The sequence below is a fragment of the Pseudonocardia sp. Ae505_Ps2 genome (assembly GCF_001932425.1).
Taxonomy (GTDB): Bacteria; Actinomycetota; Actinomycetes; order Mycobacteriales; family Pseudonocardiaceae; genus Pseudonocardia.
In genome coordinates, this window is the sequence record NZ_MCIP01000001.1 from 2254567 (window position 1) to 2308665 (window position 54099).

The 54099-nt window shown below is 72.6% G+C and carries 64 protein-coding genes, 3 tRNA genes and 1 pseudogene (1 of these 68 only partly in view); 49 read left to right on the forward strand and 19 right to left on the reverse strand.

Annotated features, from left to right (window positions below; genetic code table 11):
- From Ae505Ps2_RS33310 to Ae505Ps2_RS10740, 3 genes and pseudogenes are all read right to left on the reverse strand, one after another.
- A pseudogene (locus Ae505Ps2_RS33310) lies at window positions 1-118 on the reverse strand (IS5/IS1182 family transposase); the annotation flags it as partial.
- Between the two features lie 223 nt (window positions 119-341).
- Window positions 342-1106, reverse strand: coding sequence for a hypothetical protein (locus Ae505Ps2_RS31100; RefSeq protein WP_139320156.1), 765 nt, complete (start codon window positions 1104-1106; stop codon window positions 342-344).
- A gap of 56 nt (window positions 1107-1162) precedes the next feature.
- Window positions 1163-2008: a transcriptional regulator gene (locus tag Ae505Ps2_RS10740; RefSeq protein WP_075332940.1), complete on the reverse strand. Its 846-nt coding sequence runs from the start codon at window positions 2006-2008 to the stop codon at window positions 1163-1165.
- 149 nt (window positions 2009-2157) lie between these two features.
- Between Ae505Ps2_RS10740 and Ae505Ps2_RS10745 the strand changes: the two genes are divergently transcribed.
- The 16 genes from Ae505Ps2_RS10745 (at window position 2158) to Ae505Ps2_RS10825 (ending at window position 12996) form a co-directional block, all read left to right on the forward strand.
- The gene (locus Ae505Ps2_RS10745; RefSeq protein WP_075332941.1) at window positions 2158-2370 is read left to right on the forward strand and encodes a hypothetical protein; all 213 of its coding nucleotides are present in this window, start codon (window positions 2158-2160) and stop codon (window positions 2368-2370) included.
- The gene (locus Ae505Ps2_RS10750; RefSeq protein ID WP_139320157.1) at window positions 2367-2792 is read left to right on the forward strand and encodes a hypothetical protein; all 426 of its coding nucleotides are present in this window, start codon (window positions 2367-2369) and stop codon (window positions 2790-2792) included. Before Ae505Ps2_RS10745 ends, Ae505Ps2_RS10750 begins: the two co-directional genes overlap by 4 nt.
- A complete protein-coding gene (locus Ae505Ps2_RS10755; protein ID WP_075332943.1) occupies window positions 2789-3091 on the forward strand; it encodes a hypothetical protein in 303 nt (100 codons plus the stop codon). Before Ae505Ps2_RS10750 ends, Ae505Ps2_RS10755 begins: the two co-directional genes overlap by 4 nt.
- A gap of 81 nt (window positions 3092-3172) precedes the next feature.
- Entirely contained in the window at window positions 3173-3394 is a 222-nt protein-coding gene (locus Ae505Ps2_RS10760; protein ID WP_075332944.1) for a hypothetical protein, read from the forward strand.
- 409 nt (window positions 3395-3803) lie between these two features.
- Window positions 3804-4070, forward strand: coding sequence for a hypothetical protein (locus Ae505Ps2_RS10770; RefSeq protein ID WP_212567625.1), 267 nt, complete (start codon window positions 3804-3806; stop codon window positions 4068-4070).
- The gene (locus Ae505Ps2_RS10775) at window positions 4067-4558 is read left to right on the forward strand and encodes a hypothetical protein (protein WP_139320158.1); all 492 of its coding nucleotides are present in this window, start codon (window positions 4067-4069) and stop codon (window positions 4556-4558) included. The genes Ae505Ps2_RS10770 and Ae505Ps2_RS10775 overlap by 4 nt, the downstream gene beginning before the upstream one ends.
- 26 nt (window positions 4559-4584) lie before the next feature.
- Entirely contained in the window at window positions 4585-5790 is a 1206-nt protein-coding gene (locus Ae505Ps2_RS10780; RefSeq protein ID WP_075553590.1) for a hypothetical protein, read from the forward strand.
- A 17-nt stretch (window positions 5791-5807) separates the two neighbouring features.
- The gene (locus Ae505Ps2_RS32580) at window positions 5808-6662 is read left to right on the forward strand and encodes a hypothetical protein (protein ID WP_075553591.1); all 855 of its coding nucleotides are present in this window, start codon (window positions 5808-5810) and stop codon (window positions 6660-6662) included.
- Window positions 6663-6734: 72 nt separating this feature from the next.
- A complete protein-coding gene (locus Ae505Ps2_RS32585) occupies window positions 6735-8135 on the forward strand; it encodes a hypothetical protein (RefSeq protein ID WP_212567626.1) in 1401 nt (466 codons plus the stop codon).
- Window positions 8136-8383: 248 nt separating this feature from the next.
- Window positions 8384-8572, forward strand: coding sequence for a hypothetical protein (locus tag Ae505Ps2_RS10795; protein ID WP_075332950.1), 189 nt, complete (start codon window positions 8384-8386; stop codon window positions 8570-8572).
- Window positions 8569-8778 carry a hypothetical protein gene (locus tag Ae505Ps2_RS10800; RefSeq protein WP_075332951.1) on the forward strand — a complete coding sequence of 70 codons (210 nt, stop codon included), beginning with the start codon at window positions 8569-8571 and terminating at the stop codon, window positions 8776-8778. The genes Ae505Ps2_RS10795 and Ae505Ps2_RS10800 overlap by 4 nt, the downstream gene beginning before the upstream one ends.
- The gene (locus Ae505Ps2_RS10805; RefSeq protein WP_198932125.1) at window positions 8775-9143 is read left to right on the forward strand and encodes an RRQRL motif-containing zinc-binding protein; all 369 of its coding nucleotides are present in this window, start codon (window positions 8775-8777) and stop codon (window positions 9141-9143) included. Before Ae505Ps2_RS10800 ends, Ae505Ps2_RS10805 begins: the two co-directional genes overlap by 4 nt.
- Window positions 9140-10093: a bifunctional DNA primase/polymerase gene (locus Ae505Ps2_RS10810; RefSeq protein WP_170917029.1), complete on the forward strand. Its 954-nt coding sequence runs from the start codon at window positions 9140-9142 to the stop codon at window positions 10091-10093. The genes Ae505Ps2_RS10805 and Ae505Ps2_RS10810 overlap by 4 nt, the downstream gene beginning before the upstream one ends.
- Window positions 10090-11259 (forward strand): AAA family ATPase, encoded by a 1170-nt coding sequence (locus tag Ae505Ps2_RS10815; RefSeq protein WP_075553593.1) that lies wholly within the window; start codon window positions 10090-10092, stop codon window positions 11257-11259. The genes Ae505Ps2_RS10810 and Ae505Ps2_RS10815 overlap by 4 nt, the downstream gene beginning before the upstream one ends.
- A 154-nt stretch (window positions 11260-11413) precedes the next feature.
- Window positions 11414-11611 (forward strand): helix-turn-helix domain-containing protein, encoded by a 198-nt coding sequence (locus tag Ae505Ps2_RS10820; RefSeq protein WP_075332953.1) that lies wholly within the window; start codon window positions 11414-11416, stop codon window positions 11609-11611.
- On the forward strand, window positions 11611-12996 hold the full coding sequence (locus Ae505Ps2_RS10825) for a tyrosine-type recombinase/integrase (protein WP_075553594.1): 1386 nt from the start codon (window positions 11611-11613) through the stop codon (window positions 12994-12996). Before Ae505Ps2_RS10820 ends, Ae505Ps2_RS10825 begins: the two co-directional genes overlap by 1 nt.
- A 112-nt stretch (window positions 12997-13108) precedes the next feature.
- On the opposite strand, the gene Ae505Ps2_RS31925 is transcribed toward Ae505Ps2_RS10825, so the two are convergent.
- Window positions 13109-13169, reverse strand: a tRNA-Phe gene (locus tag Ae505Ps2_RS31925).
- A gap of 1547 nt (window positions 13170-14716) precedes the next feature.
- On the reverse strand, window positions 14717-15484 hold the full coding sequence (locus tag Ae505Ps2_RS10835) for a GntR family transcriptional regulator (RefSeq protein WP_075308475.1): 768 nt from the start codon (window positions 15482-15484) through the stop codon (window positions 14717-14719).
- 155 nt (window positions 15485-15639) lie between these two features.
- Here Ae505Ps2_RS10835 and Ae505Ps2_RS10840 point away from each other — a divergent pair, with 155 nt between their 5' ends.
- The 18 genes from Ae505Ps2_RS10840 to Ae505Ps2_RS10920 all read left to right on the forward strand — a co-directional run bounded on the left by Ae505Ps2_RS10840 (window position 15640) and on the right by Ae505Ps2_RS10920 (window position 28666).
- Window positions 15640-15933 carry a hypothetical protein gene (locus tag Ae505Ps2_RS10840; RefSeq protein ID WP_075308474.1) on the forward strand — a complete coding sequence of 98 codons (294 nt, stop codon included), beginning with the start codon at window positions 15640-15642 and terminating at the stop codon, window positions 15931-15933.
- A gap of 179 nt (window positions 15934-16112) precedes the next feature.
- Complete coding sequence (locus Ae505Ps2_RS10845) at window positions 16113-16298, forward strand: hypothetical protein (RefSeq protein ID WP_139318829.1); 186 nt, start codon at window positions 16113-16115, stop codon at window positions 16296-16298.
- A complete protein-coding gene (locus Ae505Ps2_RS10850) occupies window positions 16295-16576 on the forward strand; it encodes a hypothetical protein (RefSeq protein WP_075308472.1) in 282 nt (93 codons plus the stop codon). Before Ae505Ps2_RS10845 ends, Ae505Ps2_RS10850 begins: the two co-directional genes overlap by 4 nt.
- 464 nt (window positions 16577-17040) lie before the next feature.
- Window positions 17041-17346, forward strand: a complete 306-nt coding sequence (locus tag Ae505Ps2_RS10855) for a hypothetical protein (RefSeq protein ID WP_139318828.1) — start codon at window positions 17041-17043, stop codon at window positions 17344-17346.
- Between the two features lie 195 nt (window positions 17347-17541).
- A complete protein-coding gene (locus Ae505Ps2_RS10860) occupies window positions 17542-17742 on the forward strand; it encodes a hypothetical protein (protein WP_075308468.1) in 201 nt (66 codons plus the stop codon).
- Window positions 17743-17813: 71 nt separating this feature from the next.
- Window positions 17814-18014, forward strand: a complete 201-nt coding sequence (locus Ae505Ps2_RS10865; protein ID WP_075308466.1) for a hypothetical protein — start codon at window positions 17814-17816, stop codon at window positions 18012-18014.
- The gene (locus Ae505Ps2_RS31930; RefSeq protein WP_170917030.1) at window positions 18011-18184 is read left to right on the forward strand and encodes a hypothetical protein; all 174 of its coding nucleotides are present in this window, start codon (window positions 18011-18013) and stop codon (window positions 18182-18184) included. The genes Ae505Ps2_RS10865 and Ae505Ps2_RS31930 overlap by 4 nt, the downstream gene beginning before the upstream one ends.
- A 148-nt stretch (window positions 18185-18332) precedes the next feature.
- Complete coding sequence (locus tag Ae505Ps2_RS10870) at window positions 18333-18854, forward strand: hypothetical protein (RefSeq protein ID WP_139318827.1); 522 nt, start codon at window positions 18333-18335, stop codon at window positions 18852-18854.
- A gap of 28 nt (window positions 18855-18882) precedes the next feature.
- Window positions 18883-20124 carry a hypothetical protein gene (locus tag Ae505Ps2_RS10875; protein WP_075308462.1) on the forward strand — a complete coding sequence of 414 codons (1242 nt, stop codon included), beginning with the start codon at window positions 18883-18885 and terminating at the stop codon, window positions 20122-20124.
- A gap of 17 nt (window positions 20125-20141) precedes the next feature.
- Window positions 20142-22529, forward strand: coding sequence for an FtsK/SpoIIIE domain-containing protein (locus Ae505Ps2_RS10880; RefSeq protein WP_075308460.1), 2388 nt, complete (start codon window positions 20142-20144; stop codon window positions 22527-22529).
- 268 nt (window positions 22530-22797) lie between these two features.
- Window positions 22798-22998, forward strand: coding sequence for a hypothetical protein (locus Ae505Ps2_RS10885; protein WP_083695543.1), 201 nt, complete (start codon window positions 22798-22800; stop codon window positions 22996-22998).
- Between the two features lie 108 nt (window positions 22999-23106).
- The gene (locus Ae505Ps2_RS10890) at window positions 23107-23583 is read left to right on the forward strand and encodes a DUF3307 domain-containing protein (RefSeq protein WP_139318826.1); all 477 of its coding nucleotides are present in this window, start codon (window positions 23107-23109) and stop codon (window positions 23581-23583) included.
- 17 nt (window positions 23584-23600) lie between these two features.
- Window positions 23601-24140, forward strand: coding sequence for a hypothetical protein (locus Ae505Ps2_RS10895; RefSeq protein ID WP_075308458.1), 540 nt, complete (start codon window positions 23601-23603; stop codon window positions 24138-24140).
- On the forward strand, window positions 24137-24505 hold the full coding sequence (locus tag Ae505Ps2_RS10900) for an RRQRL motif-containing zinc-binding protein (protein ID WP_212567627.1): 369 nt from the start codon (window positions 24137-24139) through the stop codon (window positions 24503-24505). Before Ae505Ps2_RS10895 ends, Ae505Ps2_RS10900 begins: the two co-directional genes overlap by 4 nt.
- Entirely contained in the window at window positions 24502-25455 is a 954-nt protein-coding gene (locus Ae505Ps2_RS10905; RefSeq protein WP_170917031.1) for a bifunctional DNA primase/polymerase, read from the forward strand. The genes Ae505Ps2_RS10900 and Ae505Ps2_RS10905 overlap by 4 nt, the downstream gene beginning before the upstream one ends.
- Before the next feature lie 113 nt (window positions 25456-25568).
- Entirely contained in the window at window positions 25569-26624 is a 1056-nt protein-coding gene (locus Ae505Ps2_RS10910) for an AAA family ATPase (RefSeq protein WP_256371338.1), read from the forward strand.
- Window positions 26625-27098: 474 nt separating this feature from the next.
- A complete protein-coding gene (locus Ae505Ps2_RS10915) occupies window positions 27099-27290 on the forward strand; it encodes a helix-turn-helix domain-containing protein (RefSeq protein WP_075308454.1) in 192 nt (63 codons plus the stop codon).
- Window positions 27290-28666, forward strand: a complete 1377-nt coding sequence (locus Ae505Ps2_RS10920) for a tyrosine-type recombinase/integrase (protein WP_075308452.1) — start codon at window positions 27290-27292, stop codon at window positions 28664-28666. The genes Ae505Ps2_RS10915 and Ae505Ps2_RS10920 overlap by 1 nt, the downstream gene beginning before the upstream one ends.
- A 127-nt stretch (window positions 28667-28793) precedes the next feature.
- On the opposite strand, the gene Ae505Ps2_RS10925 is transcribed toward Ae505Ps2_RS10920, so the two are convergent.
- A tRNA-Arg gene (locus Ae505Ps2_RS10925) sits at window positions 28794-28869 on the reverse strand.
- 390 nt (window positions 28870-29259) lie between these two features.
- Here Ae505Ps2_RS10925 and Ae505Ps2_RS10930 point away from each other — a divergent pair.
- Window positions 29260-30588 (forward strand): MFS transporter, encoded by a 1329-nt coding sequence (locus Ae505Ps2_RS10930; protein ID WP_075553596.1) that lies wholly within the window; start codon window positions 29260-29262, stop codon window positions 30586-30588.
- 4 nt (window positions 30589-30592) lie between these two features.
- On the opposite strand, the gene Ae505Ps2_RS10935 is transcribed toward Ae505Ps2_RS10930, so the two are convergent.
- A complete protein-coding gene (locus tag Ae505Ps2_RS10935) occupies window positions 30593-31159 on the reverse strand; it encodes a TetR/AcrR family transcriptional regulator (RefSeq protein WP_020627238.1) in 567 nt (188 codons plus the stop codon).
- A 114-nt stretch (window positions 31160-31273) separates the two neighbouring features.
- On the opposite strand from Ae505Ps2_RS10935, the gene Ae505Ps2_RS10940 reads away from it, so the two are divergent.
- The gene (locus Ae505Ps2_RS10940; protein ID WP_075553597.1) at window positions 31274-32437 is read left to right on the forward strand and encodes a YbfB/YjiJ family MFS transporter; all 1164 of its coding nucleotides are present in this window, start codon (window positions 31274-31276) and stop codon (window positions 32435-32437) included.
- A gap of 56 nt (window positions 32438-32493) precedes the next feature.
- On the opposite strand, the gene Ae505Ps2_RS31935 is transcribed toward Ae505Ps2_RS10940, so the two are convergent.
- The 5 genes from Ae505Ps2_RS31935 to Ae505Ps2_RS10960 form a co-directional block, all read right to left on the reverse strand.
- Window positions 32494-32640 (reverse strand): hypothetical protein, encoded by a 147-nt coding sequence (locus Ae505Ps2_RS31935; protein ID WP_020623819.1) that lies wholly within the window; start codon window positions 32638-32640, stop codon window positions 32494-32496.
- Between the two features lie 109 nt (window positions 32641-32749).
- Complete coding sequence (locus Ae505Ps2_RS10945; RefSeq protein WP_075308446.1) at window positions 32750-33298, reverse strand: TetR/AcrR family transcriptional regulator; 549 nt, start codon at window positions 33296-33298, stop codon at window positions 32750-32752.
- A gap of 25 nt (window positions 33299-33323) precedes the next feature.
- Window positions 33324-34418 carry an SDR family oxidoreductase gene (locus tag Ae505Ps2_RS10950; protein WP_075332956.1) on the reverse strand — a complete coding sequence of 365 codons (1095 nt, stop codon included), beginning with the start codon at window positions 34416-34418 and terminating at the stop codon, window positions 33324-33326.
- A 152-nt stretch (window positions 34419-34570) separates the two neighbouring features.
- Window positions 34571-35377, reverse strand: coding sequence for a polyphosphate kinase 2 (gene ppk2 / locus Ae505Ps2_RS10955; protein ID WP_075308442.1), 807 nt, complete (start codon window positions 35375-35377; stop codon window positions 34571-34573).
- Between the two features lie 32 nt (window positions 35378-35409).
- Complete coding sequence (locus tag Ae505Ps2_RS10960) at window positions 35410-36096, reverse strand: SGNH/GDSL hydrolase family protein (RefSeq protein WP_075308440.1); 687 nt, start codon at window positions 36094-36096, stop codon at window positions 35410-35412.
- A gap of 73 nt (window positions 36097-36169) precedes the next feature.
- Between Ae505Ps2_RS10960 and Ae505Ps2_RS10965 the strand changes: the two genes are divergently transcribed.
- From Ae505Ps2_RS10965 to Ae505Ps2_RS10985, 5 genes are all read left to right on the forward strand, one after another.
- Complete coding sequence (locus Ae505Ps2_RS10965) at window positions 36170-37027, forward strand: NAD(P)-dependent oxidoreductase (RefSeq protein WP_043278231.1); 858 nt, start codon at window positions 36170-36172, stop codon at window positions 37025-37027.
- 77 nt (window positions 37028-37104) lie between these two features.
- A complete protein-coding gene (locus tag Ae505Ps2_RS10970) occupies window positions 37105-37800 on the forward strand; it encodes a response regulator transcription factor (protein WP_075308438.1) in 696 nt (231 codons plus the stop codon).
- Window positions 37797-39254, forward strand: a complete 1458-nt coding sequence (locus Ae505Ps2_RS10975) for a HAMP domain-containing sensor histidine kinase (protein WP_020623812.1) — start codon at window positions 37797-37799, stop codon at window positions 39252-39254. The genes Ae505Ps2_RS10970 and Ae505Ps2_RS10975 overlap by 4 nt, the downstream gene beginning before the upstream one ends.
- A 58-nt stretch (window positions 39255-39312) precedes the next feature.
- Window positions 39313-41100 carry a trypsin-like peptidase domain-containing protein gene (locus tag Ae505Ps2_RS33315; RefSeq protein ID WP_075308434.1) on the forward strand — a complete coding sequence of 596 codons (1788 nt, stop codon included), beginning with the start codon at window positions 39313-39315 and terminating at the stop codon, window positions 41098-41100.
- A gap of 217 nt (window positions 41101-41317) precedes the next feature.
- Entirely contained in the window at window positions 41318-41815 is a 498-nt protein-coding gene (locus Ae505Ps2_RS10985; RefSeq protein ID WP_020623795.1) for a MogA/MoaB family molybdenum cofactor biosynthesis protein, read from the forward strand.
- Window positions 41816-41884: 69 nt separating this feature from the next.
- Here Ae505Ps2_RS10985 and Ae505Ps2_RS10990 read toward each other — a convergent pair whose 3' ends face one another.
- Window positions 41885-42304 (reverse strand): antitoxin, encoded by a 420-nt coding sequence (locus Ae505Ps2_RS10990; protein WP_075553598.1) that lies wholly within the window; start codon window positions 42302-42304, stop codon window positions 41885-41887.
- A 167-nt stretch (window positions 42305-42471) separates the two neighbouring features.
- Here Ae505Ps2_RS10990 and Ae505Ps2_RS31940 point away from each other — a divergent pair, with 167 nt between their 5' ends.
- The gene (locus tag Ae505Ps2_RS31940) at window positions 42472-42639 is read left to right on the forward strand and encodes a hypothetical protein (RefSeq protein WP_020625817.1); all 168 of its coding nucleotides are present in this window, start codon (window positions 42472-42474) and stop codon (window positions 42637-42639) included.
- Window positions 42640-42657: 18 nt separating this feature from the next.
- On the opposite strand, the gene Ae505Ps2_RS10995 is transcribed toward Ae505Ps2_RS31940, so the two are convergent.
- The 3 genes from Ae505Ps2_RS10995 to Ae505Ps2_RS11005 are packed head-to-tail and all read right to left on the reverse strand — an operon-like array spanning window position 42658 to window position 45810.
- Complete coding sequence (locus Ae505Ps2_RS10995; protein WP_075308430.1) at window positions 42658-44013, reverse strand: DNA-binding protein; 1356 nt, start codon at window positions 44011-44013, stop codon at window positions 42658-42660.
- Window positions 44013-45317 carry an acyl-CoA dehydrogenase family protein gene (locus Ae505Ps2_RS11000; protein ID WP_075308428.1) on the reverse strand — a complete coding sequence of 435 codons (1305 nt, stop codon included), beginning with the start codon at window positions 45315-45317 and terminating at the stop codon, window positions 44013-44015. Before Ae505Ps2_RS11000 ends, Ae505Ps2_RS10995 begins: the two co-directional genes overlap by 1 nt.
- Before the next feature lie 22 nt (window positions 45318-45339).
- A complete protein-coding gene (locus tag Ae505Ps2_RS11005) occupies window positions 45340-45810 on the reverse strand; it encodes an Rrf2 family transcriptional regulator (RefSeq protein ID WP_075308425.1) in 471 nt (156 codons plus the stop codon).
- A gap of 313 nt (window positions 45811-46123) precedes the next feature.
- Between Ae505Ps2_RS11005 and Ae505Ps2_RS11010 the strand changes: the two genes are divergently transcribed.
- The gene (locus tag Ae505Ps2_RS11010) at window positions 46124-47434 is read left to right on the forward strand and encodes an acyl-CoA dehydrogenase family protein (protein ID WP_075553599.1); all 1311 of its coding nucleotides are present in this window, start codon (window positions 46124-46126) and stop codon (window positions 47432-47434) included.
- A 62-nt stretch (window positions 47435-47496) separates the two neighbouring features.
- Here Ae505Ps2_RS11010 and Ae505Ps2_RS11015 read toward each other — a convergent pair whose 3' ends face one another.
- From Ae505Ps2_RS11015 to Ae505Ps2_RS11025, 3 genes are all read right to left on the reverse strand, one after another.
- Entirely contained in the window at window positions 47497-48147 is a 651-nt protein-coding gene (locus Ae505Ps2_RS11015; RefSeq protein WP_075308423.1) for an SAF domain-containing protein, read from the reverse strand.
- A gap of 100 nt (window positions 48148-48247) precedes the next feature.
- Window positions 48248-48601: an FmdB family zinc ribbon protein gene (locus Ae505Ps2_RS11020; protein WP_075308421.1), complete on the reverse strand. Its 354-nt coding sequence runs from the start codon at window positions 48599-48601 to the stop codon at window positions 48248-48250.
- Window positions 48602-48708: 107 nt separating this feature from the next.
- Window positions 48709-49356 carry a 5-formyltetrahydrofolate cyclo-ligase gene (locus Ae505Ps2_RS11025; protein WP_083695547.1) on the reverse strand — a complete coding sequence of 216 codons (648 nt, stop codon included), beginning with the start codon at window positions 49354-49356 and terminating at the stop codon, window positions 48709-48711.
- A 36-nt stretch (window positions 49357-49392) separates the two neighbouring features.
- Here Ae505Ps2_RS11025 and Ae505Ps2_RS11030 point away from each other — a divergent pair, with 36 nt between their 5' ends.
- From Ae505Ps2_RS11030 to Ae505Ps2_RS11055, 6 genes are all read left to right on the forward strand, one after another.
- On the forward strand, window positions 49393-50295 hold the full coding sequence (locus tag Ae505Ps2_RS11030) for a UTP--glucose-1-phosphate uridylyltransferase (protein ID WP_020627027.1): 903 nt from the start codon (window positions 49393-49395) through the stop codon (window positions 50293-50295).
- 2 nt (window positions 50296-50297) lie between these two features.
- Entirely contained in the window at window positions 50298-51518 is a 1221-nt protein-coding gene (gene glp / locus Ae505Ps2_RS11035; RefSeq protein ID WP_082375558.1) for a gephyrin-like molybdotransferase Glp, read from the forward strand.
- Window positions 51519-51523: 5 nt separating this feature from the next.
- Window positions 51524-52189: a GNAT family protein gene (locus Ae505Ps2_RS11040; protein ID WP_075308419.1), complete on the forward strand. Its 666-nt coding sequence runs from the start codon at window positions 51524-51526 to the stop codon at window positions 52187-52189.
- Between the two features lie 235 nt (window positions 52190-52424).
- Window positions 52425-53633 (forward strand): gephyrin-like molybdotransferase receptor GlpR, encoded by a 1209-nt coding sequence (gene glpR / locus Ae505Ps2_RS34210; RefSeq protein ID WP_349289846.1) that lies wholly within the window; start codon window positions 52425-52427, stop codon window positions 53631-53633.
- 52 nt (window positions 53634-53685) lie between these two features.
- Window positions 53686-53761, forward strand: a tRNA-Ala gene (locus Ae505Ps2_RS11050).
- A gap of 253 nt (window positions 53762-54014) precedes the next feature.
- Window positions 54015-54099, forward strand: the 5' portion of a protein-coding gene (locus Ae505Ps2_RS11055; protein ID WP_075550149.1) for a hypothetical protein. Its footprint extends 170 nt past the window's final position; 85 of the gene's 255 nt are visible here — the first part of the coding sequence; the start codon lies at window positions 54015-54017; the stop codon falls past the right edge of the window.

A 54099-nucleotide genomic window follows, 5' to 3' on the forward strand; every position in this document is an offset into this window, starting at 1 on the left:
TCAACGCCCGCCGCCGGGTGCCACGTCGACGGCGTTGAAGGACCAGGAGCCGCGCCAGATAGGCCACGGTGCGCTCCCCGATCGGGAGGACAGCGGTGTAGGTGACAGGATCAGACATGCAGGACCTCGGTGACGGTGTCGATCTGTGCTGGACCGAACCGATCTACCGGGGTCCTGCCCCGTTCCCGCTCATCTCACCACCCTCGGCGTGTCGCCACGACCTGCCACCCCGCTACTGAGAACACCTCACTGTCACCCGGCTGTCACTCCGACTGTCACTGCCGTTTCAGCAGGTCAGGTAGGCACTTGTGACATAGTGACAAGAAGAGTGTGGGGGTGAGTCACCGCCACTGGACGTACGCAGCCGTCGCATCATCACTGTTCTTGAGGCGCGGCCACCGCGCACCGTTCGGGTCATCGTGCTCGATCGTGCGAACCGTGTTGATCAGCTCGTCCGGTCCTTTCTCGTGCATGAGGTCGAGTGCTTCACGCCAGGTGCGAGCGTGGAATGTGTCGACGACGCGGCTGGCTCCATCGCTGAGTAGAGCTGCCCGGATTACTGAGTCCGCTGGGACCGAGCCTACGACCGCTTGACTCGCGGCTCGTGGATCCCCACCTGCTATCCAGTAGCCGCCATCGGCGTTACGAAGCGGCTTCTGCGCGGCGATGAGGTTCGATACTGCATGTTTTTGTTCGGGAGACCCCAAGGGGTGTCGCAGCGCCTCCTTGTGCTCTTTTCGAGAGAAGTGATCCACTCTGTCATCTGTGTGAAATTCAATACCTACAGTCGTCTCTATGGCTATCCGAGCGTCGGCCAGTACGAGGAATTGCACTTCCTGTGTGGAGCTGTGGTAGTGAAGTATTGCGACGGTTGCAGAAGGTGAACCGGGATGCTCGGTATTGCACCCTGGATGCCTGGATGCGACGTCAGTAATAGCGATAGAGAGGGCACTTCTCAGGTCGCGCTCGTCACTGCTGACGATTTCGAGCAAGCGGGAGCCAAGCTGATTGACGAACCACGGCGTTCCGTGCTTGCAGCCTGAGCGGGCGCCAGCTGCGGAGCTGAGGCCGTCGAGCAGGACGACGCTGTTCAGCGAAGCGCCCACCCAGTCTTCGTTCTCGCGTCCCGGGTCCCCCTGTTGGGTAGCCATTGACGCGCGCATCAGGCTTGGCCTCGGTCGCCGCGGTACAGGGGTGAGACCTGCTCGCTGGCTGTGATCGCCAGTGTCTTCGGGGCGAAGGTGCATTCGATCAGAGTGGAGAACCGCCCCTTCCTGACTTCGCGGTAGAGCTGAGCCATGTTGTGCTCAAGATAGTGGACAACGCCGGGAGCGCCGACGGCATGGATTCCGGCGATGTAGAGGAAGTGTCCGTTCCCGTCCAGGCGTGGTAGCCGGCCGAGGTAGGCGACATCCCGGGGTTCACCTGAGTCCATTGGTGAGCGATAGGTTTTTCCTGAGGCCAGGTCGACGAGATGCCACCCCTTTTCGTCCTCGCGGAACTTTAGATTCGGGTCAGACTCAAGAAGTTGGTTGATGATCGGCGACAGTCGAGGCCCGCAGACGACAATCAAATTGTCCCGGTTTAGATCGAGGAAGCCGGGCGGCTCGATTACCTCAGACTCTGCGCTCAGCTCCATCCCTGCGGCCATCTTGTGGAGTGCGTTGTATGCCGCAAGGTCTTCCTGGGCTAGAACTCGTCCAGAGCCGCGCTTGTTGGCCTCCTGCTTTCCTCCAAGCGCAATTGTGAGAGGACCGGATCCGAGGAACGCTCGCTCGGCTGGTGGTCCGGCCTTGACGATCTGGCCGATGCGGGCCCGGGTTGTTCCGAGAAGTTCGGCCACCTCCTTCTGGAGCATGCCGCCGGCGAGAAGTTCCTCGACCGCTTCACGCCGAATGCGCCCTGCTTCCTTCTGGGCGTCGTTGAACTCGGTCACGAGTCGACTCGCGACCGTGGCCCGTTCTCTTGGGTCGGCGATCTCGCCGGCCCGAACGACCTCGCTGTGCATCGTGGCCACCTCCGGGGCTAGGGGTCTTGCCTAGCGTAGCGCGAGAGGGGTTGCGCTCGGCGTGGTCGTCCGTCTGCCTTCTGTGAGGCAAGTCCTCTTGCCTCGACGTAAGGGGGGTTGCATAAGGCGGAAGCGAGGAGCGGAGCGAGATGACAAAGCGTCCCGTTGAGCTGGCGGACTGCACGGTGCCGCTGGCCGAGGAGGAGGTCAGTGCGCTGCACGCGTACTGGGAGCAGGTTCTGGCGGAGGTATGGGGCGTGTCGCCCGAGGTGCCGGCGGCTCGTCGTTCGGTGGCGCCGGTCGTCGAGCTGCGTAGGCAGTCGATGGCCGGCGCTGTTCTGCGTGGAGGTGAGGCGGCGTGATCACGGTGGTGAATGCGCGGGAGCGGCGGGTTCTGGATCGGGTTCGTTCGGAGGTGCTCTACAGCGGGGTGCTCGCCCTGGTGCTGGCCGGGACGGCCGTGTTGGCGGGACTGGTGGTGGCGTCGGGTTCGGTCTCGTTCGGCTCGTGGGTCGTCGAGTCGTGGGCGTGGCTGGTGCCGGGGTTCCTGCTCGGTGGGGTCTACGACTTCGCTGGTGAGGCGGTCTCTGGGCTGCGGGAGCTGCGCCGGTTGCGTCGGGACTCGGCGTATCTGACGGCGATGGTCGCGGTCGACGCGATCGACGCGGTCGACGCGGTCGACGCGGTCGACGCGGTCGACGCGGCCGAGGAGCGGGCGGAGTTCGTCCGCCTCGGCGGCCGGGACGACGAGGACGAGCAGCCGCCGGCGGGTGGTCGGTCGTGACCGGGCGGCTGGACCGCGAGGTCGAGCGGGCGGCGGCGAAGGCGTCGCGTGAGCGTCGGGCCCGGACCGTGCGGCCGGGGTGGTGGGTCTACAGCCCCGCGTTCGTCGGCTGGTCGTGGCGTCAGGTCACGAAGGTCTCGCTGTTCGGTGACCACGAGCGCTTGCAGGTGCGGCTGGACCTGGTCGACCTGGCGGGCAAGACCTCGTACGTGAAGACCTCCGCGAACGCGCCGGCGTGGTGCGTGTCGCCGTCGGTGGCCGAGCGGGTCGGGCTCGTGGCGGGTGAGCGCCGGCGCTGACCGGCCCCCGGTGGGGTGTGGCGGGGTCGTCCCGGTGAGACGTAATCGAAAGATCCACTTTGGACAGACAGGAGAACGGTGATGGGTTGGTTGTCGAGCACGGCGAAGGGCGGCGCCCGGATGGGTCGTGAGGCCGTGCGCCGGGAGGTGGAGGCGGCACAGCACGCCAAGCACCACAAGCGGGGCCGCCACACCGACCGGCCTGCGGGGACGGTCTGGTGCCGGTTCTGCGGGGTCAAGGTCCGTTCGGCGTTGGGCGATGTGTGCTCGCATCGCCGCTGCCAGCAGCGGGCGGCCCTGTGATGGGCGCGCCGGGGATGCGGGTGCGGGCCCGCTGCACCGTCTGCCGGCGGGCGTTCGAGCTGTCGGGCGATGGCGGTCCGGAGCCGCGGACGTGTCACCGGCACGGGTGCCGGCGCCGTTCAGGTGGGTCGCGGTGAGCGCGTTGAGCCGGCCGCCGCGGGCTCGGGCGGCGTACTCGCACCGGTTGTGCCCGGGGCGGGCCTACTACCGGACCCGGGACCAGGCCGACGAGGCCAGGCAGTGGATGGGTGGGGTCCCGACCGCGTGCAGCCGCTGCGGCGGGTTCCACCTGCCGATCCCGCGTCCGGGGCGATAGCTGCGCCTGGCCCGGCGGGACCACTCCGGGAAGAGATCACCCCGCCGGGCCAGGCAGTGCCCCTTCATCCAGCAAGCCAGACGAAAGGAGAGCGTGATGCTAGTCGACCTCGACGACACCGGCCGGTGCCCGACCGCGGCGACGTGCGCCGGGTGCGGTACCGGGCAGGGCGAGTTGACGGTGGTGACCGCCGGGAGCGGGGCCGGGGTGCTGTGCGTGTCACTGTGCCCGGACTGCCTGACCGACGACCTGGCCGTGCCCGGTCCGGCGGCGGCGCGCGGGGTGGCCGAGCACTGCGGCCACCTCGACATCGCCCTGTCCGACATGGACGCCGTGCTGGAGTCGGGGTGGTCGTGGTGAGTCGGGCGACGGCCCGGGACCGGGTGGCGCAGGCCCGGGCCGAGGGGATCAGCAGTGAGGTCTTGGCGGTCGCGGCGCACGAGGTCGGGCACGGGGTCGCGTTCGCTGCTGCCGGCTACGTCGCGGGGCCGGCGCGGATGAGATTCGGTTGGTTGCTCGGCTCGCCCTACGACGCCGGATGCAAGGTCGGGCCTCCGTCGACGACCAAGCGCACCGCGCCGGGGCTGCTGGTCGGCTACGCCGCTGGCAACGCTGCGCAGCGGCTGTTCACTGACCGCTACCTGGGCTGGTTCGGCGGAGCGGGGAACGGTTCGTATGGCGACCGTTCCCTGTTTGCCGAGACCGAGTCCTACTGGGAGAGCGGGCTCTCTTGGGAGCAGGCCGAACGGCGCGCGAAGACGCTGCTGCGGCCCCGCCTGGACCGGATCGCCGTTCTGGCTGTCGACCTCGCCCGCACCGGGCATCTACCCCGCGGCTCGTTCCGCTGACCCTCTGACCAGGGAGGAGACTGATCGTGTCTGGCACCAACGACTACGCACAGCGGCGCCGCGACGACCGCGCCGTGGCCGCCGAGCAGGCCCGTAAGGATGCCGCTGCGGCGGCGGATCGGGCCCTGCGCGCGGAGGCCGTGCGCGCCGAGCTCGCCGAGCGACGCCGCACCGAGCAGGCTGCCCGCCGCGCCGAGGCCAAGGCCGCCGCCGGTGCCCGGGCCGCGGCCCGCCGGGCCGCGGCCGGCGCCTGGATCGCCGCCCACCGGGTGGACCTGCTGATCTACCCGCTTGCTGTCGCGTCGGCGGCGATGGCGATCCCGGCCATGGCCACCTACGGCATGCAGCTCTACGGCGGCCCGACCGGCGCGGTCCTGCCGGTGCTGTCCGAGTTGGGGATGTGGGCGTTCGCTCTGGCCGTCCAGTCGCGGCGCCGGCAGGACCCGGCGGCGCCGGTGTGGTCGTTGCAGGTCGGGGTCTGGTCGTTCGCTGCGGTCGCGGCCGGGTTGAACCTCGCTCACGGCCTGGACGCCGGCCTGTCGGCCGACCTGGTCATGGGTGTCGTGTCGGTGGCCGGGGTGGTCGCTCACCAGCTCGTCACCGCCGGCCCCCGCCGGCCGCGCCGAGCGCGTCGGACTCGCGAGCAGCGGGCCGCGGACCGTAAGACGCGTCGTGCGCGCCGTGCCGCGCTGGATGCCGCGGTCGCGGAGATCGACGCCGACGGCGGTGCCCGGCTGGTCATTGCTCCGGGCACCTACCGGATCCAGCGCGGCCGGTTTGGGCGGGTGCGGCTGGCCCCGCACACCACCCCCGGGCTCCCGGTCGCTGATGGTGGGGCTGCGGAGGATCTGGCGGCGGAGATCGGTGCCTGGCTCGCCGAGCAGCCGAGCGTCCCGGGCCCGTCGGTTGACGACGCCGCCGGCGGGCCCGGGAACCAGACCGAGGAGCACCGCGAGGACGGCGACCGGCCGGAGGGGCACGGCGTCGGCACGCTCGACCGCCCCGCGGGACGACCCGCCCGGCGCCGTACCCATCGGGTGCCGCGGGCCCGGTCGCTGGATCAGCTCCGCGCGGAGCTGGCCGCCGCGATCGCTTCCGGAGAGGTCGATCCGTCCTCGGCGGAGTCGATCCGCACCACCCTGCGCTGTGCCCCCGCACGGGCTCGCGCACTGCGCGACGAGCACACCACCACCACCGACACGACGACCGATCAGGACGGTGACCAGCGATGATCGAGGGGAATCGAGACATGAACACCGACCCGGACCACGACGAGCACGCCGAGGCGATCGAGGGGGTTCGACCCCGCCACACCAGTGCCGATGAGCACGGGCGCCGGCCCCCGGCCGGACGCCGCCGCGGCGCGGACGCCCCGACCGTGGTCGACGGTGAGGTTGTCGACGGCGAGCCCATCGAGCGCGACGACGGTGGTGTTGGGTCGGCTGAGGTGGTCTCGGCCGAGCGGGGTCCGCGGCGGGCGGCTCGTCGGGCTGGCGGGGTGGTGCGCGCCGGGACGCACGTGATCACCACCGCGGCCGGTGGGCCGGTGCGCCGCGTCGGTGCGGCGACGGTCGCGGGGGCGAAGGCCGCGCCGAAGGTGACCGCGCGGGCGGCGGTGACCACGGTGGCCGGGTACGGCTCGTTGACCCGGCGGGCGGTCGCGGCGGCGACCCACGGCGGGGCGCGTGAGCAGATCCGGGCCGCTCGCGCCGCCGGGGACGCCACGGCGGCGGCGGAGTGGATCGAGCGCCTGGACACGCTCAAGGACCACCGTGCGCAGCGGTTGCGGGACCTTCCCCGACAGGTACTGGCCGTGTTGCAGGTGGCCGGGATCGCACTGGCCGTGCTCGGTCTGCTGCTGGTGTCCGGTGGGGTCGTGTCGTGGTTGGCCCCAGGCGGGTTCGGTTGGACCTCGTGGTGGGACATGGTCGGGGCGGTCATCCGGTTCGCCACCGCCGCGGTCACCGTCGCAGCGACGGCCGCGCTGTGGGCGGCGATCCCCGCGCTGGTGCTGGCCGGCTGGTGGGAGGGCCGCCGACACACCGCCGGCCCGACCTGGCTGGCCACTGCCGGCGACGCCGAGGTGGACGCGATGATCGATTAGACCACGATCGCCCGCGCCCTGGACGCGCTGCGCATCGCCCAGATCAGCGCGTACCTCAAGGCCGGCACGCCGTTGCAGTTCCTGACCCCGACCCGGGTGGACGGGCGCGGCACCCACGCGGTGATCCGGTTGCCTGCCGGGGTCCCCGCCGAGCGGATCGCGCGGCGCCGCGCGGACCTGGCCACCGGGTTGCACCGGCTGGCGAAGGAAGTGTGGCCGACCACCGGCGCCGAAGCCGGGATCCTGGACCTGTGGGTCGCCGACAAGGGCGCACTGGCCGAGGGTGCCGGGGCATACCCGCTGCTCGACGACGCCGGCACGGTGGACGTGTTCAAGGGCGTCCCGTTCGGCCGGAACCTGCGTGGCACCCCGGTCGTGGCGCCGCTGATGGAGCGCAACACCCTTACCGGCGGGATGCCCGGACAGGGCAAGTCCTCGGCCGCGCGGGTCATGATGGCCGGCGCCGCCCTGGACCCCACCGCTGAGCTGCGGATCTGGGTGCCCGATGCCAACTTCGACTTCGAGGCGTTCCGCCCCCGCTGCTCGCGCTACGTCATGGGCGCCGAGGACGAGCGCATCGCCGAGATCGCCGAGCACCTGCGCGAGCTGCATGCCGAGGTCCAGACCCGCGGTGAGCTGCTGGTCCGCTACGAGATCCCCGCGGTGACCCGCGAGTACGCCTCCAAGGGCGTCGGTCTGCACCCGCTGTTCTGCCTGCTGGAGGAGGCCCACGTCGCGATCCAGCACCCTACCCACGGGGCGGAGGTGGCGAAGCTGATCGTCGACATCATGCGCCTGGGCCGTAAGCGCGGGATCCACCTGATCCTGTCCACCCAGGCCCAGACGAAGGACTCCATGCCCCGCGACGCGACCCGCAACGCCTCGAACGGCATCGCCTTCGCCGTCGGTGACCACGTCGCCAACGACGCCCTGCTCGGCCAGGGCGCCTACACCGCCGGGCACCGCGCCACCGAGCTGATCCCTGGCGTGGACCGGGGGACGGCGGTGGTCAAGGGGTTCTCCGGGCAGCGCTCGGAGATCGTGCAGGTCTACTTCCTGTCCGTGGACAAGGACACCCCGGTCGGGGACCAGGTCACCCCGCTGATCGAACGCGCCCTCGACGCGATCGAGCGCCGCGGCAAGGGCCTGCCCGGCGCCGGCCGCCCCGGTCCGCAGGTCCAGGTGCAGCAGCCGCGGGACCTGCTCGACGACCTCGACGCTGTCCTCGGTGAGGAGCCCGTGCGCACCGCCGACGTGCCTGCGCTGCTGGCCCGTCACGCACCCGGCCACCAGCCCTACCAGGCCATGACCGGAAAGGCCCTGCGCGAGGCCCTGGCGGCCGAGTTTGGGATCAAGGTGCCCTCCACCGGGAACCGCTGGCCCCTCGATCCCATCACCGTCCGTGATGCCCAGGTGCGGCGGGCGACCGCTGACCTCGACGACGACCAGGACCTCGACCGCAGCCACGAGTGAACCGGGCCCGGTCCGGGCTGACAGCGCCCCAGGCGGGCCACCCGGGCCGGGACACGGACCGGGTTAACCCGGCTAACTCGATAACTCGTCGCAGGTCAGCAGGTCAGAGCTGCATCGTCGGGCAGGAGTGAAAAACCTAACCCGCCGGGCGCCACCTCACCCACCGACCTCACTACCCGATCAGCACCCCGACACCGAGCCATCGGGCCGGTGCCGCGACCCCCTCCATGCCGAGAACAGGAGCACCCATGTCGACGCACAGTAACCGAGGCAACGGGCAGGGCCCGCCCACCACGAGCGAGGTCGTCGCCCTGCTGCGCCGCCTCGACGAGATCAAGGCCGCCGGGCACGACCCCGCCGAGCGGACCCGGTGGCTCGCCGACAAGGCCGACCTGATCGCCCGTATCGAGACCGCCAAGGCGAAGGGGGAGCTGTGAAGTTCCGCGCCCGTAAGACGTTCCAGTTCGGCCCGTTGCGAGCCACGGTCAACCAGTCCGGCCGCTGGTCGTTTGCCATCAAGATCGGCCCGGTCACCCACAACCTGACCCGGCGGACGACCTCGATCGACACCCCCGGCCCCGGCGGGTTCCACCACCAACACGGTCGTGGCCGCCGCCGTCGCCGCGCCGGTGATCAGCAGTGAGCGGGGTGCTGACCGAGCGGTGGGGCTGGCAACCCACCGCCCGCATGCACGAGGGGCTGCCGACGTGGCGGTGGCGTTCCGCCCCGCCCGGGCTGGTCACCCGCCGGCAGATGCGGGCCGCCGGCCGCGCCCCGGCCGGGGCCGTCCCGGTGGGGCGGATCGAGTGCCGGCGCGGTCGGCGGTGGGCGCTGCTGTGGGACCCCGCCGACCTCGGCCCGAAACGGGTTCCGACCCCGGCACAGCGAGCCGCGCTCGCCCGAGCCTTGGCCGCCCGCCGGTGGTGCCCGGTCTGTCGGCGCGACGTCGGCTACTGCATCCCGCGCTCGCTGGGGTGCTGCGTCGACTGCCATGAGGTGGAGCGGTGAACGCCGGGCGGGGTGAGCTGTGCTTGGTGGCGCTCGCGCTGGCTGAGCGGGGGTGGCCGGTGTTCCCGTTGCGTCCGGGCAGCAAGCGCCCGGCCCTGCACGGGCTCACGAGCTGCCGCGGTGTCGGGCCGTGCGCCGACGGGCACCGGGGGTGGGAGCAGCGGGCGACGACCGATCCGGGCCGGATCCGGGCGGCGTGGACGGCGGGTGCGTTCAACGTCGGCGTGCCGACCGGGCGGGCCGGGCTGGTGGTGGTCGACCTCGACACCTGCGACGACGGCGAGAACGCGCCGCCTGAGTGGGCCGTGCGCGGCGTCGTTGACGGCGCCGGGGTGCTGTCCGCGCTGCTCGCCGAGTGGGGCCGGAGGCTCCCGGCGACCTACGGGGTCGCCACGCCCTCGGGCGGCCGGCACCTGTACTTCCGGGCGCCGACCGGGGTCGAGCTGCGCAACACCGCCGGCGACACCGGCCGCGGCCTGGGTTGGAAGATCGACACCCGAGCCCACGGTGGCTACGTCGTCGCGGCCGGTTCACGGGTCCCGGCCGGGCTCTACGAGGCCAGGGGCGAGGCGGAACCGGCCGAGCTGCCGGGGTGGCTGGCCGACCGGCTTACCCCGCCACCACCCCCGGCTGTTCCAGCGGGTCCGATCCGGACCGGGGCGGGCCGCCGTGACCGCTATCTCGACGTCGCACTACGGGCTGAAACAGCACGGGTGACCGGGGCGCCGAAGTCCCAGCGCAACGCGTCGTTGTACGTGGCGGCGGTCGCGCTCGGCCAGCTCGTTGCCGGCGGGGCGCTCCCGGAGAGCGAGGCGTGGTCGACGCTGCGCAGCGCGTGCGCAGGGCATGTCGCGCTCGGCGCCTACAGCGCCGCTCAGGCCGACAAGACGATCACCTCGGGCCTGCGGGCCGGGGCGAAGCGACCCCGACGGATCGAGGACGCCGCATGAACTCCCCACCATCCCCAGCCCCACACACCAGCAGCCCCGCGAACGGGCCGCAGGCGGCGACTCAGGGCCCGCTGAGTGCCCCGCACAGCCCGGCCGACCGGCCCGGGTTCCCGCCGCTCGGGGCGGTGCCGGCGCCGCCACACACGGCCTGGACCGCACAGGAGTTGATGGGCATGGAGTTCCCGACCCCGCGATGGGCTGTGCCCGGGGTGATCTGCGAGGGCGTGACGCTGCTGGCCGGCCCGCCCAAGGTCGGCAAGTCCTGGATGAGCCTGGGTCTGGCGCTCGACATCGCCGCGGGGCGTCCGGCGTTCGGCCGCATCACCACCGAGCCCGGTTCGGTGCTCTACCTCGCGTTGGAGGACACCCCGCGCCGGTTGAAGTCGCGGATGGAGATCGCCCTCGGAGACCGGCCCGCACCGGCCGGGTTGACGTTGTCGATCGCCTGCCCACCGATGCCCTCCGGCGGGGATGTCCAGGTCGCCGAGTGGCTGGAATCCCACCCCGACGCCCGGCTGGTCGTGATCGACGTGTTCGCCAAGGTCCGCGGCACCCCCGCACCCGGGGTGTCGGCCTACGACGCCGACTACGCCGCGATGGCCCGGATCAAGCGCGTCGCCGACCACTACGGCGTGGCCGTGGTGCTGGTCCACCACGTCCGCAAGGCCGCCGCCGAGGACTTCCTGGCCACCGTGTCAGGAACCAACGGCCTCGCCGGCGCCGCCGACGCCGTCCTGGTCCTCGAACGCGCCCGCGCCCAAGCCGACGGGGTCCTGCACGTCACCGGCCGCGACGTCGACGAAACCGACTACCCACTCGCGTTCGACCCGGGCGCGGGCGCGTGGTCGCTGCTCGACGGCAACGCCGCTGACTACCAGATGCGCGACACCCGCTCCCTGGTCATCCGCTACCTGCGCGACTACCCCGGCCGCCGTCCGAAGGAGATCGCCGAAGCGCTGCGCCTCGACGCCGGGACCGTGCGCCAGACCTGCCGCCGGATGCAGAACGACGGCCAGCTCCGAGCCAACGCTGGCGGGGCCTACTGGGCCGCCGACAGCCCCGGGTCCGGTGACACGAGCGACAGCAGTGACATACACGCGACGGAACCGGTGTCACTGCTGTCACTGCGTCACTCCGACCCGGCTGACCTCGGAGAACACCAGTGACCCGGCCAACCAGGCACGGTGACACCCGGGCTCCACCATCACGGTCTCACCACTGTCACTGCGTCACTTCATGCGCTCTGACCTGCATCAACCGCTGTGACACCCCGAGTGACACCACGACCCCGGTGTCACTCCCGCCCCGGATGGAGACCCCATGAGCCGGCCGGCCGCCCGCCTCACCGTCACCGACCTCTGCGCTGAACTCGGCATCTCCCGATCCACCTTCTACGACTGGCGCGCCAAGGGCCGCGCCCCCCGCTGCATCAAGCTCCCCAACGGCGAGATCCGCATCCGCCGCACCGACTTCGACGACTGGATCACCAGCCTCGAAGAACCGGAGGTCGCCGCCTGATGAACACCACCTACGACGTTCGTATATGGAAGATCAGCACGTACGAGGGCAAGCGTGGAACGACCTACATGGTGCGCTGGCAGATTGCGGGCCGCCGGAAGAAGGAGACGTTCAAGACGAGGGCGCTCGCGGACAGCTACCGCTCCGATCTGGTGAGCGCAGCCCGCCGCGGTGAGGCGTTCGATACCGGCACCGGCCTACCGATCTCCGCCGTCAAGCCCACCCAGGCGGTCAACTGGCTGGATTTTGCCTGTGACTACATCGATATGAAGTGGCCGGCCGCCGCGGCTACCTACCGGCGAGGCCTATCCGAGGCGCTGACGGCCGTAACTGTGGCGATGCTCGATGGCGAGCGGAACCGTCCGACGTCGGCAGCTCTGAGACGGGCCCTGCACCGATGGGCGTTCAACACCGCGCGACGTGGAGGCCCCAGTCAGTCGGCAGAAGTCGTGGAAGCTCTGGCGTGGGCCCGGCGGCACAGCCTGCCGGTCAGTGCACTTACTGATCCGGGGGTCCTCCGGTCGGTCCTGAATACGATCAGTACAAGGCTCGACGGGAAGCCTGCGGCCGCGACGGTGGTCAACCAACGTCGCCGGGTGCTCTACAACGCTGCGGAGTACGCGGTCGAACGGGGGCACCTCTCGGCGAACCCGCTCGTGGGATTGAAGTGGAAGGCCCCTAAGCCATCGGGGGCGGTCGACCGGCGGACTGTGGTGAACCCGATCCAGGCACGGACGCTGCTCGCTGCGGTGCGGGAGACGAGGCGCAGCGGGCCTCGTCTGGTGGCGTTCTTCGGGCTCATGTATTTCGCCGCGCTGCGGCCGGAGGAGGCAGTCAACGTGCGCGCCGTCAACCTGACGCTGCCCAACGGGAACGGGTGGGGTGAGATCCACCTACAAGAAGCGACGCCGCACGCCGGGACCGAGTGGACCGACGACGGGGAGCAACGGGACCGGCGGCAGTTGAAGGGCCGTGCCCGTGGCGAGCACCGTGCTGTTCCAGCGTCTCCCGAACTCGTAGAGCTGCTGAAACAGCATGTGGCGGAGTTCGGGCTAGGAGAAGACGGCAGGCCGTTTCCTGGGGGGCGGGTGGTCGAGCTGCCGAAGATCACCTATATACGAGCCTGGAAGGTCGCGCGGTCCATCGCCTTCACTCCCGAGGTCGTCGCGTCCCCACTCGCCGCGACGCCGTACTCACTGCGACACGCGTGCGTGTCGACCTGGCTCAACGCTGGCGTCCCGGCGACGCAGGTCGCGGAGTGGGCGGGCCACTCGGTCGAGGTGCTGTTGAAGGTCTACGCGAAGTGCATCGAGGGACAGGACTACGAGGCGCGCCGCCGCGTCCTACTGGCTCTGGGCTCTGATCGGTCGAGCTACGCGACGTAGGCACGTATTAGGCACAGAGACCCGCTCACAGCCGCTGACGGCCGGTACGAGTCGGACAGAACAAGATCAGCCCCTCACCGGGTTCTGCCTGGTGAGGGGCTGATTCTGTGGGTGCCCCCGGCAGGATTCGAACCTGCGGCACCCGCTTTAGGAGTGGTGGATCGTGTCCTGGCCTGCGCGCACTCTGACCAGGGATGACGCGCGGCGCGCCCGGGATCCCGGGCGCATCTGGGAACGTCCTGGGAACAGGCCCGCCAGAGTCGCCGCGTGACAGAGTGACAGTGTCACCGGCCTGTCACTCAGGCTGTCACTCTCGTTTGTGCTGGTCAGGGGTGGTGTAGTGACAGAGTGACAGAAGAAGAGTGGGGAGACGTTCCATCGCCTGGAACCGTCCAGCCCGCCGCACCGCCGTGCGGACGTCCCAGTGCTCCTCCGCGCTCGGACGGGACCCCCGGATGCCACCCGGTGTCCCGTAGCGCCTCTACGGAGGCCTGAGGGCCGCGTACAGCCCGCTCGATCCCCCGGTCGACGAGCGCTCGTCCCCCCTGCTGTTCCAGCGCTGTGGACGTCAAGGCGCTGGAACAGCAGGGGGAGCAGCAACGACGGGTCGCATCGCCGTACGGCCGGGCCCGCCGAGCCCGCCGGGTGACAGAGTGACAGTGTCACTGGCCTGTCACTCGAACTGTCACTCACGTTCCCGCAGCTCAACGCGGGTCGAGTGACAGAGTGACAGAGTTGAGGCCCTGTGGCCGCCACGCCGCCGTCACCGCACCCCGCTCTCGCAGTCCCGATCCGACAGCCGGGTGACAGAGTGACAGCCCTACCGGCACTGTCACTCCCAGTGTCACTCTCGTTTGTGCTGCTCAGAGGTGGTGTAGTGACAGAGTGACAGAAGAAGAGTGGGAGCCGATCGTGTGGCGCGCAGGTTTCTCTTCGGCCTCGGCCGCCACCGTCAGGAGACTGTCAAGAACTCGTCTTGGACAGCCTCACTGCGTGTTCTCACGAGGTGTCGCCGAATCGCTAGTTCTTCGGGGTCCGCGTGATCGCCGCTGGCCGACATTTGCTCTGGCCAGCGGCGGTAGATCATCCCAGGCTCGTCAGAGAACCATCCGACGCGACATCCATTGAGGGCCATTAGGAGGGCCGTATCTTCAGAGGCAGGCAGGCTCATCCATCCGCCCAGGGCCACCAGTAGGCGATACCGAATGCACAGTGTCGCGGGATGCACCAAGATCCTGAAATTATCCGCGTAGGCGTCTCTGGCCTGTCCGATCTCTATCCGTCCGGGCGGCGGGTTCCATGGGTAGTGCTCGGAACGTGTGCCGTCCATGTGCTCGTCGATTACCCGCGCTGCTGACCAACTAATTTCCGGATCAGAATGCGCGGAAATGTCCCGTTCGAGTGCCCCAGCGGTAAGTCGATCGTCTGCGTCGAGAGTCTTCACCAGCGACCCGCGCGCCCGAGCTAGTGTCATGGTCCTCGTGATTGCGACCCCGCTCTTCCTGGACGCTCCGTAGCTAATCCTGGGGTCCTCAACCGGGATAGACGACATCACCGTTCGCTGGGAATCGGCATCCCTGCCATCGCATTGAACAAGCCACTCCCATTCCCAGCCCTCTGGGAGTTTCTGGACTTGTAGCGCCTTCCAAGTCTCAGGCAGGTGCTCGGAGCGGGTTGGATCTACGGCGGTTACTACCGAGATGACCTGACTCACGGTGGCTCACTCTCCTACTGGATGGTCGACAGAGATGACCGTTCGGTCGCCGCGAATCGAGATATCTGCCGTTTCGACGGGGGTTTCGCCTGCGAGATGGGTTCGCTCGACGAAGAAGACTGGAACTCCTTCTGACATCTCAAGCTCTTCCGACTCTTCGAGAGTCGGCATTCGTGCCGAGTATTGCTCGTTAACGTGTGTTGTCGTGACGCCGATTGCGTCCATTCTGGCAATGACGTGAGGGTCACCACTCGGTGGTGGGATTTCGGCGGTCGTGCCCTTGGTTACAGACAGCGGCTCCCACTGAGTTGACCGCTGAATGGGGCCAGTATCGTCAACCCACAGGTAGTCCACCCGAGAGACCGCATCGCCTTCGGCTATTCCGAGGCGACGTGCAATCGTGCGAGAGGCTGCTTCAGTCGTCACGACTCCGGTAGGAGCGGAAGTGACCGAATCGCGATCCAGGTCAGCTGATATTGGGCTTCGATCGTCGTTATGGGTGTATCGACCGGCCATGCGTCGTGTGATTAGTGGCCGCCGGAGGACTTTCGCCGCCTGGCCGCGATCCGACGAGATGACTCCGGAGTTTCGAAGATGATTGAGCGCGGCTAGAGCAGTGCTTGGGCCGACGCCCCACTTTGTCGCGATTTCTCGGTAGCCATCCACTCGGTCGCCGATGTCGAGTCGTCTGGCGCGGATATCGCTGAGCAGGCCGTCGGCGACCTGTCGCCAGAGTGGCACGCCCGAGTGGGGGTTGATCTTCGCCTCGCTCATGGTGGCTCCGTCCTCGTTCGCCTCGTCCAGGGCAGCGTAGTGCTCCGCTGCAACGTGGCACCGAACCGCTCTTGTGCACCGTGGCACCGTGGCGCTACGGTGCAACGGTGCTACGGACCACCGTAGCGGTAACTGCAGCGGAGGAGAGAGCGACTGTGGACGAGGTTGACAACACGGATGCGGGCGGCGCGCTCGTGGAGTGTGTGGCGCAGCTCAGCGACGACGGCCGTCGGGCCGTGCGTCGGTACTGGGACGAAGTGACCCGTGAGGTGTGGGGCTCGCTCGCAGTTCAGGCGTCGCCGGGTGCGTCGGAGTACGGGATCGCCTGCCGTGAGCGCCGCGAGGCGCGGCGTGCGATCGCCCGGGTGGCGCTGTCGACGGTCGGGCGCCGGTCGGCGTTGGGTCGGGTCGGTACTGCGGGCGCCGTTCTGGGCGGTGAGGCCGCGTGATCCGGGTGGTGGACGCCCGGCAGCGTCAGGTGATGGATGGGGCCCGCTCGGAGGTCCGGACTCAGGCACTCGCTGGGGCTGGGCAGGCCGTGTTGATCGGCGTGGCGGGTCTGGCCCTGGCTGGTGTGTTCGGTCCACTGCCGACGACGGTTGTGCCGCTGGTGTGGGTGGCGATCGGCATGCTGGCTTCGGAGGCGGTCTCGTCCTGGCTGTGCGCGGCGGGGGCGTGGCGGGAGCTGCGGGAGCTGTGCCGCAACGCCGCGTACCTGGCCGCGGTCATCGAGGTCGACGCGGCCGGGCAGCGGGCGGAGTTCGCCCGGCTCGGTAGCGACGGTGACGTTCCGCCCGCTGGGGGTGCGGCGTGAGCGCCCGCCTGGACCGGTCGGTCGAGCGGGTCGCGGCGTCGGCGGCCCGGGAACATCCGGCGCGGTCGGTGCGGGTGGGGTGGTGGATCTACTCCTACGGCGCCGCCGGCGGGTCGTGGGCGCAGGTGGCCGCTGTCGTGGCGCTGCCCGATGGCCGGCTGCGGTTCGACCTGCGCGGGCCCGGCAAGCAGTCGGTGGTGACCGCGCCGTCGTATCCGGCCACGTATCTGACGGCGCAGACCGCGCGCCGCGTCGGTCTGGTCGGGGGTGGTCACTGACCGCTCACCCGGCCTGGGGGCGGGGTGGGCACGACGGAACCGGCACAGCCGTAACAGCAAGATCCACAGTGGACAGACAGAACGGGAGTGCGTGATGGGTTGGTTGTCGAGCACGGCGAAGGGTGGGGCCCGAGCGGGCCGGACGGTGGCCGAGGAGACGCGCCGGGCGCGTCATCACCGTCGTGGTGTCCATACCGAGGAGAGCACCGGGAAGGTCCGCTGCGTCGGGTGCAACCGGTCGGTGCGTTCGGGGATGGGGTCGGTGTGCTCGCGTCCGGCGTGCCACCGCCACGTCATGGCCCACGGCCTGGCCTCGGATCGAGGCGAGTGATGCGGGTGCGGGTTCACATCCGGTCCGGGTGCTCGCTGTGCGGGCGTACCGACGCTCACGAGCACGGTCAGGCCGAGTGGAGCGCGCATGTCGACCAGGTCGGCGCCGCGGCGCGTGAGCGGCGGGGTCGACGGTGAGCACGTCGGGTGGTCCGCGGCGGCAGACGGCGCGGTGGTGGCGCCGCAACGGCCGTGGGGCGTGGGTGGATCCGTGGTCGCTGCGCCTGCGTGGCGGGGTGATCCACCGCCGGGATGTGGAGCGCTACAAGCGTGATCCGCGGGCCCGGGCCACGGGCGGGGACCCGGTGTGTGTGGTGCGCCTGTGCGGTGGCGGGTCGTTCGTGCGGGAGGGTGCGCACCGGGTGACCGCCGCCCGGGAGACCGGGCGTCGGATCCGGGTGCTGTGGGTCCACGAGGCCGACGAACAGGCCACCCGATGACCGCCCCGCAGATGCGGGTCCGGGCCCGCTGCACCCGCTGCAAGCGCCCGGTCGAGCTGCCCCGCGACGGCGCGCCACCGACGACGTGCGGGCGGGGCCGATGCCGCCGCCGTCCCGCCTGACCCCCACGGGGTCGTCAGCACGACACCGGCACCACCTGGTGACCGGTCAGCACAACCACGGAGGAAGCACGAGATGAGCAGCAAGCGCACCGACATCAGCGCCACCTACGGCCGCGACCGCAACACGGTCACGGTCAACGGCCGCACCCGCGCCGCCGCCGAGGGTGAGTCGCCGGTCGTCCTGCCCAACGGCAAGACGATCACCGTCCCGGCCGGGGCGAAGGTCTCCTTCCGCGACGGCGTCGTCTACGTCAACGGCAAGAAGGTCGGCTGACCCCCGGCACCCATCGGCGCGGCGTCGATCCCGGGCCGCGCACAGCCATTCAGCGAGTGAGGGAGATCCAGATGAGCAGCAAGCAGGTTCCCGTGGTGTCGCACTTCGGCACCGGACGGGCCTCGGTCGAGGCCGGAGGGCGTACGCACACCGTCAACGGCGGTCAGGGGATCGCCGTCCTGCCCGGCGGCAAGACCCTGACCGTCCCGGCCGGCGCGACGGTCGAGATCCGCGACGGCGTCGTGTTCGTCAACGGCAAGCAGGCCCGGTGAGCGCGGTCAGCCGCCCGTCGCGGGCCAGGGCGTATCGGCAGCACCGCCGCTGCCCCGGGCAGCCGTACTACCGGACACGCCTGGAGGCCGAGGGCGACTGCCGCCGCTACGGCTCGATCCCGGCCGAGTGCAGCCGGTGCGGCGGGTTCCACCCCCGGCGCCGCCGTTGACTGCGCCCGGCCCGGCGGACCTCCCGCCAGAGAGATGCCCCGCCGGGCCGGGCCCCCAACGCCATCCACACGTCCCGCTCGCTCCCGGTGGCCGCGCACTGCGCGGCCCCGGGGGTGGCGGAGCCCTGCGAACGACAGGAGACCAGCAATGCTAAGCCAACCCAGCACCGCGGCCAGCGCGGCAGTGAAGGCGCGCACGGTCGCCGCCGCCCTGGACGCCGGGGTCCGCCGCGACGTCCTCGCGGTCGCCGCGCACGAGGTCGGTCACGGTCTGGCCTGGGCCCACGCCGGGTTCGCGGCCGGTCCCGCACGGGTGGAGACCGGCTTGTTCGGCGGGCCGTGTGGTGCGTCGTGCAAGCACGGTGCGTCCGGGCGGCTCAACGAGTCCAACGTCGTCGGCTTCCTCATCGGGTGCGCCGCCGGACGGGCCGGGCAGCACCTGTTCACCGCCCGCTACCTCGGCGGCCGCGACGTCGGCGCGACCGGCGACGACGCCGCCCGCGACCGCGGCGACTTCGACTACAGCGAGCGCTACTACCGCACCGGCCTGTCCTGGGCCGCGGCCCAGCGCCACGCCACCGCGCTCCTGCGGCCCCGCCTGGCCCGGGTCGAGCGCCTGGCCGTCCGCCTCGCCGTGACCGGCCGCCTGTCCCGCACTGACTTCCGCTGACCCGCACGACCGAGAAGGGAGAACCATCGTGTCCAGCAACGACTACGCCCAGCGTCGCCGCGACGACCGCGCCGCCGCGGCGGAGCAGGCCCGGCGTGACGCCGACGCCGCCGCCGAACGTGCTCTGCACGCCGAGGCCGTGCGCGCGGAGGTCGCCGACCGGCGGGCCGCCGAGCGCACCGCCCGGCGCCAGGCCGACACCGACCGCAAGCGCACCCTGAACGCCGCCCGCCGCGCCGCGGCCGGGGCGTGGCTGTCCGCGCACCGGATCGACCTGCTCATCTACCCCCTCGCGATCGCCTCCGCGCTCATGGCCGTCCCGGCGATGGCCGCCTACGGCGCCGAGCTGTACGGCGGCGCGACCGGCTACGTCCTGCCCGTGCTGTCCGAGCTGGGCATGTGGGCGTTCGCCCTGGCCGTGCAGGCCCGCCGCAAGAGCGACCCCGAGGCGCCGGTGTGGTCGCTACAGGTCGGGGTGTGGACGTTCGCCGCGGTCGCAGCCGGACTCAACATCGCCCACGGCGCCACCGCCGAGGCCAACGGCGGCACGATCACCGGCCTGGTCATGGGCGTCGTCTCGATCGCCGGAGTCATCGCCCACCAGCTCGTGGTCGCCGGACCCCGGCGGGCTCGCCGGACCCGCGACGAGCGGGCCGCGGCCCGCCAGTCCCGAGCGGCTGGGCGCAAGCTCGCCGACGCCCGCCGCGCCGCGCTGGACGCTGCGGTCGCCGAGATCGACGCCGACGGTGACGCCCGCCTGGTGATCGCACCGGGCACCTACCGGGTGCACCGAACCGCGGTCCGGCGCCGGGCGCGGCTGACTCCGGCCGCGACGCCGGGGCTGTCGGTCGGGGAGGCGTCGCCGGTCGGGGAGGACCTGGCCGCCGAGATCACCTCCTACCTGTCGAGCCTCCCGGTCCCGTCCGCTGACGACCCCGCGGACGGGACCGGGAACCAGCCCACACCACAGAGCGAGACCGACACCGAGTCCGACGGGGAGCGGCCGGGTGGGCACGGCGTCGCCACCGCCGACCGCCCGTCGCGGCGGCCCCGCACGCCGCGGGCGCACCGGCTGCCGCTGACCCGCTCGCTGGATCAGCTCCGCGCCGAGCTGGCCGCCGCGGTCACTGCGGGGGAGGTCGACCCGTCCTCGGCGGAGTCGATCCGCAAGACCCTGCGGATCTCCCCGGCCCGGGCTCGGACGTTGCGCGACGAGCACACCCACGCCCCGACCCACACGACGACCGACAAGGACGGTGACCAGCGATGATCGAGGGGAATCGAGACATGAACGAGGGCCCGCAGGGCGCCGGGGACGGCGAGACGATCGAGGGCACCCGGCCCCGCTACACCAGCCCGGGTGAGCACGGCCGCCGCCCGCCGCCCGGCCCGCGGCCCCGCCGCGATGAGGACGTCCCGGAGGTGGTGGACGGCGAGGTCATCGACGCCGAGATCGTCGAGGACGAGGACGAGGACACCGCCACCGCTGAGGGTGGGGCGGGTGCGGTCGAGGTCGTCCCGGCGCGGCGTCCGGGGACCGCGGTGGCCCGGGTCGCGCGGCAGGCCCCGGCCCGGCTGGTGGCCACGACTCGGACGGCGGTGACGCACCCCTACACCCGCACGGCGGTGACGGGGACCGCGTTGAACGCGTGGTACGTCGTCGCGGGGGTGGGCGTGGTGGCCCGGCGGTGGCGCGACAGTCACGGCGCGGACCGCTACGAGCGGATGATGCGCGCGGCGGAGTCGGTGGGTGATCAGGAGTCGCTGCGGGAGTGGGAGGCCCGCGCGACCGCGGAGAAGGCCCGGCGTCACCAGCGGGTCATGGACTGGATCTCCTCGCCGTTGGAGCTGGTCAAGGCGTTCGCTCTCGGCGTGGCCGGGGTGACCGGGCTACTGCTCGCGCTGGGCATCGTCCTGGCCATCGGTACCGGCGACGTGTCCAAGGTCGTCGCGCCGATCGTCGGGCTGGTCACGCTGATCACGTGGACGGCGTGGTTCCTCACCGCCTACGGCGTGTTCGTGCTGGCCGCGGCCACGGCCGGGGGGCTGCTCTACGTGTGGAATCTGGGTAAGACCCGCACGAGCGCACCGGGGTGGATCGCGCCGAGGACGATGGGCGCGGTCGATGAGAACGTGACCCCGTCGAAGGTGGTCATCGCGCTGCGCAACCTCGGGGTGTCCGCGCTGGCCAAAGCGATCAAGGCGATGGACGACGCCGGTGGCGCGATGCTGGGGCCGATCCGGGTCGCCGGTGCCGGGGTCGAGGTCGACGTCCGGTTGCCGTCGGGGGTGGACACCTCGGAGATCCAGCGTCGCCGGCGCAAGCTCGCCGAGAACCTGGACCGCCACGAGTACGAGGTGTTCATCACCGTCCCGGCGCCGCGCACGGTGCGGCTGTGGGTCGCTGACAGCGGCGCCCTGGACGAGCCGATCGGGCCGTCGCCGCTGCTGGGCGACCCGGACGGGGTCCGCGCCGATGTCTACACCGGGCACGCGCCGTGGGGTCGTGACCTGCGCGGGCAGGCCCGTGGGATCTCGCTCAAGCAGTTCCACCTGCTGATCACCGGGTTGTCGAACCAGGGCAAGACCGCGGCGCTGCGGGCGCTGGTGCTGTGGGTGATGTTCGACGTGACCGCGGAGTTCCGGATCGCTGACCTCAAGGGTGTCGGGGACTGGCACATGTTCGACGGTCTGGCCTCGGAGCTGATCGAGGGCCCGGCTGATGAGCACGTGATCGCCGCGACCGAGATGTTGGAGCGGGTCGTGGCCGAGATGGAGCGTCGCCTGGGGTCGATGGACCGCGACAAGTACCCCAACGGCGTCACCCGGGACCTGGCCCGTAAGCCCGGCAGCGGGTTCCACCCGCTGTTCGCGGTCATCGACGAGGCGCAGCAGGCCTACATGTGCCCGGTCGTGGACTCCGACAAGAACCCCTACGGCGGCCGGTCGGCCCGGTCGCGGTTCTTCATGGCCGTGCGCAAGATCCACAACCAGGGGCGGGCGGTGAACGTGCACCTGTGGCAGGGCACCCAGGACCCGACCGATCAGAACCTGCCCAAGCTCGTGCGGGAGGGCGCGCACATCCGCGGGTCGCTGGTCGTGGGGACCGAGTCCCAGGCCCGCATGGCGGTGGGGGACAAGGCCGTCGACGGCGGCGCGGCGCCGCACCTGCTGCGCCAGGGCGTCGACAAGGGAACCCTCGTCCTCAACGGCGTCGGGATGGACCTGCCCACCGGGGAGTCCTCGATCATCCTGCGCACCCACTTCATCAGCGGTGACGAGGCAACCGAGCTGGTCACCCGGGCCAAGGAGCAGCGGGCCAAGGCCGGGCGCGCCACCACCACCGCCGGACCCGAGGAGACCGTCGACGACGTCGACCACATCGCGGTCATGGTCGAGGTGATGGGCGAGGCGAAGCACCTCAAGCGCTCGGACCTGCTCGCCTGCCTGCACAAGCACGACTTCACGACCTACGGCACGTGGGAGGCCAAGACGCTGGCCAAGTACCTCAACAACGCCAAGGTCCCCGAGGTCTCGGTCAAGGGCTACCCGCGGGTGCGTCGCGCGGACCTGCTCAAGATCCAGGCCGACCGGCTGCTCGCCGATACCGCCGACGACGACACCGACGACGACACCGACCTCGGTTTCGGCACTGACGGTGACGATCAGGGATGAGTGGTTCGGGGTGAGGCACGGGGTGAGGCAGAAACGTGGGGGTGGACGTCCACCCCGGCCCTCACCCCACCCTCACCCCCACCCCTCACCCCCGATGATCAGCACAGATATCCGCAGGGTGAGGGGGTGAGGCGGGGTGAGGCAGCCGCCACCGACCCCCGGAAACCGGTGAAAACGCGGGGTGGCGACCGTTCCGGCGCTGCCTCACCCCGCCCCACCACCCCACCACCGGCAGTCACTCATAGTCACCGATCGTTGGAGGTTCGTCGTGAAGTTCCGCGCCCGTAAGACGTTCCGGTTCGGCCCGCTGCGGGCCACGGTCAACCAGTCCGGCCGGTGGTCGTTCGCCATCCAGATCGGGCGCCTCACCCACAACCTGACCCGGCGCACGACCTCGTTCGACACCCCCGGCCCGGGCGGGTTCCACCACCAGCACCGCCCCCGCCGACGAGGCGACGCCGAGCACTGACCCCGGCCCGGACGGCCGAGCCCCGCTGATCTAGCCGCACCACCTCTTCCGACGACGCCCAGCTCGGGCGCCGCCGCGACCCACTCATGCCGAAAACAGGAGCCTGCGATGTCGACACACCCTCTGCGGACCGCCGATCAGGCCGCGCTGGTCACCCTCACCGCGATCGGATCACTGCTCGGTCACCACGGCGGGGACTACCTCGTCCAGACCGACACCTGCGCCGCGCACAAGCAGGACCGCACCCCGGCCGGGCGCCGCGCCCTCGCCATCCACGCCGGGACCTACGCCCTCACTCAAGCCGTCACCAAGGCCGCGCTCTACCGGCTCGCCGGACTCCGCGTCCCGGCCGCCGCACAGCTCGCCGGGGCGCTCACCGAAGCGCTCGTGCACGCGGTCATCGACGACGGTCGCCTCCTCGAGGTCTACGCCCGCCGCACCCGCCGGTCTCGGTTCTTCGGTCTGGCCGGCGCCGGGATCAACGGCAAGGCGCTGCTCGATCAGGCCGCCCACGTCCAGGTGCAGATCCCGGCCGGGATCGCCGCCACCGCCGCTGTCGCCGCGCTGGCCGCGCGGCGCCGCTGAGCACGAGGAGAACCGTCATGACCACCACCCACGACACCCACTCCGCACTGTGCACCGACCCGACCCACTGCGGCGGGTCCACCGGGTCCGCGGGGCCGGTGCTCCATCCGGTCGTCGCCGCGGCGGATCTGCTGTTCGAGATGCGTCATCACCTGACCCCCGACGTGATCCGCACCCTGGCTGAGGTGTGGACGTGTGCCAGCGCGGCCCGCTACGGGGCACCGCAGGAGCGGTTCTGGGAGCCCGACACCGCCGGGGACCCGTTCGCCGATCACGACACGTTCTCGTGCGAGGACGAGGACGAGAACCGGCCCCCGGCGCCGGTCCCGGCCGGGATCCGGGTGCACACCTGCTACACCGCGAACTGCACCGTGTGCGGCAGCGCCGCCGACGTTGACGCCGACTACACCCCGCACTTCCCGACCCGGGCCGCCGCAGTCTCCTACTGGACCGACATGCAGGACTGGAGCGTCGGCCCGGCCGGGATGCGCTGCCCGACCTGCACCGACGCCGCGGACGACGCTAAGGAGCCGGACGCTGCGGGGGGCCGGCGGTGAGCGGGGTGCTGACCGAGCGGTGGGGCTGGCAACCCACCGCCCGCATGTGTGACGGGCTCCCGACGTGGCGCTGGCGCGGCGCTCCGGCTGGGCTGGTGACCCGGCGCCAGATGCGCGCCGCCGGGCGGGCCCCGGGCGGGGCGGCGCCGGTGGGGCGGATCGAGTGCCGCCGCGGTCGCCGGTGGGCGCTGCTGTGGGACCCGGCCGAGCTGGCCGTCAAGCGGGTCCCGACCCCGGCACAACGCGTCGCCCTGGGCCGGGCGCTGGCCGCCCGGCGTCGGTGCCCGGTCTGCACGGTCGACGTCGGGTACTGCATCCCGCGCTCGCTCGGGTGCTGCGTGGACTGCCACGAGGAGACCCGGTGAACGCCGGGCGGGGCGAGCTGTGCCGGGTGGCCCTGGAGCTGGCCGGCCGGGGGTGGCCGGTGTTCCCGCTGCGCCCCGGTAGCAAGCGTCCGGCGCTGCACGGGCACACCGGGTGCGCCGGGGCCGGGCCGTGCGCCGACGGGCACCAGGGCTGGGAGCAGCGGGCGACGACCGACCCGGGCCGGATCCGGGCGGCGTGGACGGCGGGCGCGTTCAACATCGGCCTGCCGACCGGGCGGGCCGGGCTGGTAGTGATCGACCTCGACACCCGCGCCGACGGCGAGGACATCCCGCCCGAGTGGGCGGGACGGGGCGTCATCGACGGCGCCGGGGTGCTGGCCGCGCTGCTCGCCGAGTGGGGCCGGGAACTTCCGGCGACCTACGAGGTCACCACACCGTCGGGCGGGCGGCACCTGTACTTCCGGGCCCCGGCCGGGGTCGAGTTCCGCAACACCGCCGGGGACGGCGGGCACGGCCTGGGCTGGAAGATCGACACCCGCGCCCACGGCGGCTACGTCGTCGCCGCCGGTTCCCACGTCCCGACCGGCACCTACCGGACCGTCGGGGCAGTGGAGCCGGTGGAGCTGCCGGACTGGCTGGCCGCCCGGCTCGCCCCGCCCCCGCCCCCGGCTGTTCCAGCGGGTCCGATCCGGACCGGCGCCGGGCGCCGCGACCGCTACCTCGACGTCGCACTACGGGCTGAAACAGCACGGGTGACCGGGGCACCCAAGTCCCAACGCAACGCCCACCTGTACGTCGCCGCGGTCGCCCTCGGACAGCTCGTCGCCGGTGGAGCTCTACCCGAGGGCGAGGCCTGGCAGGTGCTGCGCAGCGCGTGTGCCGGGCACGTCGCCCTCGGCGCCTACAGCGCGGCGCAGGCGGACAAGACGATCGCGTCCGGTCTGCGGGCCGGGGCGAAGCGACCCCGACGGATCGAGGACGCCGCATGAACCCCCCACCCACCCCAGCCCCTCACCCCACCCCGATCGGGAACGCCCCGCACACGCCCACACAGGGCCCGTTGAGCGGCCCGCAGGGCGGGGGCAGGCGGGGCGGACCGAACTTGACGGAGGCCCCGGCGCCGCGGCGCACGGCCTGGACAGCGGAGGAACTGATGGCCATGGACTTCCCCACGCCGCGGTGGGCGGTGCCCGGGGTGATCTGTGAGGGCGTGACCCTGCTCGCCGGGCCCCCGAAGGTCGGCAAGTCCTGGATGAGCCTGGGTCTCGCGCTCGATATCGCCGCCGGGCGTCCGGCGTTCGGGCGGATTCCTGCCGAACAGGGCTCCGTGCTCTACCTCGCCCTGGAAGACACCCCGCGCCGGTTGAAGTCCCGTATGGAAATCGCGTTGGGCGGGCGGCCTGCACCGGCCGGGCTGACCCTGTCGATTGCCTGCGAACCGATGCCCGCCGGGGGCACTGAGCAGATCTCGCAATGGCTCGACGCCCACCCCGATGCCCGCATGGTTGTCATCGACGTCTTCGTCAAAGTTCGCGGCACCCCCGCCCCCGGGGTCGCCGCCTACGATGCCGACTACACGGCGATGACCCGGATCAAACGGGTCGCCGATCACTACGGCGTCGCCGTCGTGCTGGTCCACCACGTCCGTAAAGCCGCGGCCGAGGATTTCCTGGCCACGGTGTCGGGCACCAACGGGTTGGCCGGCGCAGCCGATGCGGTACTCGTTCTCGAACGCGCCCGCGCCCAAGCCGATGGGGTTCTGCACGTCACCGGCCGCGACGTCGACGAAACGGATTACCCGCTCGCGTTCGACCCGGGCGCGGGGGCGTGGTCGCTACTCGACGGGAAAGCCTCGGACTTCCAGATGGGCGACACCCGATCCCTGATCATCCGCTATCTACGCGACTACCCCGGCCGCAAGCCCGGGGAGATCGCCGCGGCACTGGACAAGGACGCCGGAACCGTGCGCCAGACATGCCGACGCATGGAAACCGACGGACAACTCCGCAGCAACGCCGGTGGCCAGTACTGGCCCGCCGACACCGCCACCACAGCAACGAGTGACACCAGTGACAGCGGTGACACACCCGCCATCGAACCACTGTCACTGCTGTCACTTCGTCACTCAACCCCCGACGACCAGGGAGAACACCAGTGACCCGCCCGACCGGCCCGAGTGACATCCGCGTGACCGTGACCGGGCCCCACCTCTGTCACTCTGTCACTCCACCCACTTTGACCTGCGCAAACATGAGTGACAGTTCGAGTGACAGCCCCCGCGGGGGTGTCACTCTGTCACTCGGCCGCCGGACCGCGACGGCGCCGCGCCGCGGCGACAGCCACGTGACGGTGACGGGGCCCCACCTCTGTCACTCTGTCACTCGACCCGCGCTGACCTGCGGAAACGTGAGTGACAGAGGGAGTGATAGGGCCCGCGGGGGTGTCACTCTGTCACTCGGCCGCCGGAGCCGGGCCGCGGCCGAGACGCCCGCCAGCGGCGACGGCCGGGCCCCACCGGCGTGGACCCCACCGCTGTCACTGTGTCACTCCACCCCGTCTGACCTGCGTAAACCGCTGTGACAACCCGAGTGACACTCACGCCGCGCTGTCACTCCATCCGGAGGGGAACCCCATGAGCCGGTCCGCCGCCCGCCTCACCGTCGCCGACCTCTGCGCCGAACTCGCCATCTCCCGCTCCACCTTCTACGACTGGCGCGCAAAAGGCCGCGCACCCCGCTGTATCAAACTCCCCAACGGCGAAATCCGCATCCGCCGGACCGACTTCGAAACCTGGCTCAACAGCCTGGAAGAGGTAGCCGCCTGATGACCACCACCTACGACGTTCGCATCTGGAAAACCGACGTCTACAAGGGCAAGACCACCACCGCCTACACCGTCATGTGGAGGGTCGGGACGAAGCGGTGGAAGAAGCGGTTCCGGACCAGTGCACTTGCGGACAGCTATCGTGCTGAACTCCTCAGTGCGTCTCGTGGCGGCGAGGCATTCGACGTCGCGACGGGGTTGCCCGTTTCTGCAACCCGGCCAGCGCAGGCCACTAATTGGCTGGACTTCGCGTGCAGCTACATGGATATGAAGTGGCCTGGCGCCGCTGCGACGTATCGGCGTGGCATATCGGAGGCGCTGACTGCTGCGACCGTGGCCATGCTCGACGATGCGAATGGGCGCCCTGATCCGGTGGTGCTGCGGCGCGCACTGCACCGGTGGGCATTCAATACAGGGCGGCGCGATGCGCCCGACCAACCGGCGGATGTTCGGGAGGCGCTGGTGTGGGCGCGGCGCCACAGTCGTTCCGTCGCATCGCTGGCCGATCCGGGGGTGCTCCGGTCAGTGCTGAACTCGATCAGCACCCGGCTGGACGGAAAGCCCGCCGCGGCGACGGTGGCGAATCAGCGCCGTCGGGTGCTGTACAACGCCGCCGAGTATGCGGTCGAGCTGGGGCACCTGCGGGCGAATCCACTGGTGGGGTTGAAGTGGAAGGCGCCGAAGCCGTCCGGTGCCGTGGACCGTCGAACAGTGGTGAATCCGGTGCAAGCGCGAACCCTGCTCGCGGCGGTCCGGGAGACCCGGCGCAGCGGGCCGCGGCTGGTCGCGTTCTTCGCCCTCATGTACTTCGCCGCGCTGCGCCCGGAGGAGGCCGCGAACGTGCGGGCGGCCAACCTCTCGCTCCCGGCGGGCGGCGGCTGGGGTGAAATCCACCTAGACGAGGCGACGCCGCACGCTGGTGCCGAGTGGACCAACGATGGCGAGCAACGAGACCGGCGGCAGCTCAAGGGGCGCGCTCGCGGGGAGCATCGCCCTGTCCCGGCTCCTCCTGAGCTGGTGGAGCTGCTGAAACAGCATGTGGCCGCGTTCGGGTTGGGCGAGGATGGCCGGCTGTTCCCCGGGGGCCGGGTCGTCGAGCTGCCCAAGATCACCTATATCCGCGCATGGCAGGCGGCCCGAGTGATCGCCTTCACCCCGGAGGTGGCGGCCTCACCGCTCGCAGCCACGCCGTACTCGCTGCGGCACGCCTGCGTCTCGACGTGGCTCAATGCGGGTGTCCCGGCGACGCAGGTCGCCGAGTGGGCCGGGCACTCGGTCGAGGTGCTGTTGAAGGTCTACGCCAAGTGCATCGAGGGCCAGGACGCTCAGGCGCGGCGCCGTGTGATGGCCGCGCTCGGGTCTCCCGCGCCGCTGTAGGGCGCCGGGAGGATTTGGGAACGTCCTGGGAACAGATGCCCGCTCAGACCCGTCTACGGCGGGGTATGGCCGGACAGAACAAGATCAGCCCCTCACCGGGTTTCGCCTGGTGAGGGGCTGTTTTTGGTGGTGCCCCCGGCAGGATTCGAACCTGCGGCACCCGCTTTAGGAGAGCGGTGCTCTATCCCCTGAGCTACGAGGGCGCGAATGCAGGTTACCCGGAAGCCCCGGGCTCCGCCTCGCCGCCGTCATCGCCCGGGACGGCGCCGGGGTGAGAACGCCGAACCGGAGCGGAGACCCCGTTTCCTTCGGGGGGGGGGGGGGCGCGGAATCGCGGCGGCGCCCATTCGTGATATCGGCCACTACGACATCGGAAGGCTCCTGCGAGCGTGCGGCGACAGCGATTCGCTCGCAGCTCGTGCGCCCGTTCATGGGACGCTGACCAGCGGATTCGTGCGCAGTCGACGCGCCGGGCCGCTGTCGCCGAAAAGTCGCAGATCGCGTTGTCCGGCTGATGCTCCGCGCCGGCAACTGCTCCGTGGGGGCGATGGGGAAATCGTTCTAGGGTCCCCGCAGTCGACAGGGGAGGGTCAGTGCGATCGCTGTTCCGGAACACGCGGTTCCGTCGGTTGTTCACGGCCCAGGTCGTCGCGCTGGTCGGGACCGGGCTCACGACGGTCGCGCTCGGGCTCCTCGCCTACGACCTCGCCGGCGAGCGGGCCGCTCTCGTCCTGGGATCGGCGCTGACGATCAAGATGGCGGCCTACGTCGTCGTGGGGCCGGTGGTCGGCGCGGTCGCCGACCGGGCCCCGCGGCGGATGCTGATGGTCGGTGCGGATGTCGTCCGCGCTGCGGTCGTGCTCGTCCTGCCCTGGGTGAGCGAGATCTGGCAGGTGTTCGCCCTGGTCGGGGTGCTGCAGGTCGCCTCGGCGACGTTCACGCCGGTGTTCCAGTCGGTCATCCCCGACGTCGTGCCCGACGAGCAGGACTATGCCGGAGCACTGTCGGCCGCACAGCTCGCGAGTAGCGCGGAGACGGTGCTGAGTCCGTTGCTGGCCGCGGCGGCGGTCGCGGTGACGAGCTACTCGACGTTGTTCGTCGGCACCTGCGCCGGGTTCGTCCTCTCCGCGGTCCTCGTGGCGTCGACGGTCGTCCCGCCGGTTGCGGGTCGTGCCCAGGGTGACTTCGCGACCCGGCTGCTGCTCGGGGTCCGGCTGTTCCGGGCGGTCCCGCAGCTGCGGGGGCTGCTGGCGCTGAACGTCGTCGTCGCCGCGGTCGGGGTGGTGTCGCTCGTGACGACGGTGAACGTCGTCCGCGACCTGCTCGGGGGCACCGAGGCCGACGTCGGGCTGCTGCTCGCGGTGTCCGGCGCGGGGACGGCCGCGGCGGCGCTGACCTCCCCGTGGCTCGCCCGACGGCTGCCGGTCCGGACGGTGATGCTGGCCGGCGCGGCGCTCTCCTGCCTGGCGGCCGGGGCGACCCTGCTGCTGGCGGCAACGCCGTCGTGGACGACCGCGACGCTCGCGTGGGCGCTGATCGGCTTCGGCCCGGGGTGGATCATGGTCAACACCGGTCGCCTGCTGCGCACCTCGGCGGGGCCCGGTCAGCGGCCAGCCCTGTTCAGCGCGCAGTTCTCGCTCTCGCACGCCTGCTGGTTGGTCACCTACCCGCTCACCGGCTGGCTGGCGGTCTCGGCCGGCTGGACGGTGACCTGGTCGGTTCTCGCCGCGCTCGCCGTCGTCGCGCTCGGGGTGGCGGTGACGGTCTGGCCGACGGCCGGCGCCGATCTCGTCCGGCACCGTCACGACCACGACGCCGATCGCGCCCATGTCGTCACCGCGCGCCGGTCGGTGCACGGCTGGACGCACGCGCACCGGCTCGTCGTCGACGACCAGCACCCGCACGGACCCGTCCCGGTGTGACCGTTCAGGCCGCCGGGAGCAGACCGTCGGCCACCTCCCGGGCCGCGCGGATCGGCCCCGGCCCGCGCTCGACCACCGCCGTCGCGACCGCGCCCTCCAGGAGGATCATCAGGGTCCCGGCGAGCGCGGCCGGTTCAGCCGTGCCCAGCCGCTCGACCTGGGCCTGCAGGTAGCTGCGCAGCGCGGTCTTGTGGTGCCGGACGACCTCGCGGGCCGGGTGGTCGAGCCGCGGCAGCTCCGAGGCCGCGTTGAGGAACGCGCAGCCGCGGAAGTCCTCCCGGGACTGCCAGGTCTCGTAGGCGTCGAAGACGGCGAGGATCCGGTCCCGCGGCGACGCGTGGTCGGCGGTGATCCGGTCGATGTCGGACTGCCATCGGCGGTCGCGGTCCCGCAGGTAGGCGACGACGAGCCGGTCCTTCGAGCCGAAGTTCGTGTACAGCGCCGTCTTGGTGACGCCCGCCTCCGCGGCGACGGTGTCCACCCCGACCGCGTTGATGCCGTCCCGGTAGAAGAGCCGGGACGCGGCGTCGAGCACCTTGGCCCCGGCGTCGCCACGCCGTGTGCGTGCCATGCGGCCCCCTCGGACAACCGAACGGTCTGTTCTATTCGCCGATCCTACCAGCGGCGACCGCTGCATCGGGCAGTTCGAGTTGCAAACAAACAGACAGGTCTGTTCACTAGCGGCATGACGGCGACCTGCGAACGCTCCGCGCCCACGACCGACCGGCCCTGGTGGACGATCGCGCTGCTCGGCGCGGGGGTGATCGCGCTCTGCTACGGCGTCGCTCGCTACGCCTACGGGCTGTTCGTGCCTCGCTTCACCGAGACGTTCGGCCTGACCCCGGCCGCGGTCGGCGTGCTCGGCGGGCTCTCCACGGCCGGCTACGTCCTCGGGCTGCTCGCCGCTCCGGCGCTGTCGGCGCGGTCGGCGCGCGGTGCCACGGTCGCGGCCGCCGTCTCCGCGACGGTGGGACTGCTGCTCATGGCCCTCGCCCCGGGAGTGGTGGTGTTCGCTGTCGCGATCGTGGTGGCGGGAGCTGGGGCCGGCATCGCCACCCCGGGGGTGGCGCAGCTCGTCGTCGAGACGGTCGGTGTCGCCGCGCGCACCCGGGCGCAGTCCTGGGCGAACACCGGCACCGGGGCGGGGCTCGCGCTGACCGCGTTCACGCCGCTGCTGCCGGGGGACTGGCGGGCCGTCTGGCTCGGGTTCGGCCTGGTCGCGGTCGTCGTCACCGTTGCCGCCGCATGGCTGCTGCCGCGGGGCGTTCCCGAGGCGGCGCCCACGGAGCGGGGGCGCGGCCGGGTGCTCCCGCTGCTGGTCGTCGCCGGGTTGCTGGGGGTGGTCAGCGCGCCGTACTGGACCTTCTCGACCGCGCGGCTCGACGAGGTCGGGGCCGGGCCGGTCCTCGGCACCGTCGCGTGGTGTGCGATCGGTGTGGTCGGCGTGCTCGGCGGCGCGGTGGGACGGGCGGCGCAGCGGCACGGCCTGCGGGCGGTCGGGCTCGTCGTCTGGACCCTGTTCTCGGCCGGGATCGCCCTGCTCGCCCTGCCGGAGCCGGGCCTTCTCGGCGCGGTCGTCTCGGCGGGCCTGTTCGGCGCGGGCTACATCGGGCTGACCGGGCTGTGCATCCTGTGGGCCGCCCACATCGTCCCGGGTGCTCCCGCACGTGCGGTGACCTGGGCGTGCCTCGCCCTGGGTGTCGGTCAGACGGTGGGCTCGCCGCTGGCCGGGGCCCTGGCCAGCCGGATCGGGACGGCGGGGACGCTCGCCGTCGCTGCCGCGCTGGGGCTGCTGGCCTGGGCGCAGCTGCACCCGCGGCTGGCGCCGCCGGACGCGTACCGGGCCTGAACGACGACGTCCCCCGGTGCGGACGTGCCGCACCGGGGGACGGGATCAGGCCGGGATCAGCGACGGCTCGGGGTGCGGCCGTGTGTGACGGCGTTCCAGGTGTCGATGCCCACCCAGATCTCGCGGAGCACGTTCCCGGTGCGCTGGGCGGCGTCCCGCAGGGTCTCGGGCCAGGACGGCGTCGGGGTCTCGTGGGTGGTCATCGGCTACCTCCTCGTAGTGGTCGACTCGGAAGCTGGTCTGTCCGATTCGCACCACGAGAGTAGCGAATGAGACTCCGATGTCTCAAGGGTTACGATCGTGTGTCACGCCTCATCCGCTCGGCGCAGCGGTCTCCACGACCCCGGCCAGCAGGGTCCGCTCGGTGACCCCGACGATCTCCTGCCGGGCGAGCCTGCCGTCGTGGGCGGCGAGCACCGACCGGGTCAGCAGGGCGTAGAGCGCCTCGGTCATCCACGTCGCGGACAGGGTCACGCAGAAGACCCCGCTCCGCTGGCCGCGCTGGAACAGCTCGACGAGCAGGGTGTCCATCTCGGCGTAGCGGGCCAGGACCTCGTCGCTGGACTGGATGCGCTCGGCGAGCACCCACAGGTCCACCGAGGGCAACAGGCCGACGATGACCCGGCGCACCGCCTCGATCGGGTCGCCCTCGTCGGTCCGGGCCTCCCGGATCGCGGTGATCCCGCGCTCCACGCCCATCTCGCTGAGCTCCTCGAGGAGCGCCTCCCGGCCGTCGACGAGCCGGTGCAGGGTCGCCCGGCTGATGCCGGCGCCGGTCGCGATCTCCGACATCGACGCGGCCGGGTTCTGCACGAGCACGGTCGCGGCCGCGAGGAGCACGTCGTTCCGCTCGATGGCCACGCCGGAGACGGTAGACCTCCGTGCGTCAGACCATCGCAGCCGTTCCGACCTGCGGATTCTCCCGGAAGAAGCGGACCATCGCGTCGACGTGCTCCTCGAAGGGCGGGCAGTGCACGCCCAGCGGGCCCAGCATCGCGGTTGTCGCGTCGGTGTCGTAGTGCGACGGGTGGGTCAGGTACTCCAGCGTGCTGGAGGGGACCTTGAACAGCCGTCCGACGCCGGGCACGTGGTCGATGGAGAACGCGGCGAGCCCGACCGGCATCGGCACCACGCGCAGGTGCTTGCCGAGCCGGTCGGCGAACACCTCGCACATCTCGGTCACCGTCGGCGGGGCCGGCTGGGCCAGCGCGAACGTCCGGTTCACCGCCGGACCGTGCCCGGCCAGCGCGGCGATCCCGTCGACGACGTAGTCCGAGGGCACCAGGTTGAACCGGGTCCGCGCCGCCGCCCGGGGGAGCGGGACGAACGCGGTCCGGCCCTGCCGGGCCATCAGCTGCAGCAGGTAGTACGGGCCGTCGAACTTCTGCGTCGCCCCGGTGACCGAGTCCCCGACGACGACCGACGGCCGGTAGATCGACACCGGCAGGCCGGCGTCGCGGGCCTTGACCACGACGCGCTCGGCCTCGTGCTTGGTGTGGTCGTAGTGGTTGGCGAAGGGCTGGCCGAGCTCCAGGTCGGTCTCGGAGAAGATGCCGTCGTAGCGGCCCGAGACGTAGCAGGTCGACACGTACTGCAGCCGGACCAGCTCCGACGCGGCCTCGGCGAACCGCACGACGTGCCGGGTGCCCTCGACGTTCACCGACCACGCGATGTCCGCCGGCACCGAGAGGTCGTAGACCGCGGCCAGGTGGAAGATCTCCAGCGGCCCACCGAGCAGGCGCTCCCGGTCGGCCTGCTCCAGCCCCAGCCCGTCGACGGTGATGTCCCCGACGACGAGGTCGGTGCGCCCGGCGATCTCCGGCGCCTCGCGCTCGATCCGCGCCAGGGTCGTGCGGGCCTGGCCCAGGAACTTGGCCTGCACCAGGGCGACCGCGCGCGAGTCCGGCGCGCGGCGCAGTGTCCGCGGCAGCAGGGCCGACCCGAGGAAACCGGGGAACCCGGTGAACAGCACGACACTCATCCCGGCACCGCCCTTCCGCGCGGCGTCCGTGCCGCGCCGTCGCTCCGCGGGACGGTATCCGGTACCGCCCGTACCAACCGGGTGACTGTGACCGACATCAGCCGACCGGGGCAGCCGACCGGGATATGCCCGCCGGGATCGGCCGTCCGGGATCAGTCGGCCCGGATCAGCGACGCGGCGTGGTCGGGCACGTCGCGCTGCACCTCGCGCGGCGGACGCTCGTAGCCCGTCGACGGCACCCGGTCCGGCAGGGTCAGCACCCGTCGCTCCACCGGCTCCCAGGGGATCGAGCCCAGCAGGTGGTGGATCATGTTGATCCGCGCGTTGCGCTTCTCCTCGGCCTCGACGATCCACCACGGCGCGTGGTCGGTGTCGGTGTGGATCAGCATGTCGTCGCGGGCGCGGGAGTAGTCGTCCCACCGGGTCATGGACTCGAGGTCCATCGGCGAGAGCTTCCACTGCTTGAGCGGGTTCTCCAGTCGCTCCGCGAACCGCCGCGCCTGCTCCTTTGCGCTGACCGAGAACCAGTACTTGCGCAGGTGGATGCCGTCCTCGACGAGCATGTTCTCGAACACCGGCGCCTGGCGCAGGAAGCGGCGGTACTCGGCCTCGGTGCAGAACCCCATCACCCGCTCGACGCCGGCGCGGTTGTACCAGGACCGGTCCATCAGCACGATCTCGCCCGCCGCGGGCAGCTGCTCGACGTAGCGCTGGAAGTACCACTGCCCCTTCTGCCGCTCGGTCGGAGCGGGCAGCGCGACGATCCGCGCGAACCGCGGGTTGAGGTACTGGGTGACGCGCTGGATCGCACCGCCCTTGCCGGCGGCGTCGCGCCCCTCGAAGACCACGACGACCCGTGCGCCCGAGGCCCGGACCCACTCCTGCATCTGCAGCAGCTCGCCCTGCAGGCGGAGGAGCTCGGCGTCGTAGATCTTGCGCGGCAGTTTCCTGGTCGCCATCGGGACACCCAACCAGATCGATGCACCCGTCCCTAGCGACCCGCCCGGCGCAGCGCCTCGGAGAACACCTCGGCGATGGCGGCGTAGCCACGGTCGTTGGGATGGAACCGGTCGGAGGCCAGCTTGCCGCGCCAGTGCCGGGTCCGCGGATCCCGCAGCTCGGCCAGAACGAGCCCACGGTGCCGCACGGCGTCGTCGATCAGGCCGTTGACCTGCAGTGCGGCCGCGAACGTTCCCGGTTGGTTCCCGATGACGGTGCCCGGGGGAAGCCGGTCGACCAGCGCCGCGTACCGGTGCCCGACGCCGTCCTGGTGCCGTGGCTGCATCAGGTCGTTGGACCCGACCAGGCACAGCAGCAGCTCGGGGTGCAGTCCCTCGGCGACGGGGAGCTGGGCGTCGAGGACGTCGTCGACGCGGGCGCCGTACTGGGACAGGTTCACCAGCCGCCACCCGGGCAGCCGCCCGATCAGCTGCCCGGCCCACCCGCGCTCGGGGTGCGAGGCGCCGATGCCCTGGGCCATCGAGTCGCCGAGGACGACGCAGAGCGGGCCGGTCCGGGACAGCTCGGTGCGGTTGCGTTCCTCCCAGTGCGCCGCGTACGGCTCGATCTGCTGCTGCACGCGGCGGATCCCGGGCACGAACCGGGAGACCGCGGTGATGATCCGGCCCGGCGGGCGCCCGGTCCGGTTGGAGAAGACGGGCTCACCCGTGTCGGCCACGGCCCCAGTGAAGCAGGTTCCGCGGCGACGGTGACCCCGGCGGGACCACCGTCGCGGATCTACCGTGGACGCCATGACGACCGTCGCACTGCTGGGGACCGGGATCATGGGCGCCGGGATGGGGCACAACATCCTCGCTGCCGGGCTGGACCTGCGGGTCTGGAACCGGACCGCGGCCAAGGCGCAGCCGCTCGCCGACGCGGGCGCGGCCCTGCACACCGACCCGGCCGACGCCGTCCGCGGCGCCGACGTCGTCGTGACGATGCTGGGGAACGCCGACGACGTGACCGCCGTCCTGGAGCAGGCCGCCGACGGTCTCGCGCCGGGCCAGGTGTGGCTGCAGACCACCACCGTCGGCGTCGAGCCGTTCGACGGGCTCCGCGCGATCGCTGCGCGCCACGGCCTGACCCTGCTCGACGCGCCGGTGCTCGGCACCCGCGCGCCCGCCGAGGCCGGGCAGCTGACCGTGTTCGTCGCCGGCGACCCCGCGGCGCGCCCGGTCGTCGACCCGGTGCTCGACGCCGTCGGCCGGCAGACCGTCTGGGTGGCCGAGGACTGCGGGTCCGCGCAGGCGAGCCGGCTCAAGCTCGTCGCCAACAGCTGGGTGCTGGCGATCACCGCCGCGACCGGGGAGTCCGTCGCGCTCGCCCAGGGGCTCGGGGTGGACCCGCAGGCCTTCCTCGACGCCGTCGCCGGCGGCCCGCTGGACCTGCCCTACCTGCAGAACAAGGCGAGGGCGATCCTCGACGACGACTTCACCCCCAGCTTCACGGTGGACAACGCGGCCAAGGACGCGGGGCTGATCGTCGCCGCGGCCCAGGCCTCGGGCACCCGGCTCGACGTCGCGCCCGCGGTGCGGGACCGGCTGCTGCGGGCGTCGGAGCGCGGCCACGGCGGCGAGGACATGGCCGCCGCCTACAAGGCGTCCTGACCGCCGGGCCCTGATCACCATCCGCCGATCAGGGCCTGCTCAGGTTCCTCTCAGAGCCGTCGGCGAGACTGGCGCCCATGCGCATTCTGGTCGTCGACGACGACAAGGCGGTCCGGGACTCGCTGCGTCGTTCGCTGGCCTTCAACGGCTACCAGGTCGACCTCGCCGAGGACGGCCAGGTCGCGCTGGACAAGATGCTCACCGACCGGCCCGACGCGCTCGTCCTGGACGTGATGATGCCGCGCGTCGACGGTCTGGAGGTGTGCCGGCGGCTGCGCAGTGCCGGTGACGCGCTCCCGATCCTCGTGCTGACCGCCCGCGACGCGGTGTCCGACCGGGTCGCCGGGCTCGACGCCGGCGCCGACGACTACCTGCCCAAGCCGTTCGCGCTGGAGGAGCTGCTGGCCCGGCTGCGCGCGCTGCTGCGCCGCCGCACCCCCGACACCGACGACGACGCCGGCACCAGCCCCGCGCTCACCTTCGGCGACCTGTCGCTGGACCCCGACACCCGTGAGGTGACCCGCGGCGGACGGTCGATCAGCCTCACCCGCACCGAGTTCTCCCTGCTGGAGCTGCTGCTCGCGCACCCGCGCCGGGTGCTGACCCGCGCCCAGATCCTCGAGCAGGTGTGGGGGTACGACTTCCCGACCAGCGGCAACGCCCTGGAGGTCTACGTCGGCTACCTGCGCCGCAAGACCGAGGCCGAGGGCGAGCCGCGGCTGATCCACACGGTGCGCGGCGTCGGCTACGTCCTGCGGGACACCCCGCCGTGACCCAGCCGCTCCCGCTCGACGAGGAGCGGGCCGAGCGCTGGTGGCGCCGCGGGCCCGCGGCCGAGCCGGACCGCGAGCGGTTCACGCTGCGCGCCCGGATCGGGGTGCTGGCCGCACTCGTCGCCGCCGCGATGGTGCTGCTCGTGTCCGCCGCCGCGTTTCTCGTGGTGCGCCAGAACCTCACCAGCTCGCTGGACGAGACGCTGCGCCAGCGTGCCTACGCCGCCGCGCAGAGCGACCTGATCGACCCGCGGCTGCTCGCGGCGCTCCCGCCCGACGTGCTCGGCGCCGCCGACCTGCACATCGCGCTCGTCTACTCCTCCGGCATTGCGACCTCGGCCGACGAGTCGTCGCGGCCGCCGCTGGGGGAGCCGGAGGTCGCCGTCGCCCAGGGCGGGCCGACCCAACCGGGGCGCACCGCCGATCTGGACGGCGTGCCGTACCGGATCGTCGCCGTCCGGGCCGGGGACGGTCGTGCGCTGGTGCTGGCCCAGCGGCTCGACACGATGACCCGGGTGGTGACCCGGATGGGCACCGCGCTGCCGATCGTCGGGCTCGGCGGTGTCGTGCTGGCCGCGCTCGCCGGGGTCGCGGTCGCCCGGACCGGGCTGCGGCCGGTGCTGCGGCTCACCGCGGCGACCGAACGCGTCGCCAAGACCGGTGACCTGCGCCCGATCCCGGTCTCCGGGTCCGACGAGCTGGCCCGGCTCACCCAGTCGTTCAACACGATGCTCGGCGCGCTGGCCGCGTCGCGGGAACAGCAGCGCCGGCTCGTCGCCGACGCCGGGCACGAGCTGCGCACCCCGCTGACCTCGCTGCGCACCAACCTGGAGCTGCTCGCCTCCGCCGACCGGCCGGACACCCCCGACCTGCCGGCCCAGGACCGCACCGAGCTGCTCGACGACGTCCGCGCCCAGGTCGAGGAGCTGTCCCACCTCGTCGGGGACCTCGTCGAGCTCGCCCGCGACGACGCCCCGACCATGACGAGCGAGGCACTGGAGCTCACCGAGATCGTCGACCGCGCCCTGGACCGGGTGAAGCGACGGGCGGGGGAGGTCGAGTTCGAGGTCCACCGGACCCCGTGGATCCTCGACGGCGACGCCAGCGCGCTCGAACGTGCCGTCCTCAACCTGCTCGACAACGCCGTGAAGTGGAGCCCGCCCGGCGGCACCGTGCGGCTGTCGATGGTGCCGATCTCACCGGAGTGGCTGGTCATCGAGGTCGCCGACGAGGGCGACGGGATCGCCGCCGAGGACCTGCCGCACGTGTTCGACCGCTTCTACCGGGCCGACACCTCGCGCACCATGCCCGGCTCCGGGCTGGGGCTGTCCATCGTCGCGCAGGCGGCGGCGCGGCACGGGGGAGAGGTGCGGGCCGGGCGCGCCCCGGAGGGCGGCGCGCTGCTCTCGATGGCCCTGCCGGGCCGGTACGTGGCGGAGCCGGACAGCCCATAACCTGGTGCGACACCCCGTGACGGGGTGGTGCTCCTGTGAGACGACGGACGGTGGACGCATGACCCAGGACAACCCGCCCGACGAGCCGACCCGCACCGGAGCGGGGACGTCCGGCGGGGACTCCGGGGACGGATCCGGCCGCGACGGCAGGGCCCCCGCCCCCGCGGGACCGGCGGGGCCCTCCGGCGACACCGACACCGAGCAGGACCGACCGCGGCCCTCCTCGTCCGGGGCCCCCGGTGACGGATCTGCGTCGGACGGGTCCGCCGACGGCCCGGCCACCGGCTCACCGGGCGCTGCCGGGGAGGGTGCCGACGCGGGCCCGGCCGGTGACATCGCCGCGGCCGGTCCGGGTGAGGAGTCCGCGACGGCACCTGCGGCCGCCGACGGCGGCGCGTCCACCGGCTCCGGCGCGACCGCCGCGTCGACGGCCGGCGCGACCGGTGTCTCCGGGACGGCCCCCGCGTCACCCGGCACCCCGGCCGACGAGGACGCCGGCCCCCAGCCCGACCACGGCCCCGACACCGAGGCCGTCTCCACCCAGGACCCGCCCACCGACCGCTGGGCCGTGCCCGCCAACCCGTGGGCCCGCCCCGGCTCCACCGCCGCCGACGCGCCCGCCGCGGGCTCCGGCGGTGCCGCGCCCGACGCGGACACCCGGGACAGCCCGACGGACACGACGCCGGTGCCGGCGGACGGCACCCGGGAGCTCCCGGCGCACCCGGACGCGACCGGCACACCCGCCCCCGGCGGGCCCACCCCGCCCCCGTGGGCGGTCGGCGCCCCACCCGCCCCGCCGCGTCCGCCCGGCCGCGGACGCCGGGGAGTCGTCCTGGTCGCGGCCGGGCTGCTCATCGCGCTGGTCGCGGGTGCCCTCGGCGGGCTGGTCGGCGCGCGCATCGCGGGCGGGTCCGGGGGTGCGGCACCGGCCGGATCGATCGAGGCCGTCGCCGAGAAGGTGCTGCCCGCCGTCGTCCAGATCAGGGTCGACGGCGGTGCGGGCAACGTCGGTGACCGCGGCGAGGGCTCCGGCATGATCGTCGGCAACGACGGCCTGATCCTCACCAACAACCACGTCGTCGCCCCGGCGGCGCAGGGCGGGACGCTGCGCGTGGTCCTGCAGGACGGCCGCTCCGCCATCGGGTCGATCGTCGGGCAGGACCCGCAGTCCGACATCGCGCTCGTGCGCACCGACCTGCCGGGCCTGAAGACGGTCGAGCTCGGCGACTCCGACCGCGTCCGGGTCGGTCAGCAGGTCACCGCGTTCGGGTCGCCGCTCGGGCTCGGCGGTTCGGTCACCACCGGCATCGTCTCGGCCGTCGACCGGGCCGTCGGCATCCCCGCCGAGTCCGGTGCGCCGGGGGCCAGCGACACGGTGCTGAACGCGATCCAGACCGACGCCGCCATCAACCCCGGCAACTCCGGGGGCCCGCTGGTGGACGCCGACGGCCGGGTCGTCGGCATCAACTCCGCGATCGCGACGGCCGGGCCGGGCGGTGGCTCGATCGGCGTCGGCTTCTCGATCCCGATCAACCAGGCCCGCCGCATCGCCGACCAGCTGCGTTCCGGAGGCAAGGCCACGCACGCCGTGCTCGGCGTGACCGTCGGCAACGACCCGCAGCTGCGCGGCGCGGTGATCCAGGAGGTCACCCCGGACGGCGCGGCCGCGAAGGCCGGGCTGCGGTTGCAGGAGATCGTCGCCCGGCTGGGTGACCAACGGGTCACCACCGGCACGGACCTGCAGGCCGCGGTGCGGTCGCAGCCGCCGGGCAGCGTCGTCCAGCTGGAGGTCCTCGACGCGGGCGGGGCGACCCGGACCGTCGAGGTGACGCTGGGCGAGCAGTGACGGCCCGCCCGGGTGGACGTCGTCCGACCGGACGGGGCCGTGCGGGTGGTGCGAACGGCAGGTCGTTGACGGGTGAAGAACCGTCGTGATGGGGTGGTTCGGCATTCGGTGGTGCCCCATCGAATGCGCCCGGAGTGTCGTGCCGGTGCCGGTCCCCCCTCCCGGCACCGGCACGGCCTCCCCCGGCGTGGCCCCGGGCCGGCGCTAGGGTGACGGCATGGAGATGTCGGGTCCGCAGATCGGCCGTGCTCTCGTGGTGATCGTCGACGACCGGGTCAGCGCGGGTGAGCGGTCCGACGGCACCGGTCCGCTGGTCACCGAGCTGCTGGAGGAGGCCAACTTCCTCGTCGACGGCGTGGTCTCGGCCCCCGGCGACGTGGTGGCCATCCGCAGCGCGCTGAACACCGCCGTGATCGGCGGCGTCGACCTGGTCGTGACCGTCGGCGGAACGGGCGTGTCCCCCCGCGACGTCACCCCGGACGCCACCACCGGTGTGCTCGACCGGCCGGTGCCGGGCATCGCCGAGGCCATCCGCGCCTCCGGTCTCGCCGCCGGAGCGGTCGACGCCGGAGTGTCCCGTGGCGTCGTCGGCGTCTCGGGCAGCACGCTGGTGGTCAACCTGGCCGCGTCCCGCGCGGCCGTCCGCGACGGCATGGCCACACTGACCCCGCTCGTCCCGCACGTCATCTCGGAGCTGTCCGGCCTCGACGACTGACCCGGTCACACGGCCGGTCCCACGACGGGAACGGGCCCCGGCGGATGCCGGGGCCCGTTCGTCGTGTGGTCAGCTCGCCGGGGGCACCGGCGGGACGCCGCCGTTGTCCTTGCGCTCCGGCGGGACCGGCGGCACGGCCGGCGGCTGCTGCGACGCGGCCGGGTTGCCCTGCGGCTTCAACGCGTCACCGCCGGGCGGGGCGGGCGGCACCGGCGGGACGGCGTCGCCGTGCGTGCCGGCGCCGGGAGCGGCCGGGTCGTGGTGCCCGAGCGCGCCCTCGACCTTGCCCTTCACCCCGTCGATCTGCTCCGAGTACTTGCCGCCCGTGGCCTGGTCGACCTTCTCCGCGGCCTTCCCGACGAGCGGGCCCGCCTTCTCCTTGGCCTTCTCCAGGTGCGGGCCCGCCTGCTCCAATGCCTTGTCCAGGTGCGGCTGCGCCTTCTCGATCGCGTTCTCGGCAGCCTCGCGTGCCTTGTCCAGGAACCCCATGAGCGGTCCACCTCTCCTGTCGCCGCCCGGGGACCCCGGGCGGATGCGTACGGCTGCCTCCATGGTGGCACCCGGACGCGTCGTCGTGGGGCCCCGCGAGCCCGGCACGGCACGGTGACGCGGGATCGGTGTCCACCCGCGCCGCCCGCGCACGGCACCATGGAGCCATGAGCGAGCCCGCGGACCGGATGCGCCGACGGATCGAGGAGATCTTCGGCGACGACCCCTCGACCACCGCCGACGAGCGGGCCGACTACGGCGCCGCCGACGAGCGCGACTCCGCGGACCCCGACCGCTGGTTCACCGAGAACCGCCCCCCGCACCACGGCGGCTGACCCGCCGGGCCCGGCGGGTCAGAGACCGAGCGCGGCCCGCACCGCCGGGACGGCGCGGCGCGACACCGGGATCCGTTCGGCACCGGCCCGGTCGGTGGCCACCGTCATGCCGTCCGGTCCGCGGTGCACGCTCCGGATCCGCGCGGCGTTCACCAGGTGTCCACGGTGCACCCGGAGGAACCCGGCGGGCTCCAGCTCGCGGGCCAACCGGTCGATCCCGCGGTGCGCCGCCCGCAGCACGCCGACGTCGGTGACCAGCCAGACGTCGTGGCCGTCGGCGCGGGCGTGCCGGACGTCGTCGCAGGCCAGCAGGTGCAGCCGCCCACCCCGCCCGACCGCGGCGACCCGGTCCGGCGTGTCCCCGGCGGGAGTGGGAGCCGGGACCGGCAGCACGTCGTCGGTGCCCGCCCCGGCGCCGTCGGCGACGGCGAGGAAGCCGACCGGACCCGCGTCACCGGGCACCGGGCGCAGCCGGAACACCAGCGGGTCAGCGCCGCCGGCGCCGCCGGCGCCGCCCGTGTCACCCGCGGCGCCGACGACGACCGTCCCCGACCAGGTGTCGCCCCCGCAGGCCCGGACCAGCGCAGGTGCGACGGCCCGGCCGAGCGCCCGGCCACCGTCGGAGCGGGGGAGCAGGCCCCGCCTGCGGGCCGCCGAGTTCGCCGCGACGACCCGGCCGCCGCCGTCGAGCGCGAGCAGCGGTCGCCGTTCGCGCCGGTCCAGGTCGACGAAGGCACCCGCCAGCACGGCGCTGGAGCGGGCCGCGGCGTCGCACAGCACACGGAGCGCGGGGCCGGTGGCGAGGAGCAGGTCGTCGGGGCGGACCGGCAGGCAGTGACCCCGGGTGGAGACGGTCAGCGCCGCCACCGCCGTGCCGAGCACCGGGTCGCACACCGCCGTCGACACACAGCTGTGGTCGTGCAGTGCCGAGCTCCAGTGCTCCGGCCCCCGCACGCAGACCGCCCGCGGGTGGGCGAGCGCCGTCCCGGCACCGTTGGTCCCGGCCCGCGCCTCGGCCCAGACGCTGCCCGGGGCCGGGGCGCACTCGCCCGAACCGCGTGCCGCCCACGAGGCCAGCACCCGGCCGTCGCCGTCGGTGACCGCGGCGACGCACCCGTCGTACCTGCCGGCGATCCCCGCCGCGACGGCGCCGAGCATCGTGAACACCGAGGCGTGCTCCCGGCGGTAGACCACGTCGTCCCGCACGGGGGCCTGCACCGGCGCCAGCGGGTCGAGCCGGTGGCGGTCCCGGCAGCGCAGCCAGGACAGCGCGATCGACAACGGCACGTCCGCGGGCACCTCGTCGCCCGCCGCGAAGCGCTCCCACGCGTCCCGGGTGCGGGTGAAGGCCGATGAGCCGTCCCGGTCGGGCATCAGCGCACCCCCGGAACGGTGCCGATGCCCTCCATGGATCGGGTGAAGGGGAGCGGGTCGCCGTCGGCGAAGACGTCGGGGTCGTAGCCGGGGTCGGCCATGACGCCCCAGGTGCGACGGCGCTGCATGGCCAGGTTGCCGGCGTCGTAGAGGGGGAAGACGGCGGCCTCGCGGTAGAAGCGCTCCATCGGGAACCGGCGGTCCAGGGCGTTCACCCCGACCACCCGCATGCAGTCGTTCACCACCTGGCTGACGAGCTCGGTGCAGAACGTCTTCGACATCCCGGCGAGCGCCTGGCCCTGCCCGTCGTGCCGGTCCAGGTAGTGCGCGGCCTTCCAGCACAGGTAGCGGGCCGCCTCGATCCGCGCCGCGACGTCGGCGAGCAGGTTCCCGACCGCCTGGTGCTCGATCACCGGCGCCGAGCCGCCGCCGGTGAAGGTCCGCGCCCACTTGAGCGTGAACTCGAAGGCGGCCCGAGCGACGCCGACCGCGGCGATCCCGGCGATCGGGCCCGACCAGGTGAAGGCCCGGTTGATGAGCAGGTCCCCGTCGCCGTGGGCGAAGACGTTCTCCTCGGGGACACGGACGCCGCGGAAGGTCATCGTCACGTTCTGGCAGGTGCGGTGGGCCATCTTGTCGATCACCTCGAACGACAGCCCCGGCGTGCCCCGCTCGACGACGACGGCGCTCAGCGCCGAGGTCCCGCCCGCGGTGCGGTCGGTCCGCACGATGCAGACGCTCAGGTCGGCGCCCCGCAGGTCCCAGCCGCCCGCGTTGCACGGCCAGTGCTTCTCCCCCTGCAGGACGTACTCGCCGCGGGCGCGGTCGTGGGTGGCGACGAGCTGGATGCCGGCCCGCCGGTCGGGGTGGTCGAAGTTCGCGGTCCCGCCCCGCTCGCTCACCGCCCACCCGGCCAGGAAGCGGCCGGTGGGGTCACCGGTGGCGCGCCGGATCCACCGGTCGCGCAGCTCCTCGGGGGCGGCCCAGAGCAGCGGCTTCAGGGCGAGGCCGTTGACCAGCAGGGTCGTCGCGAAGCCGGGGTCGACCGCGCACAGCTCCTCGACCGCGATCAGGAAGTCCACCTGGGACAGCCCGCCGCCGCCGAGCTCACGGGGCAGGAACAGCGTGGTCAGCCCCGCGGCGTAGGCGGCCTCGTAGGCGGGTCGGGTCGCCCGGAACGCCTCCTGCGGGTCGGGCAGCGACTCGGCCCGCTCGACGACCGGGCGCAGCACCTCCCGGGCGAACTCACGAGCCCGGCGCTTCAGGTCGCGTTGGGAACGGGAGAGCGTGAAGTCGACGGCCATCGGTCACCTCCTGCGGCTCCGGTCACCGGGGGGAGCCGGGTCCGTGGCCGCGGAAGCCGGTCCCGGTGAGCTCGAGGGCTCCGCGCAGCCCGATGTCGTTGTCCGCGATGTCATCGAGGGTCGCGGCGTCGAGCACCGCGAAGTAGGCGTCCAGCGCGTCGGAGAAGACGTTCCGGGCCCCGCACACCCCCGCGATCCGGCAGTAGCGCGCCGGCCCCAGGCACTCGACGACGGCGAAGTCGCTCTCCATCGCCCGCATCACCGCCCCGACCGTGATCGACGACGGCCGCGCGGCCAGTCGCACACCGCCGCCCCGCCCGCGGGAGGTCGCGACGAGCCCGGCGGCGGCGAGCCGCTGGACGACCTTCTCCAGGTGGTGGCGGGAGACGCGGTGGGCGTCGGCCATCTCGCCGACCGAGCCCCGCCCGCCCGGGGCGACCCGGAGGTACATGAGGACACGGAGGGCGTAGTCGGCGTGGCTGGTGTGTTTCACGGGCGCGTGTGCTCCTCGTCGCCGGGGATGAAAGCAGTATTCGATCTACCGGTTACCGCTGTGTTTCCCCAGGTGAAGCTCGTGTGGCGGCCCTCGGACCGGTGCCGTCGACGCCGCCGTGGCACTCCCGGGCGTTGCACGAGGGTGTCGCGACACCGCACGTGACCGGGGTGGCGCCGCTCGTGACACGGACCTTCCGTCGACGGTGCCGCGGGCCCGATGGTCGGCGGCCACCGAGCCAGTTCCGAACCGGTACGCCGGGTACCGGTTCCGGCTCGGTGCCGTCCCCGATCCCGATGCGAAGGGAAGCGCCATGCCTGTCGACTTCACCTTGTCCGACGAGCAGCGCAAGCTGCAGCACGACGTCCGTGCGTTCTCCGAGAACGTCCTTCAGCCGGTCGTCGCGGCGGCGGACGCCGAGCCCGACCCGCTCGAGGGCTTCCGGATGACCAAGGGCGCCTACGTCGAGGCGTACAAGGCGGGCATCGCCATGTGCATGCTGCCCGCCGAGTACGGCGGCGGAGGGGTCTCCTGCGTCGACCTGGTCATCGCCGCCGAGGAGATCTGCGCGGTCGACCCCGGCTTCGCCTGCACCGTGCTCTGCAACGGCCTCGGCCTCATGCCCATCGCCTGGTACGGCAGCGACGAGCAGAAGGAACGCATCCTGCGGGCCGCCACCTCCGACCCGACCGGCACCTACCTGGGCGGGTGGACCGCGAGCGAGCCGCCCGGCAACCCGGCCGGCACCGCGAACTTCGACATCCCGCTGCCGCGCCCGGCCGGCGTCGGACTCACCGCCGTCCGCGACGGCGACCACTTCGTCGTCAACGGGCGCAAGTACTGGCCGTCCTCGGCGGGGTGGGACGAAACCGGCGTGAACGCCGGGACCCTCATCGTCCGGACCGACTCCGAGGCGGGTGGCACCGAGGGACTGTCCGCGCTGATCCTGGAGGGCGGCACGCCGGGCGTCACCTTCCGCCACCTCGACAAGATCGGTCACCGGCTCGCGTCGAACGCCGAGATCGTGTTCACCGACGCCCGGATCCCGGTGGAGAACCTCCTCCTCGGCGCCGAGGGCAACGGCGACCTCGTGATCAACCGGAACTTCGCCTGGTCCGGGCCGGTGGCGGCGATCGCGGCGGTGGGCATGGCCCGCACCGCCTACGAGACTGCCCTGGACTTCGCCCGCAACAACACCGCGGGCGCCCTGAAGCCGATCATCGAGTTCCAGAACGTCGGCTACGTGCTCGGCGACGTCGCGTCGAAGATCGAGATGGCGCGCTACTTCTGCTGGCGGGCCGCCGACTACCTGGACAAGCACGACCAGCACGCCGAGCTGGTCGGCGCGATGAACAAGATCCAGGTGACCGAGATGATGATCGACTGCGTGTACAAGTGCATGCAGATCGTCGGCGTCAACAGCCTGGAGACCGCCAACGGCTTCGGCAAGCTGCTGCGCGAGGTCGCGGTGCTCCCGATCTACGACGGCGGCAACATGGGCATGCAGCGCCGCCGCGTCCACGGCATCCTCGCCGACCCGCTGTTCAACCCCCGGGCGATCATGGACGACGACATGGTCGTCTTCGGCAAGCAGCACGAGTCGATCGGCACGATCGCCGGCTGACCGACCGGGTGCCCGGCCGCGTGCCGGGCACCCGACGCCGGCGGCCCGCGGTGCCGCCGCGGTCATCGCAGGGTCACCGTGACCTCGCCGGTCAGCGTCGCCGCCGCCACCGCGGTCGCCTCCGCCTCGGGCAGCGCGACCAGCACCAGCGGCCCCGGGTCCGCCCGCGCTCCGGCCGCCCCTGCGGCGGGCGGCAGCACCGCCACCACCCCGGCCCGGGCGGCCAGCACACGCGCGCCGTCCGGGCCGCCCGCCACGACGTCCACCCGGGAGCCGGGGGACAACAGCGCGGCCACCGCCGGGTCGGCCGGGCGCAGCGGCACCGCCGAGGCGCCCGGCCCTCCGGTGACGACGGCGAGCGCGGACCCGACCAGCCGCAGCTCACCGATCGGCTCGCCCGCGGCCACCGGTCCGGCGAGCAGCCGCCCGGCCACGGCGGCGGGCGCGGTCAGCGCACCGGCGGGGGCGAGGGCGGGCGGCCAGGCGGCCACGACCACGTCGCCCGGGCCCAGCGCCGTGCCGGGGGCGAGGTCGCGCGCCGCGACCAGCACCGGGACCCGCTCGTCACCCGCGGCGGGGAGCAGCGCCACCACCACGGCCGCGACCGTGAGGGCAGCGGCCAGCACGCGGCGGGCCAGCAACGCCCGTGACCAGGAGGGCCGCCGCAGCAACCGCTCCCACGGGCGGTCCGCCCGCTGTGTCTCCTCCGCCATGACCGTCCCTCCGCCGTCGTGGTTCCGACGCTAGGGCGGGACGCGGCTCAGAACGGGCCGATCCACCGGCCTGTGGACAACTCGGCCGGTTGTGGACGGATCAGGAGGCGGCGGCCTTCGAGGACGAGGCGCTGGACGACGTCGAGGACGACGAGCCGGCCGAGTCCGAGGAGGACGAGGAGCCCGACGAACCCGACGAGGAGGAGTCCGAGGACGAGCTCGACGAGGAGCTGTCGGACTTCGTCGACTCGGAGGAGGACCCGCTGCTGACCGAACCCGAACGGGAGTCGGTGCGGTAGAAGCCGCTGCCCTTGAAGACGATGCCCACCGAGGAGAAGACCTTGCGCAGCTTCCCGCCGCAGTTCGGGCAGGTGCTGAGGGCATCGTCGGAGAACGACTGCACCGCCTCGAAGCGGTGGTCACACGCGGTGCATGCGTACTGGTAGGTCGGCACAACATCCTCCGGACGAACTGGGGCGGTGCCCGCCCATGGGCTGGCACTCGACGAGAGCGAGTGCCAGCATACTCCGCGGCGACGGGCGGGCCGACCCGTCCACACGGTCAGGGCGAGAGATGCACCACCCCGTCACCGGGCAGGACGACCGCTCCCACCGCCACGTCGTGGTCCTCGGCCGGGACCTCGTCGTGCAGCTCGCCGTCGTACAGCGGGACGACCAGCAGGGCGCCGGGCGCGGCGAGCACGAGCGTCCGGTCGTAGAAGCCGCCGCCGCGGCCCAGTCGTCGTCCGCGCCGGTCGACGGCCAGCGCGGGCACCACGACCAGGCCCGCCGTCGCGAGCGCGGCGGGTCCGAGCCGGGGACCGGTCGGTTCGACGACCCCGAGCGGCCCGGGCGCCAGGTCGTCCGGGCCCCGGTAGACGGTCCAGTCCAGCGGCCCCGGCTCGTCCGGCACCACCGGGGCGAGGACCTCGTGGCCGGCGGCGACCAGGGCGTCGGGCAGTGACGGCACCCCCGATCCCGCACCGCCGGGTTCGGTGCCGATCGGCAGGTAGCAGGCCACCGGGCCGGGCGTCGCGGCGGCGAGCGCGCACAGGTGCACCGACAGCGCGGCGGTCGCCGCCGCCCGGTCGGTGACCGGGCGCCCGCGACGCTCCGCCAGCAGCAGCCGCCGCAGTGCCCGCTTGGCCTCACCGGGTCGTCCACCCTGATCAGGCGACGATCCACCCCCGTCCCCCGCGCGAGCCGTCACGGCTCCAGGCTAGAGCTGTGGCTAGGCTCGCCGACCATGAGCGTGCAGACGTCCAGCGGCACCGGGGCCTTCCGCACCGCCGTCGTCCCGGCGGCGGGTCTGGGCACCCGGTTCCTGCCGACGACCAAGGCCGTGCCGAAGGAGCTGCTCCCCGTCGTCGACACGCCCGGGATCGAGCTCGTCGCCGCGGAGGCCGCCGAGGCCGGCGCACAGCGGCTGCTGGTCGTGACCTCTCCGGGCAAGGACTCGGTCGCGGCCTACTTCCGCACCGACGACGAGCTGGTCAAGACTCTGGAGGGCCGGGGCAAGGGCGAGCTGGCCGACAAGGTCCGCCGCGCCCCCGGCCTGCTCGAGGTCGAGTCGGTGTACCAGTACGAGCCGAAGGGCCTCGGCCACGCCGTCGCCCAGGCCGGCCCGGCGCTGGCCGACGACGAGCAGGCCGTCGCCGTCCTCCTGCCCGACGACCTGGTCCTCCCGACCGGGGTCCTCGCCCGGATGGCGCAGGTCCGCGAGGAGCACGGCGGCAGCGTGCTCTGCGCCTTCGACGTGCCGCGCGAGCAGATCTCGGCCTACGGCGTCTTCGAGGTCTCCGACACCGGCGCCGACGACGTCAAGCAGGTCCACGGGATGGTCGAGAAGCCAGCCCCGGACGAGGCGCCGTCGACCCTGGCCGCGGCCGGTCGCTACCTGCTCGACCGCGCGATCTTCGACGCACTGGACCGGATCACCCCCGGCGCGGGCGGTGAGCTGCAGCTGACCGACGCCGTCGCGCTGCTGATCTCCGAGGGGCACCCGGTGCACGTCGTCGTGCACCGCGGCGGGCGCCACGACCTGGGCAACCCCGCCGGGTACGCGCGGGCCTACGTCGACTTCATGCTGCAGCACCCGGAGTACGGCGAGGATCTGCGGACCTGGCTGAACGAGCGACTGAAGGACTGAGAGTGCGCACGGTCACCGATCACCTGTCCCGGATCCTGGACGTGGCGGTGCGCCCGGCCCCGGTGCGCGTCGCGATCACCGACGCGCAGGGGCTGCGCAGCGCCGAGGAGGTCGTCGCGGCGCGTCCGCTGCCGGTCTTCGACCAGGCGGCGATCGACGGCTACGCGGTGCGCAGCGTCGACGTCGCCGGGGCCAGCGACGCCTCCCCGGTCACCGTGCCGGTGGTGGGCGAGATCGCCGCCGGGTCGCGCCAGCCGCTGCGGCTGCAGCCCGGCCAGGCCGTCCGTGTCGCGGCGGGGGCGCCGCTGCCGACCCTCGCCGACGCCGTCGCCCCGCTGGGGTGGACCGATGGCGGTGCCGCGCGCCTCACGATCCGCCGCGGCGTGCCGTCGGCGGGCTTCGTGCGCCGGGTGGGGGAGGACGTCCAGTCCGGTGACGTCGCCGTCCGCGAGGGTGACGTCGTCGGCTCGGCCCAGGTCGCGATGCTCGCCGCCGCGGGCCGGGACAAGCTGCTCGTGCACCCGCGGCCGCGGGTCTCGGTCGTCTCGGTCGGCGACGAGCTGGTGGAGGTGAGCCGCTCGGCGGCGTCCGGGCAGGTCGCCGACGTCTGCTCGCACGCGGTGGTCGCCGCCGCCCGTGAGGCGGGCGCGGAGACCAACCGGCCCCGGACCGTCGGCGGCAGCGCCGCGGAGATCCGCGGTGCGGTCGAGGACCTGCTGCCGGCATCGGAGATCGTCGTGGTCTGCGGGGCGGGCGGCGGGACGACCGCGGCCGAGGCCAAGAGCGGGCTGGCCGACCTCGGCGGCATCGACGACACCCGCGTCGCGATGCACCCCGGTTCCGCGCAGGGCTACGGCCGGCTCGGCCCGGACGCGGTGCCGGTGTTCCTGTTCCCGTCGCACCCGGCGACGGCGCTGGTGCTGTTCGAGGTGTTCGTCCGGCCGCTGATCCGGCTGGCGCTGGGCCAGGAGCCGCTGCGGCGCACCTGGACCGCGCGGCTGACCTCGCCGATCGTCTCGCCGGCCGGGCGGCGGTCCTACATCCCGGCACGGCTGCTGCGGTCCGACGACGACGGCGAGCTGCTCGCCCAGCCGCTCGGCGCGTCGGGTACCCACCTGCTGGCCGTGCTGTCCGAGGTCAACGCCCTGGCGGTCATCGACGAGGACGTCACCGAGATGACCGTCGGTGAGCACGTCGAGCTCGTCCCCCGCGGGCGGAACTGAGCCGAGTGCCGCCGCCCGTCGTCCCCGAACCGCCTGGCGGCCACCCCGGCTGGCCCGCCGTGCTCGGGCCGCTGCGGGTGCGCGGGCACGAGGTGGGGCTGCGCCCGGTCCGGCTGCGCGACGGCGGTGACTGGGCCCGGATCCGGGTGCGGGACGAGCACTTCCTGCGCCCCTGGGAGCCGACGACCTACGGCGGGTGGGCCCGCCGCAACTCCGGTGTGGAGTGGCCCGGCCGGTGGTGGCTGCTGCGTGGGGCCGCCCGGCGCGGGTTGTCGCTGCCGTTCGCGATCACCGTCGACGGGGCGATGGCCGGGCACGTCATGGTCGGCAACGTCGTGCGGGAACCGCTGTTGTCGGGCTACGTCGGCTACTGGCTGGACTCGACGCTGGGCGGGCGCGGGATCACCACCGCGGCCGTCGCGCTCGTCCTGGACCACTGCTTCGGCCCGGTCCGGCTGCACCGCGTCGAGGCCACGGTCCGCCCGGAGAACGCGGCCAGCATCGCCGTGCTCGCCCGGCTCGGGCTGCGCCGCGAGGGACTGCTCCAGCGCTACCTCGACGTCGACGGCGCCTGGCGCGACCACTACGCCTACGCCGTGACCGCCGAGGAGGTCCCGCCGGGCGGTTTCGCGGCCCGGCTGGTGCGCCACGGCCGCGCGTCGCGGTCCTGACCCTGCGCAGCCCCCGCACCTCGTTCGATCACTCACCGGAGTCACACGTGTACCGCACGTCTCTGGTTTCGCACCGTCCGTCCGGGGGACCACGGCGCGTCGCGGCCCGGGTACGGGCACACGCCCGATTACGGTGATCGGTGGTGGCGCGGGTCGGGGCCGTTCCACCGGGTGGACTGCGCCGGTCGGGGAGGAGGCAGCCGTGCCCAGCTCTGTGATCTTCGTGGGTCTGGTCGTGCTCTGGCTGCTGATCCTCGTTCCGACCGTCGCCCGGCGCCAGCAGGAAGTGGCCCGGCTCAGCCCGGCGCTGCTGTCCGGGCGGGTGCTGGAACGTCCCGCGCGGCATCGACACCCGGAGGTTCTTGTGACACAGCGATCCGGTCCGACCACGGTCGGCGAGCTGGCGGAGGCGCGGGACGACGTCCCCGCTCCCCGTGGGCGCTCCGACGAGGCCGACCAGTACGCCTACGACGACGCCGAGGACGTCTACGACGACGCGGAGATCGACGACGACGGCCGGGTCCGCGGGCCCGGGGGCGCCGATCTCGACGACCGCGACCTCGACGACCTCGACGATCGCGATGACGATCTCGACCGCGCCGATCTCGACCACGACCTCGTGGACCACGACGACGCCGGCCTTGACGAGCGGGTCCGGTCGGACCGGGAGCGCGACCCCCGGTCCGACGAGGACCACGCACCCGCCGACCTCGTCGACGCCGACGACGAGCACGGGATCGACGCCGACGGGATCGGCGAGGTCGACGAGGACGGCTGGTCCCGCCCGCCGGCCCGCTACCGGCCCGGCCGCGGGGGCTTCGACCCGGAGGCCGCCGCCGCGGCCGCGCACGCCAAGTACGCGTTCCGCCAGCGCGTCGTCCTCGGTCTGCTCGTGCTGCTGCTCGCCGCCGGCGCGGCCGCGCTGCTGGTCTCGACGGTGTTCTGGTGGGTCACCGGCGCCGTCGGCGTCGGCCTGGTCGGCTACCTGACCTACCTGCGTCGCCAGGTCCGCATCGAGGAGGGCATCCGGGCCCGCCGTGCCGCACGCCTGGCCGGCACCCGGCAGTCCCCGGCCGCCGACGACCCCGAGCTCGACGAGTGGGCCCACCGCGGCCGTGAGGCCTCCACCGGACGGGCCGACGACGAGATCCGCGCGACCGCCGCCCCCGACACCGCGGGCGCCGACGAGGACGACGACTGGACCGCCGACGACGGCGAGCCCACCCGCGTCCGCGGCACCGGCGAGCCGCTGGGCGTGCTCCCGGCCCGCGGACGCACCGTCGAGGGCCCCGTCGGGACCGAGCACGAGTCGTCGCTCCCGCGCCTCGCCGCGGCCCCGCCGCCGCCCGTCCCGGCCGGGACGTCGCTGGTCGACGTGGACGCCGAGGAGGAGCCCGACGAGTTCGACGCGGGTACCCCCCACCGGCGTGCGGTGGGGGAGTAGGGGTCTGTTAGGGTTCTTCAGGTCGGCCCGCGAGGGCGGGCCTGATACACCTGGGGCTGTAGCGCAGTTGGTAGCGCGTCTCGTTCGCATCGAGAAGGTCAGGGGTTCGATTCCCCTCAGCTCCACCAAAGCTAGATTATGCGAACCCTGACCGTCGTCATCCCCGTCCGGATGGCGACGGTTTTCGTTTGCATCTGTTGCCTCTGACACCCAGGTGTCAGACGCCAGCAGCACCCGGAACGGCTCGGTCAGCTCGGCTTTCTCGACGGCACCGTCCTGTCCAATCCAGAGCTTTTCGAAGAAGCCTTGGTTGATCTGTTGCCGCACGAACGGCGGGGCGGCCTCGTAGTGCTGGTAGCAGCTACCGGCCACGATGAGCGCTTGCTCCAGGATCTTCTCGACGTCGGCCAGTTCGGCGTTCGCGAAGGCGACCTCCTGCTCGGTGGCAGAGATGGCTCGGGGGAGC

What these genes read in the sequence shown, in the direction of transcription:
- Ae505Ps2_RS10740 (WP_075332940.1), bottom strand. Translation starts at nt 2,008, where the DNA reads ATGCACAGCGAGGTCGTTCGGGCCGGCGAGATCGCCGACCCAAGAGAA.
- Ae505Ps2_RS10745 (WP_075332941.1), top strand. Translation starts at nt 2,158, where the DNA reads ATGACAAAGCGTCCCGTTGAGCTGGCGGACTGCACGGTGCCGCTGGCC.
- Ae505Ps2_RS10760 (WP_075332944.1), top strand. Translation starts at nt 3,173, where the DNA reads ATGGGTTGGTTGTCGAGCACGGCGAAGGGCGGCGCCCGGATGGGTCGT.
- Ae505Ps2_RS32580 (WP_075553591.1), top strand. Translation starts at nt 5,808, where the DNA reads ATGAACACCGACCCGGACCACGACGAGCACGCCGAGGCGATCGAGGGG.
- Ae505Ps2_RS10795 (WP_075332950.1), top strand. Translation starts at nt 8,384, where the DNA reads ATGTCGACGCACAGTAACCGAGGCAACGGGCAGGGCCCGCCCACCACG.
- Ae505Ps2_RS10815 (WP_075553593.1), top strand. Translation starts at nt 10,090, where the DNA reads ATGAACTCCCCACCATCCCCAGCCCCACACACCAGCAGCCCCGCGAAC.
- Ae505Ps2_RS10820 (WP_075332953.1), top strand. Translation starts at nt 11,414, where the DNA reads ATGAGCCGGCCGGCCGCCCGCCTCACCGTCACCGACCTCTGCGCTGAA.
- Ae505Ps2_RS10825 (WP_075553594.1), top strand. Translation starts at nt 11,611, where the DNA reads ATGAACACCACCTACGACGTTCGTATATGGAAGATCAGCACGTACGAG.
- Ae505Ps2_RS10835 (WP_075308475.1), bottom strand. Translation starts at nt 15,484, where the DNA reads ATGAGCGAGGCGAAGATCAACCCCCACTCGGGCGTGCCACTCTGGCGA.
- Ae505Ps2_RS10845 (WP_139318829.1), top strand. Translation starts at nt 16,113, where the DNA reads ATGCTGGCTTCGGAGGCGGTCTCGTCCTGGCTGTGCGCGGCGGGGGCG.
- Ae505Ps2_RS10860 (WP_075308468.1), top strand. Translation starts at nt 17,542, where the DNA reads ATGAGCAGCAAGCGCACCGACATCAGCGCCACCTACGGCCGCGACCGC.
- Ae505Ps2_RS10865 (WP_075308466.1), top strand. Translation starts at nt 17,814, where the DNA reads ATGAGCAGCAAGCAGGTTCCCGTGGTGTCGCACTTCGGCACCGGACGG.
- Ae505Ps2_RS10870 (WP_139318827.1), top strand. Translation starts at nt 18,333, where the DNA reads ATGCTAAGCCAACCCAGCACCGCGGCCAGCGCGGCAGTGAAGGCGCGC.
- Ae505Ps2_RS10880 (WP_075308460.1), top strand. Translation starts at nt 20,142, where the DNA reads ATGAACGAGGGCCCGCAGGGCGCCGGGGACGGCGAGACGATCGAGGGC.
- Ae505Ps2_RS10890 (WP_139318826.1), top strand. Translation starts at nt 23,107, where the DNA reads ATGTCGACACACCCTCTGCGGACCGCCGATCAGGCCGCGCTGGTCACC.
- Ae505Ps2_RS10895 (WP_075308458.1), top strand. Translation starts at nt 23,601, where the DNA reads ATGACCACCACCCACGACACCCACTCCGCACTGTGCACCGACCCGACC.
- Ae505Ps2_RS10915 (WP_075308454.1), top strand. Translation starts at nt 27,099, where the DNA reads ATGAGCCGGTCCGCCGCCCGCCTCACCGTCGCCGACCTCTGCGCCGAA.
- Ae505Ps2_RS10920 (WP_075308452.1), top strand. Translation starts at nt 27,290, where the DNA reads ATGACCACCACCTACGACGTTCGCATCTGGAAAACCGACGTCTACAAG.
- Ae505Ps2_RS10935 (WP_020627238.1), bottom strand. Translation starts at nt 31,159, where the DNA reads ATGGCACGCACACGGCGTGGCGACGCCGGGGCCAAGGTGCTCGACGCC.
- Ae505Ps2_RS10940 (WP_075553597.1), top strand. Translation starts at nt 31,274, where the DNA reads ATGACGGCGACCTGCGAACGCTCCGCGCCCACGACCGACCGGCCCTGG.
- Ae505Ps2_RS31935 (WP_020623819.1), bottom strand. Translation starts at nt 32,640, where the DNA reads ATGACCACCCACGAGACCCCGACGCCGTCCTGGCCCGAGACCCTGCGG.
- Ae505Ps2_RS10950 (WP_075332956.1), bottom strand. Translation starts at nt 34,418, where the DNA reads ATGAGTGTCGTGCTGTTCACCGGGTTCCCCGGTTTCCTCGGGTCGGCC.
- ppk2 (WP_075308442.1), bottom strand. Translation starts at nt 35,377, where the DNA reads ATGGCGACCAGGAAACTGCCGCGCAAGATCTACGACGCCGAGCTCCTC.
- Ae505Ps2_RS10965 (WP_043278231.1), top strand. Translation starts at nt 36,170, where the DNA reads ATGACGACCGTCGCACTGCTGGGGACCGGGATCATGGGCGCCGGGATG.
- Ae505Ps2_RS10970 (WP_075308438.1), top strand. Translation starts at nt 37,105, where the DNA reads ATGCGCATTCTGGTCGTCGACGACGACAAGGCGGTCCGGGACTCGCTG.
- Ae505Ps2_RS33315 (WP_075308434.1), top strand. Translation starts at nt 39,313, where the DNA reads ATGACCCAGGACAACCCGCCCGACGAGCCGACCCGCACCGGAGCGGGG.
- Ae505Ps2_RS10985 (WP_020623795.1), top strand. Translation starts at nt 41,318, where the DNA reads ATGGAGATGTCGGGTCCGCAGATCGGCCGTGCTCTCGTGGTGATCGTC.
- Ae505Ps2_RS10990 (WP_075553598.1), bottom strand. Translation starts at nt 42,304, where the DNA reads ATGGGGTTCCTGGACAAGGCACGCGAGGCTGCCGAGAACGCGATCGAG.
- Ae505Ps2_RS31940 (WP_020625817.1), top strand. Translation starts at nt 42,472, where the DNA reads ATGAGCGAGCCCGCGGACCGGATGCGCCGACGGATCGAGGAGATCTTC.
- Ae505Ps2_RS10995 (WP_075308430.1), bottom strand. Translation starts at nt 44,013, where the DNA reads ATGCCCGACCGGGACGGCTCATCGGCCTTCACCCGCACCCGGGACGCG.
- Ae505Ps2_RS11000 (WP_075308428.1), bottom strand. Translation starts at nt 45,317, where the DNA reads ATGGCCGTCGACTTCACGCTCTCCCGTTCCCAACGCGACCTGAAGCGC.
- Ae505Ps2_RS11010 (WP_075553599.1), top strand. Translation starts at nt 46,124, where the DNA reads ATGCCTGTCGACTTCACCTTGTCCGACGAGCAGCGCAAGCTGCAGCAC.
- Ae505Ps2_RS11015 (WP_075308423.1), bottom strand. Translation starts at nt 48,147, where the DNA reads ATGGCGGAGGAGACACAGCGGGCGGACCGCCCGTGGGAGCGGTTGCTG.
- Ae505Ps2_RS11030 (WP_020627027.1), top strand. Translation starts at nt 49,393, where the DNA reads ATGAGCGTGCAGACGTCCAGCGGCACCGGGGCCTTCCGCACCGCCGTC.